General features: G+C 56.2%; 47 protein-coding genes (2 of these 47 cut by a window edge). 15 read left to right on the forward strand and 32 right to left on the reverse strand.

Annotated features, from left to right (window positions below):
- The 6 genes in view from ACN0YD_RS13395 to ACN0YD_RS13420 are tightly spaced (at most 22 nt apart) and all read left to right on the forward strand, a layout consistent with a single transcriptional unit that may run on beyond the window.
- Positions 1-1316: the 3' portion of an AMP-binding protein gene (locus ACN0YD_RS13395; protein ID WP_417320595.1), read on the forward strand. Its footprint begins 307 nt before the window's first position; 1316 of the gene's 1623 nt are visible here — the last part of the coding sequence; its start codon lies off the left edge, out of view; its stop codon occupies positions 1314-1316.
- A gap of 10 nt (positions 1317-1326) precedes the next feature.
- Positions 1327-2523, forward strand: a complete 1197-nt coding sequence (locus ACN0YD_RS13400; protein WP_417320597.1) for a thiolase family protein — start codon at positions 1327-1329, stop codon at positions 2521-2523.
- Complete coding sequence (locus ACN0YD_RS13405) at positions 2520-2849, forward strand: Zn-ribbon domain-containing OB-fold protein (RefSeq protein ID WP_417320599.1); 330 nt, start codon at positions 2520-2522, stop codon at positions 2847-2849. Before ACN0YD_RS13400 ends, ACN0YD_RS13405 begins: the two co-directional genes overlap by 4 nt.
- Position 2850: 1 nt before the next feature.
- The gene (locus ACN0YD_RS13410) at positions 2851-3579 is read left to right on the forward strand and encodes an SDR family oxidoreductase (RefSeq protein ID WP_417320601.1); all 729 of its coding nucleotides are present in this window, start codon (positions 2851-2853) and stop codon (positions 3577-3579) included.
- 22 nt (positions 3580-3601) lie between these two features.
- Positions 3602-4918 carry an aromatic ring-hydroxylating oxygenase subunit alpha gene (locus tag ACN0YD_RS13415; protein ID WP_417320602.1) on the forward strand — a complete coding sequence of 439 codons (1317 nt, stop codon included), beginning with the start codon at positions 3602-3604 and terminating at the stop codon, positions 4916-4918.
- A 2-nt stretch (positions 4919-4920) separates the two neighbouring features.
- The gene (locus ACN0YD_RS13420) at positions 4921-5403 is read left to right on the forward strand and encodes an aromatic-ring-hydroxylating dioxygenase subunit beta (protein WP_417320604.1); all 483 of its coding nucleotides are present in this window, start codon (positions 4921-4923) and stop codon (positions 5401-5403) included.
- 131 nt (positions 5404-5534) lie between these two features.
- On the opposite strand, the gene ACN0YD_RS13425 is transcribed toward ACN0YD_RS13420, so the two are convergent.
- The 13 genes from ACN0YD_RS13425 to ACN0YD_RS13485 form a co-directional block, all read right to left on the reverse strand.
- Complete coding sequence (locus ACN0YD_RS13425; RefSeq protein ID WP_417320606.1) at positions 5535-5861, reverse strand: hypothetical protein; 327 nt, start codon at positions 5859-5861, stop codon at positions 5535-5537.
- Between the two features lie 73 nt (positions 5862-5934).
- Complete coding sequence (locus tag ACN0YD_RS13430) at positions 5935-6078, reverse strand: hypothetical protein (protein WP_417320608.1); 144 nt, start codon at positions 6076-6078, stop codon at positions 5935-5937.
- Positions 6079-6186: 108 nt separating this feature from the next.
- Positions 6187-6741: a TMEM165/GDT1 family protein gene (locus tag ACN0YD_RS13435; protein ID WP_417320610.1), complete on the reverse strand. Its 555-nt coding sequence runs from the start codon at positions 6739-6741 to the stop codon at positions 6187-6189.
- An 8-nt stretch (positions 6742-6749) separates the two neighbouring features.
- Complete coding sequence (locus tag ACN0YD_RS13440) at positions 6750-7028, reverse strand: helix-hairpin-helix domain-containing protein (RefSeq protein WP_417320612.1); 279 nt, start codon at positions 7026-7028, stop codon at positions 6750-6752.
- A gap of 59 nt (positions 7029-7087) precedes the next feature.
- Complete coding sequence (locus ACN0YD_RS13445; protein WP_417320614.1) at positions 7088-8539, reverse strand: NADH:flavin oxidoreductase; 1452 nt, start codon at positions 8537-8539, stop codon at positions 7088-7090.
- A gap of 13 nt (positions 8540-8552) precedes the next feature.
- Positions 8553-9023, reverse strand: coding sequence for a MarR family winged helix-turn-helix transcriptional regulator (locus tag ACN0YD_RS13450; RefSeq protein WP_417320616.1), 471 nt, complete (start codon positions 9021-9023; stop codon positions 8553-8555).
- A gap of 33 nt (positions 9024-9056) precedes the next feature.
- On the reverse strand, positions 9057-10589 hold the full coding sequence (locus ACN0YD_RS13455) for an indolepyruvate oxidoreductase subunit beta family protein (RefSeq protein ID WP_417320618.1): 1533 nt from the start codon (positions 10587-10589) through the stop codon (positions 9057-9059).
- A gap of 3 nt (positions 10590-10592) precedes the next feature.
- Positions 10593-12743: a thiamine pyrophosphate-dependent enzyme gene (locus ACN0YD_RS13460; RefSeq protein WP_417320620.1), complete on the reverse strand. Its 2151-nt coding sequence runs from the start codon at positions 12741-12743 to the stop codon at positions 10593-10595.
- A 117-nt stretch (positions 12744-12860) separates the two neighbouring features.
- Positions 12861-14039: an acyl-CoA dehydrogenase gene (locus ACN0YD_RS13465; protein ID WP_417320622.1), complete on the reverse strand. Its 1179-nt coding sequence runs from the start codon at positions 14037-14039 to the stop codon at positions 12861-12863.
- 14 nt (positions 14040-14053) lie between these two features.
- The gene (locus ACN0YD_RS13470; RefSeq protein ID WP_417320624.1) at positions 14054-14449 is read right to left on the reverse strand and encodes a RidA family protein; all 396 of its coding nucleotides are present in this window, start codon (positions 14447-14449) and stop codon (positions 14054-14056) included.
- A 13-nt stretch (positions 14450-14462) separates the two neighbouring features.
- Complete coding sequence (locus ACN0YD_RS13475) at positions 14463-15638, reverse strand: acyl-CoA dehydrogenase family protein (protein ID WP_417320749.1); 1176 nt, start codon at positions 15636-15638, stop codon at positions 14463-14465.
- 2 nt (positions 15639-15640) lie between these two features.
- Positions 15641-16456: an enoyl-CoA hydratase family protein gene (locus ACN0YD_RS13480; RefSeq protein ID WP_417320626.1), complete on the reverse strand. Its 816-nt coding sequence runs from the start codon at positions 16454-16456 to the stop codon at positions 15641-15643.
- Positions 16453-16920, reverse strand: a complete 468-nt coding sequence (locus tag ACN0YD_RS13485) for a MarR family winged helix-turn-helix transcriptional regulator (RefSeq protein ID WP_417320627.1) — start codon at positions 16918-16920, stop codon at positions 16453-16455. The genes ACN0YD_RS13480 and ACN0YD_RS13485 overlap by 4 nt, the downstream gene beginning before the upstream one ends.
- A 304-nt stretch (positions 16921-17224) precedes the next feature.
- Here ACN0YD_RS13485 and ACN0YD_RS13490 point away from each other — a divergent pair, with 304 nt between their 5' ends.
- Entirely contained in the window at positions 17225-18013 is a 789-nt protein-coding gene (locus tag ACN0YD_RS13490) for a cyclase family protein (RefSeq protein WP_417320629.1), read from the forward strand.
- A gap of 73 nt (positions 18014-18086) precedes the next feature.
- Here the strand turns inward: ACN0YD_RS13490 and ACN0YD_RS13495 are convergent, their stop codons facing one another.
- The 10 genes from ACN0YD_RS13495 to ACN0YD_RS13540 form a co-directional block, all read right to left on the reverse strand.
- Positions 18087-19949: a methyl-accepting chemotaxis protein gene (locus tag ACN0YD_RS13495; protein WP_417320631.1), complete on the reverse strand. Its 1863-nt coding sequence runs from the start codon at positions 19947-19949 to the stop codon at positions 18087-18089.
- Between the two features lie 143 nt (positions 19950-20092).
- On the reverse strand, positions 20093-20827 hold the full coding sequence (locus ACN0YD_RS13500) for a ZIP family metal transporter (protein ID WP_417320633.1): 735 nt from the start codon (positions 20825-20827) through the stop codon (positions 20093-20095).
- Entirely contained in the window at positions 20824-21393 is a 570-nt protein-coding gene (locus ACN0YD_RS13505; RefSeq protein WP_417320635.1) for a hypothetical protein, read from the reverse strand. Before ACN0YD_RS13505 ends, ACN0YD_RS13500 begins: the two co-directional genes overlap by 4 nt.
- A gap of 25 nt (positions 21394-21418) precedes the next feature.
- Complete coding sequence (locus ACN0YD_RS13510) at positions 21419-21814, reverse strand: hypothetical protein (protein WP_417320637.1); 396 nt, start codon at positions 21812-21814, stop codon at positions 21419-21421.
- Positions 21815-21932: 118 nt separating this feature from the next.
- On the reverse strand, positions 21933-24152 hold the full coding sequence (locus ACN0YD_RS13515; protein WP_417320639.1) for a TonB-dependent receptor family protein: 2220 nt from the start codon (positions 24150-24152) through the stop codon (positions 21933-21935).
- 175 nt (positions 24153-24327) lie between these two features.
- Positions 24328-25731 carry an aldehyde dehydrogenase family protein gene (locus ACN0YD_RS13520; RefSeq protein ID WP_417320641.1) on the reverse strand — a complete coding sequence of 468 codons (1404 nt, stop codon included), beginning with the start codon at positions 25729-25731 and terminating at the stop codon, positions 24328-24330.
- Positions 25732-25916: 185 nt separating this feature from the next.
- A complete protein-coding gene (asnB, locus tag ACN0YD_RS13525) occupies positions 25917-27941 on the reverse strand; it encodes an asparagine synthase (glutamine-hydrolyzing) (protein ID WP_417320643.1) in 2025 nt (674 codons plus the stop codon).
- A gap of 63 nt (positions 27942-28004) precedes the next feature.
- Positions 28005-29096, reverse strand: a complete 1092-nt coding sequence (locus ACN0YD_RS13530; protein ID WP_417320645.1) for an aspartate/ornithine carbamoyltransferase family protein — start codon at positions 29094-29096, stop codon at positions 28005-28007.
- Positions 29097-29205: 109 nt separating this feature from the next.
- Positions 29206-30651 carry a sodium:solute symporter family protein gene (locus tag ACN0YD_RS13535; RefSeq protein WP_417320647.1) on the reverse strand — a complete coding sequence of 482 codons (1446 nt, stop codon included), beginning with the start codon at positions 30649-30651 and terminating at the stop codon, positions 29206-29208.
- The gene (locus tag ACN0YD_RS13540) at positions 30651-31091 is read right to left on the reverse strand and encodes a hypothetical protein (protein WP_417320649.1); all 441 of its coding nucleotides are present in this window, start codon (positions 31089-31091) and stop codon (positions 30651-30653) included. The genes ACN0YD_RS13535 and ACN0YD_RS13540 overlap by 1 nt, the downstream gene beginning before the upstream one ends.
- Before the next feature lie 200 nt (positions 31092-31291).
- On the opposite strand from ACN0YD_RS13540, the gene ACN0YD_RS13545 reads away from it, so the two are divergent.
- Positions 31292-32524 (forward strand): Zn-dependent hydrolase, encoded by a 1233-nt coding sequence (locus ACN0YD_RS13545; protein ID WP_417320650.1) that lies wholly within the window; start codon positions 31292-31294, stop codon positions 32522-32524.
- A gap of 8 nt (positions 32525-32532) precedes the next feature.
- Here ACN0YD_RS13545 and ACN0YD_RS13550 read toward each other — a convergent pair whose 3' ends face one another.
- Entirely contained in the window at positions 32533-35232 is a 2700-nt protein-coding gene (locus tag ACN0YD_RS13550) for a bifunctional acetate--CoA ligase family protein/GNAT family N-acetyltransferase (protein ID WP_417320652.1), read from the reverse strand.
- 317 nt (positions 35233-35549) lie between these two features.
- Between ACN0YD_RS13550 and ACN0YD_RS13555 the strand changes: the two genes are divergently transcribed.
- Positions 35550-37382, forward strand: coding sequence for a PHA/PHB synthase family protein (locus tag ACN0YD_RS13555; RefSeq protein ID WP_417320653.1), 1833 nt, complete (start codon positions 35550-35552; stop codon positions 37380-37382).
- A 64-nt stretch (positions 37383-37446) separates the two neighbouring features.
- Here ACN0YD_RS13555 and ACN0YD_RS13560 read toward each other — a convergent pair whose 3' ends face one another.
- The 4 genes from ACN0YD_RS13560 to ACN0YD_RS13575 all read right to left on the reverse strand — a co-directional run bounded on the left by ACN0YD_RS13560 (position 37447) and on the right by ACN0YD_RS13575 (position 43983).
- A complete protein-coding gene (locus tag ACN0YD_RS13560; protein ID WP_417320655.1) occupies positions 37447-39753 on the reverse strand; it encodes a TonB-dependent receptor in 2307 nt (768 codons plus the stop codon).
- Positions 39754-40219: 466 nt separating this feature from the next.
- Complete coding sequence (locus ACN0YD_RS13565; protein ID WP_417320657.1) at positions 40220-41533, reverse strand: MFS transporter; 1314 nt, start codon at positions 41531-41533, stop codon at positions 40220-40222.
- A 122-nt stretch (positions 41534-41655) separates the two neighbouring features.
- On the reverse strand, positions 41656-43143 hold the full coding sequence (locus tag ACN0YD_RS13570) for an AMP-binding protein (RefSeq protein ID WP_417320659.1): 1488 nt from the start codon (positions 43141-43143) through the stop codon (positions 41656-41658).
- A 12-nt stretch (positions 43144-43155) separates the two neighbouring features.
- On the reverse strand, positions 43156-43983 hold the full coding sequence (locus ACN0YD_RS13575) for a p-hydroxycinnamoyl CoA hydratase/lyase (protein WP_417320661.1): 828 nt from the start codon (positions 43981-43983) through the stop codon (positions 43156-43158).
- A 289-nt stretch (positions 43984-44272) separates the two neighbouring features.
- Between ACN0YD_RS13575 and ACN0YD_RS13580 the strand changes: the two genes are divergently transcribed.
- The 3 genes from ACN0YD_RS13580 to ACN0YD_RS13590 all read left to right on the forward strand — a co-directional run bounded on the left by ACN0YD_RS13580 (position 44273) and on the right by ACN0YD_RS13590 (position 49145).
- Positions 44273-44728 (forward strand): MarR family winged helix-turn-helix transcriptional regulator, encoded by a 456-nt coding sequence (locus ACN0YD_RS13580; RefSeq protein ID WP_417320663.1) that lies wholly within the window; start codon positions 44273-44275, stop codon positions 44726-44728.
- Positions 44729-44938: 210 nt separating this feature from the next.
- Complete coding sequence (locus ACN0YD_RS13585; protein WP_417320665.1) at positions 44939-46387, forward strand: aldehyde dehydrogenase; 1449 nt, start codon at positions 44939-44941, stop codon at positions 46385-46387.
- A 451-nt stretch (positions 46388-46838) separates the two neighbouring features.
- Positions 46839-49145, forward strand: a complete 2307-nt coding sequence (locus ACN0YD_RS13590) for a TonB-dependent receptor (protein WP_417320667.1) — start codon at positions 46839-46841, stop codon at positions 49143-49145.
- A gap of 64 nt (positions 49146-49209) precedes the next feature.
- Here ACN0YD_RS13590 and ACN0YD_RS13595 read toward each other — a convergent pair whose 3' ends face one another.
- The 4 genes from ACN0YD_RS13595 to ACN0YD_RS13610 form a co-directional block, all read right to left on the reverse strand.
- A complete protein-coding gene (locus ACN0YD_RS13595; RefSeq protein WP_417320668.1) occupies positions 49210-50436 on the reverse strand; it encodes an efflux RND transporter periplasmic adaptor subunit in 1227 nt (408 codons plus the stop codon).
- On the reverse strand, positions 50436-52802 hold the full coding sequence (locus tag ACN0YD_RS13600) for an ABC transporter permease (protein WP_417320669.1): 2367 nt from the start codon (positions 52800-52802) through the stop codon (positions 50436-50438). Before ACN0YD_RS13600 ends, ACN0YD_RS13595 begins: the two co-directional genes overlap by 1 nt.
- Positions 52803-53531 (reverse strand): ABC transporter ATP-binding protein, encoded by a 729-nt coding sequence (locus tag ACN0YD_RS13605; protein ID WP_417320671.1) that lies wholly within the window; start codon positions 53529-53531, stop codon positions 52803-52805.
- A gap of 116 nt (positions 53532-53647) precedes the next feature.
- Positions 53648-54754: an LLM class flavin-dependent oxidoreductase gene (locus ACN0YD_RS13610; RefSeq protein WP_417320673.1), complete on the reverse strand. Its 1107-nt coding sequence runs from the start codon at positions 54752-54754 to the stop codon at positions 53648-53650.
- 253 nt (positions 54755-55007) lie between these two features.
- Between ACN0YD_RS13610 and ACN0YD_RS13615 the strand changes: the two genes are divergently transcribed.
- The 3 genes from ACN0YD_RS13615 to ACN0YD_RS13625 form a co-directional block, all read left to right on the forward strand.
- Complete coding sequence (locus ACN0YD_RS13615) at positions 55008-55598, forward strand: winged helix DNA-binding protein (protein WP_417320675.1); 591 nt, start codon at positions 55008-55010, stop codon at positions 55596-55598.
- A gap of 61 nt (positions 55599-55659) precedes the next feature.
- Entirely contained in the window at positions 55660-56226 is a 567-nt protein-coding gene (locus ACN0YD_RS13620; RefSeq protein ID WP_417320677.1) for a gluconate 2-dehydrogenase subunit 3 family protein, read from the forward strand.
- Positions 56223-57671: the 5' portion of a GMC family oxidoreductase gene (locus ACN0YD_RS13625; protein ID WP_417320679.1), read on the forward strand. It continues 132 nt past the right edge of the window; only the first 1449 of its 1581 coding nucleotides appear in the window; it begins with the start codon at positions 56223-56225; the stop codon falls past the right edge of the window. Before ACN0YD_RS13620 ends, ACN0YD_RS13625 begins: the two co-directional genes overlap by 4 nt.

The raw sequence follows: 57671 nt of genomic DNA on the forward strand, positions 1-57671 counted from the left end.
ATATTATCTATCACGGTGATGCGGACCTTGTGGTCTCGCTACCGGAAAAAATCGCCCTTGTACGGGAAGCCGTCGAACTGGAACAAGATGCCCCCCACCTGCCGATCTGTGCGTCCGACCTCAATGACCTGCCCGGCGCGCGCAGGCCGGCCCTCGACCTGATCCCGGATACCGCCAGCGAATGCGCCATGCTCTTTACCTCCGGCAGCACCGGCCAGCCCAAGGGCTGCGTTCTCAGCAATGAATATTTCATCGCCTTTGGCGACTGGTACCGCAATGTGGGTGGTTATTGTGAGCTGAAACCTGGCGAAGACCGGCTTCTGACCCCGCTGCCGCTGGTGCATATGAATGCGCTGGCCTGTTCCACCATGGGCATGATGGCGGTTGGCGGCTGTATTATCCAGCTCGACCGTTTCCATCCGGGTAGCTGGTGGGACAGCGTGCGCGAGACCGGCGCCACTATCGTGCATTACCTGGGTGTTTTGCCGGCGATCCTGCTGAATATGGAGGCAAGCGCCAAGGACAAGGCCCATGACGTGCGTTTCGGTTTTGGCGCCGGAGTCAATCCCAAGCATCATGCCGCCTTTGAAGATCGCTTCGGCTTTCCCCTGATCGAGGCATGGGCCATGACCGAATCCGGGTGCGGCGGCTGCATCATCGCCAGCCATGAACCCCGCCATGTGGGAGAGTGTTGTTTCGGGCGCGCCACGGATGATGTGATCTACCGGCTTGTGGATGACGAAGGCAATGATGTGGAACCGGGCGCCCCCGGCGAACTGCTGGTCAAGGCGGCGGGCGAAAACCCGCGCTACGGCTATTTCGATCATTATTACAAGAATAGCGCCGCGACAGAAGAAACCTGGGAAGGCGGCTGGCTGCATACCGGCGATGTGGTCCGCGAAGGCCCCGACAAGTCGCTCTATTTTGTTGACCGTAAAAAGAATGTGATCCGCCGCAGCGGCGAGAATATCTCCGCCCTGGAAGTGGAAACCATCCTGTCCCAGGATCCTGCTGTGGAAGGGGTCGCGGTCGCCCCGGTCTATGACGAGATGCGCGGCGATGAGGTCATGGCCCTGATCGTGGCCAAGGCGGGTGGAACAGCTGATGACGCTCTGGCCCGGGAAATTTTTGACCGCTCCATGGAACAGCTGACCTATTACAAGACCCCGGGATATATCGCCTTCATCGCGGAACTGCCGCTGACGGCGTCGAAAAAACTCAAACGCGGTGATGTAAAGACGCTTTGTGCTAAACTTGTGGAAACGGGCGAGGCCATAGACCTACGTTCCCTCAAGAAAAGACCAAAGAAAGGCTAGAGGCGGCTTTATGACAACGAACAAACAGAAACAACCAGCATCTTATGACGGCGTCGCCCTGGTGGCGCCGGTCACGGTGCCTTACGAGCGCTTTAGCGAGTATGGCGCCCAGTGGTTTTTCGGCCGGGCGCTGGCGGAACTGGTGAAAAGCGCCGACATCGAAAAGAAAGACATCGACGGGCTGGCGGTCTCAAGCTTTACCCTGGCCCCGGATAGCGTCATCACCCTGACCCAGTATTTTTCCCTCACGCCGCGCTGGATCGAACAGATTCCGCTGGGCGGCGCTTCCGGTGTGGTGGCGCTGAGGCGCGCCGCCCGCGCGATCCAGGCAGGGGACGCGGAAGTGATTGCCTGCATCGGCGCCGACACCAACAAAAAAGAAGGCTTCCGGGAGCTTGTGGAAAATTTCTCGAGCTTTTCCGCCTCATCTTCTTATCCCTACGGCGCCGCCGGGCCGAACGGCGCCTTCGCCCTGATCACGCAACATTATATGGATCGCTTCGAAGTGAAACGGGAGGATTTCGCCCCCATCGCCATGGCCCAGCGCCATAACGCCCGGGCCTACAAACATGCCCTGATCAAAAAGCCCATGAGTCGCGAAGATTATCTCGACGCCCGCCCTATCGCCGGACCGCTGCATATGCTGGACTGCGTCATGCCCTGTGCCGGCGCGGAAGCCTTTCTGGTCATGTCAATTGACCGGGCAAGATCCCTCGGTCAGCCCTATGTGGTGATCCGGGCCGCCGACGAGCTGCATAACGCCTATACGGATGAAGATGCGATCCAGGTCAGGGCTGGCTGGGATAGTTTCGCCCCCGGAATGTATGAGCGGGCTGGCCTGGGACCAAAGGACATGAACCTGCTTTATACCTATGACGACTATCCGGTCATCTCCATGATGCAGATGGAGGATCTGGGTTTCTGCACAAAAGGGAAAGCCGCAGAATTTGTTCAGAACACTCCCCTGACTTTTGACGGTGGCGGGCTGGTGCATAATAGCTCCGGCGGCCAGCTGTCCTGCGGCCAGGCCGGTTCCGCCGCCGGCTATATCGGGGTGGTCGAGGCCATGCGCCAGCTCACGGGCGCCGCCCTCGGACAGCAGGTCGCCGACGCTCAAAGAGCGCTGGTCAGCGGTTACGGCATGATTAATTACGACCGCGGCCTGTGCGCCACCGCCGCCATTCTGGAGACGGGAGATAAAAAATGACCATCAAGCTTCCCGTCTGCACCAGTTGCGGCAAAACACAATATCCGGTCCGGGAAATCTGCGGCGAATGCCTCAGTGAAGACCTCAAATGGCTGGACATCCGGGCCGAGGGCGAGCTTCTCGCCAGTGTGCCGCTTTATCACAGCCTTGAAGAGTTCTATCAGGAGCGCCTGCCCTGGACCATCGGATCGGTCCGGCTCGAAGACGGCACCGTCATGATGGTCAATCTGGGCGAAACCATGGAGCCCGGCACTGAAGTAACCCTCCGTGCAGAAGAAGATCACAAGGGCCGAACAGTATACCGGGCCCAAAAGAAGGAAGAGTAAAATGACTGAACGCCCCGCAGCCGTTGTAACCGGCGGCAGTGCCGGCATCGGCGCCGCCATCAGCAAGCACCTGCTGAACGCAGGTTATGACGTGATCAGCCTGTCCCGCGGCAAGCCCGACTTTGAGCATGAAAACCTGCAGTACCGGGAAGTTGACCTGGCCGACCCCGCCGCCACCCGCGAGGTCGCCGACGAACTGGCCAAGGACTATAACGTCACTTCGCTTGTCAACAATGCCGGGGTGATCCGCCCGTCCCTGATCGAGGAGGTGAAGCTGGAGGACCTGGACTATCTCACCAACCTGCACCTTGGCGCCGCCATCACCCTGACCCAGGCCTTCCTGCCGGCCATGAAGGCGGCAGGTTTCGGCCGTATCGTCAATATGTCGTCCCGGGCTGTGGTCGGCCTGCCGACCCGGACAAATTATGCCGGCACAAAGGCCGCCATCATCAGCATGACCCGCACCTGGGCCATGGAGCTCGGCAAGCACGGCATCACCGTCAACGCCATTGCCCCCGGCCCCATCGTCACCGACATGTTCACCGACGTGATCCCGGAAGAAAGCGATCAGGCGCGGGCTCTCGCCGCCAGCATCCCGGTGCAGCGCCTTGGAAATGTTGATGACATCGCCGAGGCCACCATGTTTTTCCTGAAACCCTCGAGCGGCTTTGTCACCGGCCAGACCCTGTTTGTCTGCGGCGGCAGCAGCCTCGGCTCGATATCGCTTTAAAGCCTTTAAGGGAGAAAAGACCATGCAACCTACTATGGAAGATCTCAAACAACTGGTGCAGCCGAACCGCACCCACCGGCGCATCTATACGGATCCGGACATCTTCGACCTGGAAATGGAGCGCATCTTCGGCCGGGCCTGGATCTATATGGGCCATGAAAGCCAGATCCCCAATTCCGGCGATTTCCTGACCCTCAATCTGGCCAAAAAGCCGGTGATTGTCGCCCGCGACGGCAAGGGCAATATCCATGTCATGCATAACCAGTGCACCCACCGCGGCGCCAAGCTGGAAGGCAAAGCCTGCGGCAAGGCCCGCATCTTCCGCTGCTGTTATCACGGCTGGACCTTCAAGACCGACGGCACCCTGATGGGGGTTCCCGACAAAAAGGGCTATGACGGCACGGATTTCGACATTCACGATCCGGCGCTGAGCCTGAAACAGATCCGCTGTGAAAGCTATCGCGGCTTCATTTTCGCCACCCTGGACGACACTATGGTCGACCTGGAGGCTTACCTTGGTGACGCCAAAACCTCCATCGACAATATGATCGACCGCTCCCCGGACGGCGAGCTGGAGATTGCCGGCGGCGTGCTGCGGTATCGCCATAACTGCAACTGGAAATTCTTTGTCGACAACCTGAACGACACCATGCACCCCATGGTCACTCACAAATCGGTGGGCGATGCCTGCGCCGCCTATATCAAGGACCTGCCGAACCCGGACGACTATTCTCGGGAAGCAGACATCATCAATCCCTTCGGCTCCAGTTACGAATTCTTTGACGAGATGGGCGTTTCCGTCGGCCCCTACGGCCATGCCTTTACCGGCGGCCAGATGAGCATCCACAGCGAATATCGCGATATCCCCGACTATATGGACGCCATGCACAAGGCATACGGCGAGAAGAAGACCCAGCAGATCCTCTCCATCAACCGCCATAACACCATCTATTATCCGTCGCTGACCATCAAGGGCGCCATCCAGTCGATCCGTATCGTCCGCCCGATCTCCGTCGATGAAACCGAGATCGAGACCCTGACCTTCCGCCTCAAGGGCGCGCCCGACGAAATGCTGCAGCGGACTTTGCTCTACTCGCGCCTGATCAACTCGCCCTCCTCCATGGTCGGCAGCGACGATCTCGAGGCTTATGTGCGCTTGCAGGAGGGATTGCAATCCGGCGGCACCGACTGGGTCGACATGCGCCGCTATCTGGGCCGGGAACAGCATCCGGACGGCAATATGACCCGGGCCATCGGCACCAGCGACATAAGCCTGCGTAACCAGTATGCCGCCTGGCTTGATTTCATGACCCATGAAGACAAGAAGAAGGCGGCCTGAAGATGAGCAACAAACCAGATCTGAAAGAAATCGAGGCCTTCCTCTATCACGAGGCTGATCTTCTCGACAGCCTTGACCTCAAACCCTGGATCGAGCTGTTCACCGAGGACGGCGACTACTGGATGCCGGTGACGCCGGACCAGGAGGACCCGCTCAACCATATCTCGATCTTTTATGACGACCGGGCCATGATGACCATCCGTTATCACAACCTGGATCACGCCCAGGCCCCGTCCAAGCAATATCCGGTCAGAAGCTCGCACATTCTGGGCAATATCAGGCTGCTGGAGCATGACGGGGCGACCGGCAACTGCACGGTGAAGTCCAACTTCCAGGCCGTGGTCTTTTACCAGACCCAGACCGTCTTTGCCGGCACCTGTACCCATACATTGGTCAGGGAGGGAGATAGCTATAAAATCAAGCGCAAGCGGGTCGACCTGATCAACTGCGATGACTCCCACGGCTCGATCATCAATTATATCTAGGCATCAATTATATCTGACACAGAAAAGCCCGGCACACTTGGGCTTTTCTAACTCACAACCGTCACTACCCCCACCGCGGCGAACAGGATCGCCGCAGCGAGAGGGGCACAGGTCATTGTCCGGTGGAAAGCTCAGGCGGATTTGCGGGGGCGGGATTTTGGTTTGCGGGGGCCGGGGAGGTCAAGAGAGGTCGACGCCGGGGACAGGTCGCGGGCAAGCGCCGCATCCAGAATGGCCGGAGCAAGGATCAATGTCCTGATCTCGCCCGGGTGTTGCCGGCTCGGCTGCAGGTTGATCATGCAGGAAACACGGCGAAAAGCATTAAAGGATAATCCATCCAGAGGGGCCTCCTCTGTTTCCACGAGATAATTGCCGGCGGGCAACAGGTCATCATACCCCTCAAGGGTAAAGGGTCTGTTGAAGGTCACGGTCTTTTGGCTTGTGCGTATTTTCATCATATCCCCTGGGAAAAATTCTGTGTTTGTCAGGCATGCAAGGAGAGAACCTGGGCTCTCTCCCCGAACGGAAATGTTATTTCCCGGGCTTTTCCGGTTTGACCGGAATTTCTGCAGGTTTGACCTCCGGGCCGGCAACCGGTGCAGAAGTGACCAGCGTGGGAGCCGCCGGCTTCTTGTCAGATGACTGATGCTTTTGGGAGAAAGTTTTGTAGGACATATGAAATGCCTTTCCTGTAAAGCAGCAAGGATTTGCTGCTGTATTATATATGGGACGTACCCGCACAAGTTACAATAAGACAACGGCAGTATCTTTTCCGGCGATGTATCAGAAAAGAATTGTTATAACCCCCACGGCGGCAAACAGGACCGCGGCAGCGATATGGGCGGCCTGAAGCGGCAGGCGGCGCATCAGCGCCTCGCCCATATAGACCACCGGCACATTGGCGATCAGCATGCCGAGCGTGGTGCCGAGCGTGACCAGCAACACCGAGTCATATTGAGCGCCGAGGACTACGGTCGCCACCTGGGTCTTGTCACCGATCTCGGCAAGGAAGAACAGCACCAGCGAGGCCACGAACGCCCCGTAGCGGTCGAACTTGCCGTCCCCGTCGCCGTCCTTGTCCGGGATCAAGAGCCAGAAGGCCAGGATGATGAAACTGCCGCCAACGATCCAGCGGGAGAGGTCCTCCGGCACATACCCCACCGCCCAGTTGCCGAGGAAGGCGGAAATACCGTGATTGACCACCGTCGCCGCCAGAATGCCCATGATGATGGCCATCTTGTTGCGGTAGCGGGTGGCGAGAAACAGGGACAAAAGCTGGGTCTTGTCGCCGATCTCGGCCAAAGCCACGGTCAGGGTGGAAGTGAGAAAAGCATCCATGGATTACGCTATCCGTTCATTTTGCGCTGCTTGCTCCAATACCACCAGTTTTTCTGTTCTTGCGGCAGGTTGGGATCCCGAGCCTGGGCAATGGCGCACATAAACACATCAAGGCAGCAGATATCATGCTGCTCGCCGGTCTCCAAACATAATCTATGATAAAGATCCGCTCCGTCGCGGTTCCTGAGCTGCGCCACCGTGGTGATGCCCAACAGGGCAAGATCTTTCACGGTCGCTGGGCCGACGGAAGTAAGGTCAATGAGTTTGCGATGATCTGTGACGGTCATGATAATCTCTCCGTGATGTCTGTAAGAGGTTATCATATTCTGGACTGAAGTCAGGACCTTTACCGTCTCCACAGCGGTGCGGTCAGGCGCCTTTTGCCGTCCGGGGTCAGGTGCGCATCAGGATCGTTGAGCTGTACCCGGTCCCAGAGCTGGCAGGTCACCACCTTGTGCTTCTGGTCGAGGCCCTCGCAGTAGTTGGTATATTTGCAGACATTGACCGCATCGCCCGCGCCGGTTTTCACCTTCAAAAACCAGTCCGGGTCGGCCATGGCCTGCCGGGCGAGCCCCACCACATCGGCCATATCGGCCTTGAGGATATCTTCCGCCTGCTGGAAACCGTGGATGCCGCCGGCCACCACCATCGGCACATCAAGCCCGGCCTTTTGCAGGACTTTACGGATATGGGCCACCGGCTCCACATTGCGGCCGTAGGGACCCTGTTCATCCGACATGAACTGGGGCATACATTCATAACCGCTGGGGCCGGTATAGGGATAGATCGCCTCCCCCACCTTGGGCGGCAGCGCATCCTCGAACTTGCCGCCGCGGGAGAAGGAGAGAAAATCCATGCCCGCCTCGGCAAATTTTTGCGCGTAATAGGCCGTGTCCTTAAGCGTGCTGCCGCCCTCGATACAGTCCTCGGTCAACATGCGGCAGCCCAACACATAGTCTTCACCCACCGCCTTGCGACAGGCGTCATACACCTCCAATGGCAGGCGCACCCGGGCCTCGGGCGAACCGCCATAGCCATCCTCGCGCATATTCAGGCGCGACAGGAACGAGGCCATGGTATAGGCATGGGCGTAATGCAGCTCGACCCCGTCGAAGCCCGCCTCCTTCGCCCGCCGGGCCGCATCGGCAAACAGGCCGGGCAGCACCTCGGGCAACTCACGGATATGGGGGAGGTGCGTGTCACTCACCCGCTCCCGGTGGCCGCGCTCCAGATCTTCCTGTTCCCTTGGGGACAGGATTTTTGCAAGCGCCTCATCCTCCAGCACCATCAGGGCCTCGCGCACGGTCTGCTCGGACCAGTCCTCGGCCCCCAAAGCCTTCCTGTGCGCGTCGGTGACCTTCAGGAAACGGGACAGGAACTTGTCCCGGGCCGGTCGGCGGCGGATGGACAGGAAATCGATGATCTGGATATAGAGTTTGGTCTCGCCGCCGCTCGCCTTTTTCACGGCCTCGACGATGCGTTTGAGACCATCGATATAGCGGTCATGGCCGATCCTGAGCAGCGGGCCGGACGGCACATTGCGGATGCCGGTGGCTTCCACCACTATGGCGCCGGGCCGTCCTATGGCGAAGCGTTCATACCATTCCACCACCGCATCGGTCACTTCCCCGCCTTCCGTAGCCCGCCAGGGCACCATAGCCGGAATCCAGGTCCGCTGGTCAAGTTCCAGGTTGCCCTGCCTCAGCGGGGAAAACAGGCGCGAGGCGCTTGCCTCTTCCACAGAAGGCCAGGCCCCGGGAGCGGGCGGACATTTGATCTTTTCAGGCGGTTTCCACATGGTACAAACTCTTTTAACGGGGGGCGTGGGGGGACCGGTTCAGATTTTCCCGCATATGCTTCAGGACCTTCATAAACTGTTCCAGGTCCTCATCCGAGAGCCCCTCCACCGCGCAGTTATAGATATTGGCGTTGACCGACAGAGCGACTTCGAGCGCCTCCAGTCCCTTGTCGGTAATAAAGACCTGGATGTTACGTTTGTCCTGTTCCCAGGCCTTGCGTGTGACCAACCCATCCCGCTCCATGCGCTCCAGCATGCGGGTCAGGGTCGACATTTTGATGACCCCCTTACGGGCAAGTTCGTTGACCATGCTGGGATTCTTGTCACCAAGCAGGCCAAGCACCCGCCACTGGGTCTGGTCCATGCCAACGCCTTTAAGCGCTTCGGCCATTTCGGCTGTATAGGTCGCCGAGGTGTGGTTCAGGTGATAGAGGGGCGACTCTTCCAGAGTGAAGTTCTTATCCCCGGGTTTTTTAATGCTCATTCTTTTTCCCGTTTGTCGACAGACCTGCCCGGATCAGGCGGCTGTCCTTGCCGTAGCCACCTCGTCCAGTGCTGCCGCCAGGGCCACACCTTCCTCGTCCTTGAGGGCAGCTACTTTCAGCTTCTTCAGACACTCTGCCGCATCCTGACGGGTTTTGAAAGCCTCGTAAGCCGCCATGATTGTCATCACATTGCCGATGCCACGTTCATGGGTGCCGCTGTAGCCCTTGATCAGCCGCTGCAACCCGGCCACTTCACAGCCAAGCTCGTAGTCAAGACGGGCCGCTTCCTTCACCTTGTCGATCCAGGCTTCGATACGGGCGGTTTCCTTTTTAAACCGGAGACTGCCGCGGCGCATGCCCTTGAGGCTGCTGAGCACATAAAAAAGCAAAAATCCGGGCAGCCGCGTGGTGGTAATCCGCCGTCCCTTGCCGAGGAAACGATCAAAAACGGACCGCCAGAATTTACTGCCGAGAAAATAAGTGCCGAGCCCCGCCGGCAGGATGTCGCACATTTCCTCAAGCCGGGGATGCAGGTATTCAGACACATCCACAATCTGTCCGTCGGCCGCCTTGACGTCATCGCGGAACCGGTCGAAGCGGGACGCCCGCACCTTGAGGTCGGCGACCCGGATGGTGTCGTCATAAGCCATGGCCAGCGCCAGATAGCGGGCCATGTCCTTGGTCAGGCCGAAGCCCCGTTTCTCGCCACCAAGCTCCCGGTCCAGTTCGGCAACTTCACCCAGGCGGTCCAGATAGAGGTTAGCATAGGCCGGGTCCTGATAATCCACCAGTTTCTTCAGCCCCTCGGTCATCAGGAAATGGGCGTGGGCCGGAAAGTCCTTTTTCATGCGTTCCAGCAAAGGCGCCACGGTCGGAGACGGTTGTCCGGACGGGTTTTTGGCAGCTTCCACTTCTTCAACCGGAAGCTGGCCACGGGCCCGCTCGAAGCCCAGGGCAAAACCACGCAGATTGGCTGGCACCGCCTTCTTGGTGTCCTCGATGGTTTTTTCAAAGGTGCTGCGCTCGAAGGGCAAGGCCCCTGAACCTGCCAGCGCGCCGAACAAAACGGAACTGATCACCGCATTCACGGAACGGGCGGCCTCGTCCATGTTGAAACAGATGAATTTACCGGCGCTTTTTTGGGAAAGCTCGCGCACATTGTCCAGTTCGCGGCGTCCGTCACCCATTTCCTGTTTTTCAACTATGGCATAGTCGCGGTGATCGGATGCGAGAAGGGTTGTCTTGCCGGTCACAAAGCCGCGCACCAGCGCGCGCCCCGCCTCCATCATTTCCGAAGCAATGACGATGTCCACATCACCGGGAATTGGAGTCAGGGCCAGTACCGGTTTCTTACCGGCCCGCTCTGCCATATGGGCGGGAAACAGCTCGATATAATAGATCGTCGCGCCAGTGCGCTGGGCCACACCGGGCACAGAGGTATATTGCGCCATGTAGCCCTGGGATTCGGCCAGGTCGAGAATCCATTTGGACAAAACCCCGCCGCCCTGTCCGCCCATGGCGATAATGGCGATATTAATCGGACGGTCTTTTAAAAGTTCAGTCATGGCTCAGACCTCCCCAAAGCTGTATTTGGCGCGTTTTTTGTCGATCCGGCGCTGCAGGAAGCCAATCACTTTAACCCTTATTCCGGAAGTGAAACGATCCCACCCGTTAGGGTTATAGACCAGCTCCGCCCGGAAGAAGGACGGACACAGAACCGCCGCATGAGTGACCTCGCCACACACCCCGCAGCCGACGCAGTCATTGTTGACCCAGGCCACCGGGTCCTCCCGCAAGGGGTCCGGATTGTCGCGAATGGTCAATGAAGGGCAACCGGACAGGCGGATACAGGCGTGATCCCCGGTACAGGTGTCCGGATCAACACCGAACCTGGCCCGGACCACCCGCTTGCCGTCCTTGATCATTTTGTTGCGCTGGGGCTTTTCCCGGCGCTGGCGGTTGAGCATGCATTCGCTCTCGGCAATAATCACCTTGGGCCCCTTTTCCGGGGTCGTCATAGCTTCCCTGAGCACTTTCACCATGTCGCTGATGCGATAGGTTTCCACCGTGCGTTGCCATTTGATGCCGAGCCCGGCGATGGCCTTGCTGATGAGATTGTTGGTGCTTTTGCTCTTGTTTATGGCCCGGGAGGACAGAATATCCTGCCCGCCGGTCGCCGCACTGTAACCATTGTCCACAATGACCAGCAGGTTGTCATTCTTGTTGAACACCGCGTTGCCCACGCCACTGGTCAGGCCGTTATGCCAGAAGCCGCCATCGCCCATGATGGAGATGGTGCGCTTGTCAGATTCCGTATTAAACGCCGAGGCGCCGGACCAGCCCAGGCCATAGCCCATGGTGGTATTGCCGATATTAAAGGGCGGCAGGATGGAAAACAGGTGACAACCGATATCACAGCTTACATGAATATTGCCCAGTTCCCTCTGCAACAGCTTCATGGCCGTAAAGACCGGACGTTCCGGACAGCCGGTACAAAAGCCTACCGGGCGGGCCGGCACCGTTTCCGCCAGCGAGGCATGTTCCTCCTCGTTGAGAACGGCCGGCAAAGCCGGACTGTCGGCAATGACCTCGGTGTTGTTCTTTTCATAGAATTTTCTGACCCCTTCCAGAATCACCTGGCCGGTATATTCCCCGGCCAGCGGCAGCACGTCCTTGCCGTGCACCTTGGTCTGGATGTCCTTACGCCGAAGGATGGTATTGATATTCTGTTCCAGATATTCCGGCTGGCCTTCTTCCACCACCAGCACCGCTTTTTTATCGACACAGAAACCGGCCACTTCGTCATCAATCAGCGGATAGGTCACGTTCAGACAATAAACCGGGATGTCGGTATTGCCATAGTGGTCGGCAAGACCAAGCAGCGCCAGAGCCCGCATCAGCGTATTATACATGCCGCCCTGAACGATAATCCCGCAATCACCGCTGTGACCGCCGAGGAATTCGTTGAGCTTGTTATCCTTGATGAATTTCACCGCAGCAGGCCAGCGATGGCCCACTTTTTCATGTTCATGGACAAAGTTGGATGGCGGCAGCACCACACGGCCATAATCCCGCACCGGATTTTCCATCGCTTCCCGCAGGGTAAATTCCGGCCGCTTGTTTTCCCTGGCAATGAAGCTGCCGTGCACATGACAGGCCCGAATCCTGAGTTCCAGCATCACCGGCGTATTGGAGGCTTCCGATAGCTCAAATCCCTTTTCCACCATGTCGACAATGGATTCCAGGTTGGGCCGCGGGTCCAGCAGCCACATCTGCGACTTCATGGCAAAAGCATGGGAGCGTTCCTGCATGATCGAGGAACCTTCCCCGTAATCCTCACCAATGATCACCAGGGTGCCGCCCATGACCCCGCTGGAGGACACACTGGCCAGGGCGTCGGAGGCCACATTGGTGCCGACGGTGGATTTCCAGGTCACGGCCCCGCGCAGGGGATAATTGACAGAGGCCGCCAGCATGGCCGCCGCCGCCGCTTCGGAAGCGCTTGCCTCAAAGTGAATACCAAGTTCGGAAAGAATATCCTCCGCATCGGACAATACGTCCATCAGATGGGAGATGGGGGCGCCCTGATAGCCGCCCACATAGGAGACACCGGACTGCAGCAGCGCTTTGGTGACCGCCAGAATTCCTTCGCCGCGGAATTCCTCCCCGGCAGGAACCTTCAGGTCCTGAACTTCTTTTGCAAATGATCTTTCAGCCATAGTCCACCCGTCTTTTTAATTGGAGGAGCCGCCCCGGCAGGGACGACTCTCAACAATCAAGACTCTAGGATATATTAATTGAAAAATCAAATGATTTTAAGAGTAATATATCCGAACTTATGAGAAAGCCTGCAGTCCCGTAATGGCCCGGCCCAGGATCAGGGCATGCACATCATGGGTGCCTTCATAGGTGTTGACCGCTTCCAGGTTCATCACATGGCGAATGACATGGAATTCGTCGGCAACCCCGTTGCCGCCGTGCATGTCGCGGGCCATACGGGCAATGTCCAGCGCCTTGCCGCAGTTATTGCGCTTGATCAGGGAGATGGCAGGCACACCAAGCTTGCCCTCATCCATCAGGCGCCCGGCCTGCAGGGCGGCGTGAAGGCCGAGCGTGATTTCCGTCTGCATGTCAGCCAGTTTTTTCTGCACCAGCTGGGTTGCCGCCAGCGGCCGGTCAAACTGTATCCTGTCAAGAGTATACTGACGGGCGGCATGCCAGCAGAATTCGGCCGCGCCTATAGCGCCCCAGGCAATCCCGAAGCGGGCCTTGTTCAGGCAGCTGAATGGGCCTTTCAGCCCCTTCACTTCAGGGAATTTGTTTTCTTCCGGTACAAAAACCTCGTCCATCACAATCTCACCGGTGATGGAGGCGCGGAGCGAAAATTTTCCTTCGATTTTCGGCGCGGAAAGGCCTTTCATGCCCTTCTCCAGAATGAAGCCGCGGATATCGCCTTCATCATCCTTGGCCCAGACCACAAACACATCCGCGATCGGAGAGTTGGTGATCCACATTTTGGCGCCACTGAGGGAATAACCGCCATCCACCTTCCGGGCCCGGGTTTTCATGCTGGCCGGGTCGGAACCGGCGTTGGGTTCTGTAAGGCCGAAACAGCCGACATATTCACCGGTCGCCAGTTTGGGCAGGAATTTCTGTTTCTGCTCCTCCGTGCCGAATTCATTGATCGGATGCATGACAAGAGAAGACTGCACGGACATGGCGGAACGGTATCCGCTGTCCACACGCTCCACCTCGCGGGCAACCAGGCCATAGGTGACATAGTTGGTTCCGGCACAGCCGTAGCCGTCAATGGTGCAGCCCAGCAGTCCCAGTTCGCCCAGTTCATTCATGATCTCGCGATGGAAAATCTCGTGCCGGTTGGCTTCCAGAACCCGGGTCATAAGCTTGTCCTGGCAATAGGACCGGGCGCTCTCCATGATCATGCGCTCTTCTTCGGTCAGCGCATCTTCGAATCCCAGCGGATCTTCCCAGTTAAATGAAGGTAGTGATGACATTGTTTTATCTCTCGTTAGTCAGGTATTACTGCTGTTGTTTCAATTTCGATTTTTGCCGCATCCTCGATCAGGGCGACCACCTGGACACAGGCCATGCAGGGGAAAACCTTGCCCAGGACCTCGCGCCAGACGGCACCGATTTCCGCAAGGTTCTCGGTATATTCCTTCTTGTCGGTAATATACCATGTCATGCGGACAATATCCTCAGGCTTTGCCCCGGCTTCCGCCAGAACCGCCTTCGTGCTGATCAGCGCCTGTCTCAACTGACCGATCAGGTCCTTATGCTCAAACTCTTCCCGCTCGTTCCATCCAATGATGCCGGCGGTAAAGATCATCTTTCCCGTCGCCATGATGCCATTGGCGTACCCCTTCGGCCGCGGCCAGCCTTCGGGCTGCAATATTTTTCTCATGTATCAAACTCTCTTATGCTTTATGATCCTGAAGATGCTGTCTGGCAATGACAATTTTCTGAACTTCCGATGCACCTTCGTAAATTCTCAGCGCCCTGATTTCCCGGTAGAGTTCCTCCACCTTCACGCCTTTGGTTACGCCAAGGCCACCGAACAACTGCACCGCCTTGTCAATGACAAGCTGGGCCTGGTCGGTAGCATAGAGCTTGGCCATTGCGGCTTCCCGGGTGACCCGGGTTTTCTTGACATCCTTGACCCAGGCGGAGCGATAGACCAGGAGAGCGGAAGCATCCACATCCAGCGCCATTTCCGCCAGCCTCTCCTGGGCAATGGGCAGATCGGAGAGCGTCGCGCCGAACATCTTGCGACTGACCCCCCGATCCGTCGCCTCGTCCAGGGCCCGGCGGGCAAAACCAAGCGCCGCTGCCCCGACCGTGGTGCGGAAAATATCCAGGGTACCAAGCGCGATCTTCATGCCTTCGTCGTCATTGCCGATCTGACGATCCTCGGCGACCCTGCAATTATCAAAAGACAAGGTCCCCAGCGGATGGGGTGCAATTACCTCAATGCGATCGGTAACGGAAAAGCCTTCACAATCCCTGTCCACGACCACGGCGCTCATCTTTTTGCCGTCCCTGCCGTTACGGGCAAACAGGGTATAGAAGTCGGCGATACCGCCGTTGGAAATCCAGGTTTTTTCCCCGTTGGCGACAAAGCCATCGCCGGAACGTTCCACGTAAGTCTGCATGGCCGCCACATCGGACCCTGCATCTGTTTCCGACAGGGCAAAGGCGGCGATCTTTTTGCCTGTCGCCACATCAGGCAGATAAGCCTGTTTCAGCTCTTCCGAGCCAAAGGTGCTGATGGCGCCTGATCCCAACCCCTGCATGGCAAAGGCAAAATCGGCTAGGCCGGAATGGCGGGCCAGGGTTTCCCGGATCAGGGCAAGTGAACGCACATCCAGTGTTTCGTGGACGCCGCCACAGGCCTTCGGCACGGCATAGCGCAACCAGCCCGCTTCTCCAAGCGCCCGCACCAGCGCGATGCAGGTCTCGTCCACATTTTCATGGGCGCCATCCGCATCAACAATAGCCGGCAGGTTTTCATGGGCCCAGACATCCAGATCGCGGGCCAGAGTCCGGTGATGATCTTCGAAGAAGGGCCAGTCGAGGTAACTTGTATCGGGCATCATCAGTTTCCTTCAAAAACCGGTTTTTCCTTGGCCACAAAAGCGTGATAGGCCCGGGCGAAATCCTCGGTCTGCATGCAGATGGCCTGGGCCTGGGCTTCCGCCTCGATGGCCGTATCCAGGCTCATGTCCCATTCCATGTTCAGCTGGTTTTTGGTGATGCCATTGGCAAAGGTGGGGCCACTGGCCAGGCGTCGCGCCATTTTCATGGCTTCGGCTTCCAGTTCCCCGGCAGGGACCACCTTGTTGAAATAGCCCCAGCGTTCACCCTCCTCGGCACCGAGCGCCCGGCCCGTGAACAGCAACTCGCTGGCCCGGCCCTGGCCGATAATGCGCGGCAGGATGGCGCAGGCCCCCATATCACAGCCGGCAAGCCCGACCCGGTTGAACAGAAATGCCGTCTGTGCATCCGGTGTGGCATAACGGAAATCTGAAGCCATGGCGATGATGGCGCCGGCTCCGGCGCTGATACCGTTGACGGCGGCGATAATCGGTTGCGGACAGCCGCGCATGGCCTTGACCAGATCGCCGGTCATCCGGGTGAATTTCAACAGCCCGGTCATCTCCATCTTGATCAGCGGACCGATGATGTCATGCACATTTCCGCCGGAACAGAAGTTGCCGTCGGTACTGCCAAAGACAATCGCCTTGACCTCGTCAATATAGACCAGTTCCCGGAAGAAATCCCGAAGCTCCGCATAGGATTCGAAAGTCAACGGGTTCTTCTGGGACGGCACATTGAGGGCCACACGGCCAATGCCGTCCTCGAACTGCCAGAGGAAATGTTCGGGTTTGTATGTTTTGGGGTCCAGCGTCATGCCACATCCTTTTCCTTGCTTGTCAGTAACGGCGGCAGCTGGCTCAACAGGTCCTGCAGGGCCGCAAGATCCGCCTCCGACAATTCCTTGAAGGTTTCCCCGATCCAGCTGCGATGTTTGTCCGCCATTTTCCTGAACAGCGCCTCGCCTTCATCGGACAGGGAATAAATCACTACCCGGGCATCATTGGCATCATTGCGCCTAAGCACAAGGCCTTCCTGTATCAGCTTGCCGATCACCTGGGTGGTGTTGCCTTCGCTGACAAAAAGCTGGCGCGACAGCTCCCCTGACCTGAGACCGTTGCGATTGCCCCGTTGCAGGGCGGACAGAATATCAAACCGGGAGATGGAAATGCCGAACTGCGCCCGAAGCTTGGAATCAATATCCTTCTTGATGGTATTGGACGCCCTGAGAAGCGCAAGCCAGGTGCGCAGGGTTTTCATATCCCTATTCATTTCGTTCATACCGGAGTATCCCATAAATATCTGGTGTGCTACAGATAGAAGGCCACTTGATAATCATCCAGCCATCCCGTACAATATGCTATATATTTTAGTATTAAAATAAAATTTGTCAAACTCAATTATTATAGTTATTATTGCTATAGAACAGAGTTATATGGGTGATGCGCCCATTACTTTATAGATAAAATAAATAACATCACAGATAAAATAAATAGCATCGCAGTTCCTCGAGAGACCCGGGGGACAGGAACAAACCAAGGTCCGCCCGCGGGTGGGCTGTACAAACCTAGGATGGGAATGAACTATGACTGACACCAATGTAAATGCTCAGCTGATGAACGCCCTGGCCTCCGGGGCGCTCGAGGTCGTCGACCTGACCGAAACACTGCGGCCGGAATATCCGACCATTCAGTTACCGGAGGAATTCGGACAGGCCTGGGGCTTTAAAAAAGAAGTTATCTCCCGCTATGACGATAAAGGACCGGGCTGGTACTGGCACAATCTCTCTTTCAGTGAACATACCGGGACCCATTTTGATGCCCCCATTCACTGGGTCACCGGCAAGGACCTGCCCAATAACTCCGTCGACACCATGCCGCTCCAGGATTTCATTGCCCCGGTCAATGTCATCGATTGCTCAAAGGAAGTCGCGGCCAATCCCGGCTTTATCCTGACAAAAGATTTTCTGCTGAAATGGGAAGAAGAGAACGGTAAAATCGAACCCGACACATGGATATTCCTACGCTCCGACTGGCGCAAGGTTGCGCCGGCCGGCAACTATACCAACATGCAGGAAGACGGCGCCCATTCCCCCGGCCCGGACACCGAAGCTGTCCTGTTCATGGTGAACGAGCGGAATGTGCTCGGCTTCGGCACCGAATGCGTGGGCACCGATGCGGGACAGGCCTTTGCTTTCGAGCCCCAGTATCCCTGCCATCACTATATGCATGGCGCCGGCAAATACGGCCTGCAGTGCATGACCAACCTCGACCAGTTGCCGGCCAAAGGGGCCGTCATTATCGCCAGTCCGCTGAAAATCGAGGAAGGGTCCGGCAGTCCGCTTCGTGTTATCGCCCTGGTGCCAAAAAAGTAACGCGACTGAAGATAAACAAACAAAAACCGCCCCGGATTATCCGGGGCGGTTTCTTTCTTTGATCGGAATAATCTCAGGCCTGAAGGCTGCGGTACAGGTCGATACCTTCCTGGGCATATCGATTGGACACGTCGATATTGCCGGAGAGCTCGTTCAGGTTATGATTGACATTCGCCACAGCGGTTGCTGCCGTCTGCATATTGGAGGAAATGTCCCGGGTCGCCGCACCCTGTTCCTCAATGGCATCGGCAATACCATTCACATTGCCCTGAAGATCGCCGATGGATGAGCTAATGGCCCCCAGGCGGGACACCACATCGCTGGAAACATTCTGCATCCGGTTGATTTCTCCCGAAATCTGGCCAATGGCGTCGGAGACCTGGTTGGCCAGGTTCTTCACTTCACCGGCCACCACGGCAAACCCCTTGCCAGCCTCGCCGGCGCGGGCGGATTCAATGGTGGCGTTGAGGGCCAGCAAATTGATCTGCGAGGCAATATCCTCAATCAGCACAACGATCCGGTTCATGGCTTCCGCGGCATCGCTCAGTTCCATGGTGGAACTATTGATGGATTCAGTTTCCGTAAAGGTCGTATCCGCCGCCTTCCGGGCGTGAGCGACGCTTTCCGTAATTTCGTGGATCGAGGCATTCAGTTCCTCAGCAGCAGCAGCAACAACCTGCAGCATGGAATCTGTCTGGGTCGAGGCACTGGCCGCAGAACCGGCCTTGACGTTGGCTTCGCCTACTGTTTTGAGAATCTTGTCAAGATTTTCATCGATAATTGTCCCGACGCGTTCCCGCTCCAGCCGGGCCTGGACCCGCTCGGTGATATCGGTGGCAAATTTAACCACCTTGAACGGACGACCTTCCGGGTCAAGAATAGGGTTATAGGTGGCCTGAAGCCAAAGCTCCTTCCCCCCCTTGGCAACACGTTTGTATTCACCAGCCTGAAATACGCCCTGGCTGAGTTCCTTCCAGAAATTCTTGTACTCATCAGTTGATCTATAGCTGGCTTCTACAAACATGCTGTGATGCTTGCCACGAATTTCATCAAGACTATATCCAACAGCGCCAAGGAAATTCTCATTTGCCGTCAGAATGTTGCCGTCCAGATCAAATTCAATTGTCGCCTGCGCCTTGTTCAGGGCCTCGATCTTGCCTTCGAAATCGGCAGTGCGCATTTTCTGTTCTGTGATGTCGTTGGCAAATTTGACCACCCGCACCGGAACACCTTCTTCATCGGTTATGGGATTATAAGTGGCCTGCAGCCAGATTTCCCTGCCGCCGTTGCCGACACGTTTGTATTCGCCATTTTTGAATTGTCCGCTCCGCAGATCATCCCAGAATTGTTTATATTCGGGGCTCTTGCCGTAATTCCCTTCCGCAAACATGCTGTGATGTTTGCCCTGGATTTCCTCCAGACTGTAGCCGACCGTTTTGAGAAAATTTTCGTTGGCTTTGATAATGGTGCCGTCCAGCTCAAATTCAATAATTGCCTGAGCCCGGTCCAGGGCTTTCAACTTGCCAGCCGCATCAATATTGTCGTTCTGTACACTGGTAATATCTGTGGCAAATTTTACCACTTTGATGACTTTACCCATGGCACCCACGACCGGCACGTAACTTGCCCTCAGCCAGATATCCTGGCCATCTTTGCCGACGCGTTTGTAAATGGCAGACTGCTGGTGACCATGCGCCAGATCTTCCCAGAACTTTTTATATTCCGCACTTTCCTCATATCCCGGCTGCACAAACATACTGTGGTGCTGCCCCTTGATCTCGGAGAGCTCATAGCCAACTGTCTTCAGGAACAGGGGGTTGGCCGTCAGAATTACGCCTTCGGGAGTAAATTCGATTACTGCCTGGGATTTTGACAATGCCTCCAATGTCGCGCTTGCGGTACCGTTAGAACCTGTATTTTTTAGCTTATTGAACACCACTTTACTCCAAAACTATTCTATCACTTACTTTCATTATTTATTCTATTTTACGATTATTCGATTGCACGAATATTATAACAAAAGTGTCAATAAAATATTAAGGGTTTGAAACTTTATATAATTCAGTTGTAGATACCACTTCAGCCTGAGCTTAGGACCATGGCAACAGCCACCAGAATTCCCGCCAGCAAGGTGATAAAGCTGTATCTTGCGGGCTCGACTTCTACACGGGGCAACAGGTGACTTGCCCCCACATAGATCAGCGCCCCGGCGGATAGCCCCAGACAATTCCCCAGCACAGTCTCGTCAATCCGGCTGACAAGGGGATAGGAAAGCAGCACCCCGGCCGGGGTGGTGAGTGCTGCGGCAAGAAAAGCCCAGACAAAGGCAGTCCGTGCACCGATATTGCTTCTCCGCAGCAGGACATAGGTGACAATGCCCTCGGGAAATTCATGCAGGATCATGCCGATTGCAGCCAGAATGCCGGTAAAGCTGCTTACCGAGAAAGTTACGCTGTAGACCATCCCGTCAATGAAGGAATGCAGGCCGATGCCAAGCATGGGCACCAGGCCGATTCCATACCGGGCTCGTTGCGGCCTGTCGCAGACATAGGCGGTAATAAACCGGTTGCAGATATGAAGAAACAGGAACCCGGCCAGCAGAAATATCGGCGCCTGGGCCGTCATGCCGATAGCACGGGGAATAAGATGCAGAAAAGACACCGAAATCAGCACGCCCGCGGCGAAGGAGGAAAAATATATGCTGTTGCGGTTTGCCCAGTCTTCAAATCGGCGAATGACCAGCAGCCCGGACGTGGTCACCCCGGCCGCCAGCAGTCCGGCAATAAAAGGAAGCCAGAAAGTCTGGTCTATCATCCGGCAAGGGGGATTTCATGAAGATGAACATCATGGGCGGAATGCCGGGCAAGAATCTCCCGGGCCTTGTCGCCCAATTCGGGTGACCTCAGGTTGACCCACAATAAAAAACCACCATGGTCAAGATGGTCCTGGATATCATCGGCATAGTTCTTTGCGAGCAGTCCGGCAAATATTGTCCCTATTGCCGCCCCCACTGCACCGGCCGCCGCCGCTGCCAGAATCGCTGCCAGAAGTGTCCCGCCTGTGGCCACGGTAATCGCTGTCGCGGAAGTCGCCGCAATATAGAGCGGTGTGCCGATCAATGCCCCTTCGGCATCGCCAACATCTTCCAGAGGGACAAAAACCGTGCGAGGCGCTTCCGGATCATCTTCAGCCTCCTCGACTCGCTGGTATATATGGCCGAGTTTCTCCTCGATGGCTTTGTCGCCTGCAAGAACACTCAGTTCCTGCCGCATGAAGCCATGTTCCTGCAGGTCATCTATGGCCGCCTGCATGCTCCTGACATCATTGAATACACCAACGGCCTCAGAAATGGTTTTTCCCTGCTGTCCTGGCCCGGTCATTGTGTGATCCTTTCAATATTGGAGATTAAGGAGATGATTGTTCAGCCTGTTTTTTCAGATGAGAGAGTGTCTCCATCACTTCCTCCAGCTTGCCTACCGTTTCATAAAGCTTCTGGGGATCCGGCTCTCCCTCTGGCGCAACCGTGGGGCTTTCCTGTTCCAGAATTAAAAACTCCTCCCCGGCAAGCTCAATCCAGTTTTTCATGTGTTCCACAAGCCCGGGACCTTGAGATTCCAACAACTTTTCCGCACTTGCGCTGCCCGCATAGGCACTTTCCGCCCAGGCAAGAAGCTTCAGCAGGTCATCCCTGACTTTCGCCTGTTCAAGCTGGTTTTTGTTCTCGGATAAAATCAAATGAAGTTCGGTCAGGAGCTCTTCCAGATCCCGGACCAAATCCTGATGATGATCATTCGCTGCCATATCCGTCCCCTTTAACCGCATGTATAAATATCACTTTGAAATTCTACAAACAGTCAGTGTATTTGTCCATGCGGTTAAACGGTTATGGCCCGGCGACTCGGATAATGTTCAGTATTTTTTAGAAGTTTACCTTAATTCCGCCAATTGCTGTCCGCGGTTTGCCCGGACGCAGGCCGATAGGGCGGCGGGCAACGGAATAAACCTCGTCAAACAGATTATGCAGGCTGGCGAAAACTTCCACATTTTCCCGAATCAGATAATGGGCGGACAGGTCAACAACGACACGGCCGTCGATTTTCTCATCAGCCGGAATTTCACCACTGCCTGCCTGGGCACGGGAGGCAGAAACATAGTTCATCTGCGCCGTCGCCGAGAAGCGATCATTGGCGACCCCGGCGCTCAGCGTCAGCTGATGCTCGGAGAGATAAGGGAAGTTATCACCATCAACCACATCACCCCAGAAATCGCTGTCAAAGCTGCTGGAGAATTCGGCATCGGTATAGGTGTAGTTGACCTGCAGCGGAACAGTCCAGCCATCCCCTGCATCAATGTCATAACCACCGACCAGTTCCAGACCCAGGATTCGTGCATCACCACCGTTATACTGGTCACCGATTTCGCCAACTTCACAGCCGACGGATGCGGTGCAGGTTCCGAGGATATTGTCGTAATCTGACCAGAAGACCATGGTTTCCAGATAAAGCGCGCCAGCCTTATACACAAAACCGAGCTCCACATTGACGCTGGTTTCCTCAACCGCATCCGGGTTACCCGCACCCGGAGGGTTAAATCCTTTGTACAATCCGCCGGTGACGGTCAGGCTGTCATCAACCTTGTAGCTGACGCCAAGACCGGGGATGAAGGCATCCACTTTGGTTTCTTCACGGTCATTGCGCATACCGCTGCGATCCGCATCGCCAGCGGCCCAGTCGGAACGATTAAGACGGATCGTCTCAAAACGCACCCCCGGTACTATCGTCCAGTTACCGGCTGTGATGGTATCCTGTGCAAAAAAGGCCCAGGCATTTGCGCTGACAAGCCGGTTACCGGCAGAGCCAATGGCATCTTCCGACGCATAAACAAGATCGCCGTCGATCATGGTGAAGCTTTCATGATACTGAAGCCGGTCTTCAAAATCCTCATGATAGCGGAGGGAAAATTCGAAATCATGGGATGCTGCACCGGTCTCGAACGGGATGGCAACCAGGGACTGGATGCCCTTGGCTTCGTAACTGCGGGCATTATGGCGAAGACGGATGGCACCTGCTGCACTGTCAGTCTCCCCTTTCAGCCAGGAAAGTTCTGTTGCGCATTCCACCGGATTGGAGAGGACGTAACTGCCGCTGCCACAGGATGAAACCGTGGCATTACGGATATCCTGGAACTTGAACCAGTCACGCTCGAATTCATTGTAATAGGCAACGGTCACCAGCTCGACACCATCGAAATTCGCTGTATGGGTAATCTGGAACTGCTTGTGATCTGTGTCGATATTATCCAGGGCACTTGCCGCATAACGCTGATAAGGGTCAGTGGCAAAATCGGAATCACTGAGACCCAGGTAGGATTCATTGGAATCACCATCGGTTTTGGAAACCTTGAATTCCAGGGACTGCGGAATCGCGGCATCTGCACTGGAGCTGATACGCAGCTTGCCCAGAATATCGGTCACTTCATAGCCGGTATCACCCCCGTTGGGCAGGGTTTTGAAGCCATCGTTCGCAGAATGGAATATCTCCACCACACCGGAAACATGATCACCGGAGCCGCCAACTGATCCATGCAGGGTATAGAGGCCGTCCTCACCGATGCGGGCATCGGCAAATCCGGAAAATTCTTCCGGGATGGAGCGGCTGACAAGGTTAATCGCCCCGCCCACGGTCCGCGGGCCGAATTTTACAGCCGCGGATCCCTTGCGGACCTCGATGGCTTCCATGCGGGCAGTTGTCGGGAAATAATAGGCTGAGGGGGCTGCATAGGGTGCAGGCGCAATCAGCACACCATCTTCCATTAGTGTAATTTTTGCAGATCGTTCCACACCTGACCCGCGCAGGCCGATATTCGGCCTGAGGCCGTAACCATCTTCTTCCTGAATATTGACACCCGGCACCAGGCGCAGGGTACGGAGAATATCCTCATACTTGAAAACATCCAGATCTTCCTCGCTCAGGCGAAGGGCGGCACCGGGGATTTTTACCCGGTCAGATGTTTTGCCGATAACCTGGATGCGCTCCATGCCGTTGCTTTCATCAAACGTGGCTTCCTCAGCCACCACAGAAGCGGAAAGAGACAAGACCAGGGCAACAGGTGCAACACCCGCATACAAAACAGATTTCATGGGAAGAGTCCTCCAGTAATTAAGTATTATTATTAATTTTGGAAGATCACTAGCATCCTGCATATGCAAATGCAAGTCGTTCTTATAAGAACTTGATATACATCTAATACTCGTGAAGTAAAAAAAGGGAGGTCCCATTGGCACCTCCCGTTAAAATATGCGATCGATTATGGTGTCAGCTATAGACAGCCTGGATGGTGGTATATTCCTTGAGGCCTTCTTCCCCGAACTCCACACCGATGCCGGATTTCTTTACCCCGCCAAAGGGGACATTGGGCTGGATCATACCATGTTTGTTGATCCAGACGCTGCCACATTCCATCCGCAGGGCAATTTCCTTCGCCCTGTCCACATCGGCGGACCAGACGGAACCGCCAAGGCCATTCTCGGACGCGTTGGCCATTTCGATGGCTTCATCAAGACTGCTGAATTTGATGATCGGCAGGGCCGGGCCGAACTGTTCCTCATCGACAATCCGCATGCCGTTCGATACATCGGCAAGCAGGGTCGCGGGATAGAAATAACCCGGCCCTTCCTTGGGATCGGCGCCCAGCAGAACGCGCGCCCCGTTTGCCACCGCATCAGAAACCAGATCGCGAACCTTATTATATTGCATCTCATTCTGCACAGGGCCGAGGGCGGTATTTTCGTCAAGGCCGTTGCCCATGGGCAGATTGGCGGCATAGCCGGTCAGGGCCGCGCAGACATCTTCATAAATGTCCTCATGAACATAAAGACGCTTCAGGGCAGCGCAGGTCTGGCCGCCGTTGATAAAGGCGCCCCAGAACAGCCCCTCGGCGATGGCTTGAGGGTCCACATCCGGTAATACAATACCGGCGTCATTACCGCCCAGTTCCAGGGTCAGGCGCTTCAGGGTCGGTGCGGCACTGGCCATGATCTTGCCGCCGGTGGCGCAGGATCCGGTAAAGACGATCTTCTGAATGCCCGGATGTTCGCTCATCATCTGGCCAAGATCATCCCGGCCACTGATCACATTCAGCACCCCTGGAGGCAGCGACGCAGCCATCAGTTCCACCATGCGCAGGGTGCCGAGCGGCGTATAGGGCGACGGCTTGATCACCACCGTATTGCCGGAGCGAATGGCCGGAACCACATGCCAGATGGCAATCATCAGCGGCCAGTTCCAGGGGGTGATGGACCCCACCACACCGACCGGCTTGCGATGCAGCTCCACATAGCCTTCCTCATTGTCCTGGACAACCTTGACCGGGAGTTCCAGATCGGCGGTATAATGGGTCCAGGCCTGGCACCCGCCAAGCTCGAAACGGGACCCGAGGCCATTGAGCGGCTTGCCCTGCTCTTCAGTAACCAGCTTCGCCAGTTCCTCGGCATGGTCTTCCAGAATTTTGCCCATGCCATGACAGGCCGCCTTGCGCACCTCGTCAGAGGTCTGGCTCCAGCTCTTGAAGGCTTCCGCCGCCGCCGAAACCGCCGCATCCAGCTGCTCCCTGCCCGCCACCGGGCATTTACCCAGTAGCTCACCTGTGGCCGGGTTGAAGATGTCCATATGGCTGTGGCAGGGCACGCTTTTACCATTGATATAAAGATTATATTCCATCGAAGCTTCCCCGGTTTAGAAAGTTGAATCATTTGTGTCACAGCAGGGCCTTGTACAAGCACCCTGCCGCCGAAACGCGCTGTTCCAGCGGAGTCCGGTCATTAAAAATATCACAGAGGGAAAGTCCGGGGCTATGCTACCTAAGCATCAGAAACTGAGACTAAGGTAGCATAGGCGGGGTAAAGTTACGCTGCCGCGGGGACAAGCCAGCCCAGCTTGCGCGCCTGTTCCGCGGCAAGGGCGGGAATATCCCGGGCAATCATGTTCCGGTGCAGAATCTGAACGCCAAGCATGTGGTTGATCATGGCATCCAGCTGAACCAGACGGGCGCGAGGTGTTTTTTCGTCCTCAGCTTCGGCAAGAAGCCGCTGCACCCCGGCACTGTCCAGCACGCCGGCCTCGCGCACAGATTTTTCACTCAGGAAATCGCCGGCAAGCTCCATCATCGCCGACCATTTGTCCTTGTTGACGGTGGCCGGCGGCGCCATGAAAGCGAATTTCTCGCGTTCATAAAGCGTTTTCGGCAACAAGCCTTTCATAGCCTCTTTCAGCACATATTTTTCCCGTCGCCCCTTGATACGGTGCAACGGCGGAATGCGGGTCGCGGCTTCGGCCAGATGGTGATCCAGAAAGGCCGGACGGGCCTCCATGCTATTGGCCATATCCACACGGTCGCCGCCCCAGGTCAGGATCTGTCCTTCCAGCATGGTTTTCGACCACACATATTGCGCCCGGTCCAGGGGATGACGACCGTCCAGCATATTCCGGTCCAGCTTCTCAGCGATCGCCTGGCCCGGCTTGTAAGCGGCAAGATCTTCGCGACGGTCCGCATTCAGCACGGTACGGGCCGTCTCCTCACAGCTCAGCCAGGGCTGCAGACAGCTCGGCGTAAACCCGACCCGGTCCGTCAGATAAGGGTCATCATGCTGTTCGGCGGCCAGCATGGCGCCCTTGAACAGGGCATTGCTTTCCCCAAGCATAGCCTCCCATTTCCGGCGCTCGGAAGCCTCCAGATCGTCCAGGCCATGCAGGAAAAGATCCTGGCGGAAAGAGGGGTAGCCGGCAAACAACTCGTCAGAGCCTTCCCCGGTCACCACCACCTTGTAGCCCACATCACGTACATGCCGGCTCATCAGGAACTTGGCCACCGCCAGGGTATTGTAGACGGTGCGTTCCGTATGCCAGATGGTTTCTTCGAAATGGCCGTAGAGATGGCTGCCGTCAAGGCGCAGGACATCCTGGTCCGCCCCTGTGGCATCCGCCATTTCCCGGGCGATGGGAGTTTCGTCATAGTCCGCATCGGTAAACCCGATGGTAAAGGCCTTGACCGGATTCTGGCGCATGGCGGCAGACAGGCCGAGGATGGAACAACTGTCCACCCCGCCGGACAGATAACATCCGACCGGCACATCGGCTTCAAGACGCAAGCGTACGGCTTCTGTAAGCCCTTCGCGCACCGTCTCGATACTTTCTTCCTCGCTTTTTGGCCCGGAATGGTATCCGGCCTCGGGAAATTCGAAGTCCCAGTAGGGCCGGTCTTCCATCTTGTACCCGGTGCCCTGCCGGCGGAATGTAACCACATGTCCGGGCTTGACCTGGTGAATACCGTCATAGGCCGTGGTGCCGGGCACCATCACCTGCATCAGTTGGTGCAGGACGCCTTCATTGTTAAAGCGGCGCGCCACATCCGGATGGGCCATCACCACCTTGACTTCGGATCCGAACACCACACCGTCATCACTGGCATGATAATAAAGCGGTTTGACCCCGAACCGATCCCGCACCAGATGCAGGGCATCTTCTTTTGCATCATAAAGGGCAAAGGCAAACTCGCCGCGCAGACGCCGCAGTGTTTCCTCCAGCCCGAACCGGGGATAAAGATGCAGAACAATCTCGCTGTCGCTTTTTGTAGTGAAGCGGGCCCCGCGACTTGTCAGGTCGGTGCGGATGCGCTGGTAATCATAAAATTCGCCGTTATGGGCCAGAAGCAGGCTGTCATCCCCGTTACGGAACGGTTGACGTCCCCGGTTTTCGTGCAGATCAATAATGGACAGCCGGGCATGGGAGAAACCCACCCCGCGGCCCTCCATGACTTCAACGCCGAATCCATCCGGACCGCGATGATATTGAATGGCCGCCATATTGGCAAGAATCTGGGGATCAACGGGACGTTCCCTGTCGAAATAAAATACTCCGGCAATGCCGCACATGATATTTTCTGCTCTCTGGCTTTGAGGTTAAATATATTAGTTCGTTACGGAAGCGGAATGTGGTCAGACCACATCCATGACCATTTCAGTGCGCTGCACCATACAGGTCAGCAACGCCATCCGCATGAAAACAGCGCCCCGGGCCTGGGCGAAATACCAGTTGTGGGGCGTATCATCCAGCGAGGTGCATAATTCGTCCCCCCGGGCCAGCGGATGCAGAATGATGGCCGAAGGCTTCAGCGGAGATTTGCTGTTCAGCCTGAGACTATTGCCCATGACCTCGAAATCATCCTTCACCCAGGCAATGGCATTGATATAGACCACATCAAGTCCGGGGAGTTCCTTGTCGAGATTGGTGCTTTCGCGAAGCTTCAGGCCGTCTTCTTCCAAGGATTCCCTCTGCTCCTTGCTGTAAAGTTCCGTGTCCTGCCCGTCGTGGATCACCACAACTTCCTTGAGCATACCCGGGAACCGGGACAGCAGCTTGAGAAGGCTGCGCACGGTGCGCATCCGACGGGGCACGCCAATGATGCCGATGCGGATACGTTCGCGGGACTTTTCTTCCAGCAGCTTGGGCCGCCATTTCAGAATGGTATAAAGATCCGCCATGGCCTGGGTCGGATGTTCATCGGTGCCGTTCCCGGCATTGATGATGGGGATGCGCAGGCTCTGCATCATCTGCATGACAGAATCCTCATTGCTGTCCCTGAGCACCACACAATCACCGTAGTTGTTGAACATCTCGGCCACGTCGGACAGGCTTTCACCCTTGGCGATCCCTGTGGTGGTCCGGTCGGTAATGGACATGATATCACCGCCCAGCCGGTGCCAGGCGCTCTCGAAACTGAGCCTGGTGCGGGTTGACGGTTCATAAAAGGCGCTGATCAGCAGTTTGCCCGACAACGGCTTTATGGGGGCGAGGAACCGGTCCGGGTTGGCTTCATATTTGGCCGCCAGCCGGAACAGCTGCAATAGCTGCTCCCGGTCAAACTGGGCTGCCGAGGCCACATGCCGGTTGGCCAGGCCCTGCAGATGCTCGTGCTCCTCGGTGATCGCCCGCAGCAGATCCCGGGGATGGGCATCGCCGTAAATGTCGGGGCGTTCACGGTCAAAGGAAGCGGCACCTTCGGTGATGGCCTTTTCCGCGCCTACCATAAGGAATTCTCCTTTATGTCACGTAATACAAGATAGATTAGAACCACTGGCGCCACACAGGTCAGCGCCAGGGCGGGCAACACCATTGCCTCGAGTCCTAAGACGGAAATCATTTCTCTTCTCCATTCCCGAGCGGGCCGTTTTCCCCGAGGGTAGTCCAGTCGAAAGTTTCACGGCACGCAAAGGCAAACAGCATGACGGTCATGGATACGGCTGCGGAAACAAGCGCCGCCACATAGAATCCAATCGCAAAATACGCATAAAGGCCGCTGGCGGTCCCGGCAATCATTGCCAGGGTGGCAAGCTTTCCGCCGCCGCGACGATAAAGCAGGCCGATGGTAATCGGCCAGATGGTGCTGGCGACAAAAGCGCCGGTGAAATGCAGCAGCGAGCCCAATGTCGCCAGCCGCGGCAGGCTCATCGCCCAGGTGAACAGGCCGAGCCCCAGAATTATCCAGACGGCCGCCTTGCGAAGTTCCCAATCAGTGGCCTTCGGACGGAAGTGCCCTTTGTAGATATCCTTGACGATCAGGTCGCTTGTTGCTGCCAGTACGCTGTCCAGGCTGGAGGCCAGCGCGGCAAAGACCACCACAAAGACCAGGATCGCCCCGGCAAGTCCGAACAGCTTTCCGGCCACCAGCGGCGCCACCATGTCAGGGGACGGCACATTGATGCCGAGCGCCGGGGCGGCAAGGGCAATAAAGCCAGCAACGATCGGGATCGGCAGCCAGAAAATGCCGGCCATAAGGTAGGCCTTGAAACCCACCCCCTTGGCAAAGGCAAAGGCCCGGGACCACCAGACGTTGGAATGGAAAATTTCCCCGACACCGAAAAACAGGTTATTGAACAGGAACATGATGGACGCCGGCAGCAGCAGGTTCAATAGTTCCGGCCGTTCTTCCTGAAGGCGGCTGTGAATGGCCTCGAAGCCCACTTCATTGATCACCAGAACCGCCAGCACAACAATACCCGCCAAAATCAGAAGGGTCTGCACGAAATCGGTACCGATCACCGCCCGAAGGCCGCCGAAGACGGTATAGAGTGTGCAAATCAGCACAATCACAGTCATGCCGTAAACATAGGGAATACCACTGAGGGCATTGATCAACAGACCCCCGGCCATGCCCAGACTGATCAGCCAGCCGACACTGTAAAACAGGGAAATCAGCAGGAACACCCGCCAGGCAAACGTGCCATAGCGCAGGCGGATAAAATCTCCGCTGGTATAGCCCTGGGGCATCATGTCCCTGATCCGCCGGGCCAGCGGCGCAAAAAGCAACAGGCCGACCGCGCCCAGGGAATAGCCGGCCATGCCCCAGATGCCGAGCTGATAGGCCAGCTGCGGCGCTGTCATGGTGGTATTGCTGGTCACCCAGGTGGCCATGGCCGTGGCTACGGCAAATCCCATGCCCACCTTGCGCCCGGCCAGCATATAATCTTCAAGGCTGTCATTCTTGCGCCCGAGCCACCAGCCGAGCCAGACCCAGAGAAGGGAAAAAGCGCCTATAATAAGCCAGGCGATCCCGGCCGGCATCACTGCATCGGCATTCATCATCAGATATGGCTCCGCCCGCTTTGTATGGAAGAATTCGCGTCTTCAGGACGGCTGCCCCTGATCAGAAGGATCAGAAGAATGGCAAAGATCACTGCACCGCCACCAAAAAAGGCCAGCGCCTGGGTCAAGGGATGGTGGTGAACGGTAATGGTCAATCCATTATCCGCCGGCGCCGGTGCCCCGTCCGAGATCAGCCGGAACTGATAACGGCCGTCCGCCAGTCCGCTCAGGGTCGTGGCCCGGTCACCGCCCGCATAAAGGGAGCGCCAGCCGTCTTTTGTTTTCAGGTCGAGCTGAAAAGACAGGCCTGCCGCCTCCGGCCAGGACAGGGTCACATAGCCCGCAGAAAGGCCATCATCGGCAACACGAAGTGTGCCAGCCGTAAGTGTCGAGAGTGATGCCAGGTAGAAGAATGCTATAGTTATAACACGAATAATCATAAAAGATTTCGTTGTGTCGTCGGGAACGACCAAATGCTCCTTTTATCGTCAGCATTCCAGATTTATTGGCGGGCGGAAGGCCCGTTTTCAAGTCCACATCATACGGACTTATAAATTGAATTCAAATATTTTGTTCTGAAATATCCTGTGCCATAATCTGCCGTTGAACCTTCAGATCAATGTCACAGGACGTGTAGTCGATGCCCAATGTTTGCGTGGAACGTATTGAAAAGGACCTGCTTGCACTTTCCAAGTTCGGCTTCAATGAACAGGACCGCGGCATCTACCGGCAGGGATTCACCGACGCCGACATGGACGCCAGACGATGGCTGATGGATATTTTCCGGTCTCTGGACATGGAGACACATATGGACGGCGCCGGCAATGTAATCGGCCGTCTGGGACCGAAAGACAAACCCTGCGTCATGGTCGGCTCCCATCTGGATTCCGTGCCGGCCGGTGGCATATTTGACGGCGCCCTGGGCGTCATGGCCGGTGTGGAATGCATTCGTGTCATCCAGGAAAATAACATTCACATTGACTACCCCATCGAGATTGTTGCCACCAGCGAGGAAGAAGGCCGCTTCGGCGGCATGCTGGGCGCCCAGGCCATTTCGGGAAATGTAACCCTCGCCTGGCTGGAGAGCGCCAGGGATTCCAGCGGTGAGTTACTCAAGGATGCCATGGCCCGTCACGGCTTTGACTATCATGAAGTCATGCACGCCCATCGCCCCCCGGAAGAAATCAGGGCCTTTCTGGAACTGCACGTGGAACAGGGCCCTGTGCTGGAAACCAAACGCACGTCGATCGGTATCGTCGAGGGAATATCCGGCGTGTTCAAATGGTTCGTACGCCTGATCGGCAAGGCAGACCATGCCGGTACCGCCCCCATGGACATGCGCAGTGACGCCTTTCTGGGACTGGCTGACTTTACCCATGAAATCCAGCGCATCATTGACGAGGAAGGCACTGATAAATCACGGATCACCATCGGCTTCGTGGAACTGAAACCCGGCTTTCCCCATACGGTTCCGGGGGAAGTGGACTTCACCATCGTCGGCCGCGACCTGGATCCTGACGTCATGAAAGCGCTGGCCAATGCCTGTCGCCGGGTGCTGTCCTCCATTGCCCGCAAACACGGCCTGATGTTCGAATATGAACAGATGAGCTGGCTGGAACCGAAATACTGCAGCAGCCGGGTGGTGGACGTTATAAGGGACAGGGCCGAAGGGCGCGGCTACAGCCACATGCTGATGCCGTCCGGCGCCGGACATGACGCCCAGTTCATGACGGAAATCACCGAAACCGGCCTGATCTTTGTGCCCAGCGTCAATGGCGTCAGCCACGCCCCCGATGAATGGACTCACTGGACCGATGTGGAACGTGGCTCCAACCTGCTTTTGGACAGCCTTGTCGTTCTGGCAACAGACTAGAGGGACAATCAGTCCCCGCCATCAAGCGGTAGTGTGACAAGCCGGAGCGAGGGATCTGTCGGCTCCGGGTGAACAAAGAAGCCAATCTCGCGACACATGTTCAGCATGGTCTCGTTCTCGACCGCCACCTGCCCCCACAGTTCGCCGATTTTTTCCGCCTTTGCATATTCGATCAACCGCTGCATCAACGCCCAGCCAATGCCGTGCCCCTTGACGTCGCTGCGGGTGATGACGGCATACTCGGCACGCAGGTTATCAGGGTCGCTGGCCAGGCGGGAAATCCCCAGCATCTCGTTCGAATCCGGGTCAATAGCGATAAACGCCATGGCGCGGGCATAGTCTATCTGGGTCAGCCGGGCGATGAATTCATGCTGCAGCTTGCGCATGGGAACAAACAGCCTGAGCCTGATGTCCTCGGGATCGGTCTTTTCCATAAAGGTATCATAGAAGCGCTCGTCCTCTGGCCGTATCGGCCGGATCAGAACGGTACGCCCTTCGGGCAGGGCCTCCCGTCTTTCCCATTCGGAAGGATAGGGCCGGATCGCAAGGCGCGGATTAAGCTTGCCTTCAGGACAGGCTGCGCCGGTGGCAACGATGCGGGCATCCAGGGCAATAACCCCCTTTTCATCGGCCAGCAGGGGATTGATATCCAGCTCGGTAATTTCCGGTAACTCCGCAACCATCTGTGAAATGCGCACCAGGGTCAGGGCAATGGCCGAGATATCCGCTGACGGCCTGTCCCGGTATCCCTTCAGCAGTCTGAAAATCCGGGTGTCCTCCATCAGGTCGCGGGCCAGCTTCAGGTCCAGCGGCGGCAACGCCATGGCAGTATCCCGGAGAACCTCCACCGCCGTCCCCCCGGCGCCAAACATGATGAGGGGACCAAAGGTGGCATCTTCGCTGACGCCGATCAGCAACTCGTGCGCCCCCGGCCGGTGAATCATGGGCTGGACTGTGAACCCTTCGATATGTGCTTCCGGCAGCGCCCTGCCGATAGAGGCCAGCATCTCCCCGGCCGCCGTTCGGGCCTCGGCCGCACCAGCAAGCCCCAGCCGGACCCCGCCCACATCCGATTTGTGGGAAATATCACGGGACAGGATCTTGATCGCCACCTCTCCCCCTTCTGCTGACAGAAGGGCTTTTGCCGCCTTTTCCACCTCTTCCGGGGAGGCCGCAATAACCGTTTCAACCGTCGGCACCCCATAGGCCTTCAGTACGGCCTTGGCTTCCGGCTCGGTCAGCAGATCGCGTCCTTCCTTCCGCGCCCGGTCAATGACTTTGCGGGCGGCGGCGGGATCGGTCTGGAAACCTTCGGGCAGGCTCGGCGGCGTCTGCATCAGCGCCTGCTGGTCCCGGGCATGACGAACCAGATAGCTGAAGCCCCTGACCGCGTCCTCGGGTGTCTTGAAAGTGGGATAGCCCTCCCGGGCAAACAGGGCCCTGGCGTCATGGGCGGCACCGTCCCCGAGCCAGGCTGTCAGAACAGCCTTGGGGTGAACAGACTTGCGATTATTCCGATCGATGCTTTCCAGGGTCGCCTTTGCAGCCTCTGTGCCCGAAGCCAGGGCCGTCGGACAGTTGATCACCAGCACCGCATCAACCTCCGGATCTTCCAGCACGATTTCCATGGCGTCTTCATAGCGTTGCGGTCCGGCATCACCGATGATATCCACCGGATTACCTTTCGACCAGGCGGCCGGCAGAACCGCATCAAGCCGGGTGATCGTCTCCTCGGCAAGACTGGCCAGTGTGCCGCCAAAGTCGATCAGCCGGTCAACGGCCAGCACACCGGCGCCGCCGCCGTTGGTGACAATGGCCAGCCGGGCGCCATGCACCCGCCTCAGGTGACTGAGAATTTCTGCCGCATCGAACAGATCCTCCAGATCCGTCACCCGCAATATACCGGCCCGGCGAAAAGCCGCATTATAGGCGGCATCGGACCCGGCCAGGGCACCGGTATGGGAATGGGCGGCCTTGGCGGCCGCCTCGTGACGGCCAGACTTGATGACAATGACCGGCTTGACCCGGGCTGCGGAACGGGCGGCGGACATAAATTTGCGGGCATCGGTCACCTGCTCCAGATACATGAGAATGGCGCGGGTGCGGGTATCTGCGGCCAGATAGTCCAGCATGTCCCCGAGATCCACGTCGGCCATGTCGCCCATGGACACCATGGCGGAAAATCCCTTGCCGGCATCTTTGGACCAGTCGAGGATGGCGCTGATAATGGCCCCGGACTGGGACAGCAGGGCAAGCTCCCCCTTCAGCGGCGAGGCATGGGCAAAACTGGCGTTCAGTCCGGCCGCCGGCACCATCAGACCGAAACAGTTCGGCCCGACGATCCGCAAACCATAGGGCCGGGCCGCCTCCAGCATGGCCTGTGTCAGACCCTGTTCACGAAACCCGGCTGTGATGACGACAGCCGCCCTTGTACCCTTTTTCCCAAGTGCAGAGATGACATCGGGGACATGTTGCGGGGGGATGGCAATCACCGCCAGGTCGGGAATGCCGGGCAAACTGTCCGTGTCCGCATAACAAGGCATGCCGTCGATCTCGCTGTGACCGGGATTGACGAGCCAGACCGGGCCCGGGAAGCTCTCTTTAAGGTTATCCATAACCGTTCGCCCGATAGACCCTTCCCGACCGCTGGCGCCAAAAAGCGCTACCGAAGCGGGAGAGAATAGTTTCTCAAGATTTCGTATGGACATCGCCGGGTCATATCCTTGCATGGATTATTGCTCTGCACAATTTCGAAAAGTCTACACGAAAAAACAGTCCTTTAACAGATGCTATAAAAAATTCATATTTCCGCCGGGCGGTTTCAGAGCTCACAAACCAGAAGACAGGCATTAAAAAAACACTTTTTTATCAAATAGTTATGTAAAATATACCCGGTTCTCAAACCCCGCTACAGACAGAATATATTAGTTCGAACAAATTCTGTTGCAGCGCAGCATATTATGCTATACTCCCTGCCTGTACGGGCATTATCAATGCCCGGTTCACTAGCGGAAAGATGTTTGAAATGGCAGGAAAGTCCCTTGTAAAGAAAGAAGCCGCCCCTCCTCCCGTCCCGCCGACACGGCCGATGGGTCAGCTCTATACCCGCCCGGAAGGTCAGGAAGCTGCGCCGGAACATCCGCTGGCGGATGCCTTTGACCGGACCATCCACGCCATGGTCGCCCGCTCCACCATGGGGCTGTCCCCCATGGCCCTGACGGATGCCTGGCTGGACTGGGCCGTCCACCTCGCCTTTTCGCCTGGCAAGCAGGCGGAACTGGTCCACAAGGCCGCCCGCAAAACGGGAAAACTGAGCGCCCATGTTGCCAAATGCGCCCTCAACAGAGAAGAAGATCACGAGCCCTGCATCGAGCCCCTGCCCCAGGACAAACGCTTTTCCGGAGACGCCTGGCAGAAGTGGCCTTACAACATGATGTATCAGTCTTTCCTGCTGAACCAGCAGTGGTGGCACAATGCCACCACCGGTGTGCGGGGGGTCACCAGGCAACATGAAAATGTGCTGGAATTCGCCAGCCGTCAGTTGCTCGATATTTTTTCACCATCAAATTTTCTCTGGACCAACCCCGAGGTGATCGAACAGACCTGGGAAGAAAAAGGAATGAATCTGGTCCGGGGCTTCCAGAATTATCTGGAAGACCTGATCGACATAAATGACGGAAAAGACCGCAAGACAGAAAACTACAAGGTCGGCAGGGATGTCGCCATAACACCGGGTAATGTGGTCTTTCGCAACCGGCTTATCGAACTGATCCAGTATGAACCGTCCACGAAAACCGTGCGCCCGGAACCGATTTTGATCGTTCCGGCCTGGATCATGAAATATTATATTCTGGACCTCAGTCCCCATAATTCACTGGTCAAGTACCTGACGGATCAGGGGTATACCGTATTCATGATTTCCTGGAAAAACCCGGATGAAAACGACAGAAACCTGGGGATGGAGGATTACCGCCAGCTGGGGATCATGGCGGCGCTTGACGCCATTTCAGCCATTCTTCCGGACAGAAAAATTCATGCGGCGGGTTACTGCCTTGGGGGCACCCTCCTGTCCATCGCCTCAGCCGCCATGGCCCGGGACGGTGACGACAGGCTGGGCTCGATGACCCTGCTTGCCGCCCAGACCGACTTTACCGAGGCCGGGGAGCTGAATCTGTTCATCAACGAAAGCGAACTCACTTTCCTCGAGGATATGATGTGGGAAAAAGGCTATCTGGATACGCATCAGATGGCCGGCGCCTTTCAGATCCTGCGGTCCAACGACCTGGTCTGGTCGCGCATGGTTGGCGAATATCTGATGGGCAAGCGTAATTCAACCAACGACCTGATGGCCTGGAACGCGGACGCCACCCGCATGCCCTACCGGATGCACAGCGAATATCTGCGCCAGCTGTTCCTGAATAACGATTTTGCCGCCGGGCGTTACCGGGTTGGCGACAAGCCTGTCGCCTTCAGCGATATCAGGGTACCTATTTTCTCCGTCGGTACCCAGTGGGATCACGTGGCGCCGTGGCGTTCCGTCTACAAGGTCCATCAGCTTGCCGATACGGAAGTTACCTTCCTGCTCACCAGCGGCGGCCACAATGCGGGCATTGTCTCCGAAATCGGCCGCCCGAACCGTTTCTACCAGATTGCCACAAAGGGGGCTGACGATCAGTATCATGACCCCGACAGCTGGGTCCAGGATGTCCCCTTCCATGAAGGGTCCTGGTGGCCGGCCTGGATCGACTGGCTTGATGAGCATTCCAGCGAGCCCGTGCCCCCGCCGACCATGGGCGCCACCGGCATCGTCCTGCCGCTGATCGACAAGGCGCCCGGGCAATATGTCCTGCAGGACTAGATAATTCCTTCATAAAAAAAAGCCGGGCCATTGGCCCGGCTTTCTTCATTGAGACTGGTTTCTTTTAGAAATCAGCAGAGAATGCGAGATACCAGTTGCGTTTGCGGGCATAGATCACTTCTTCATACCCCGTAGCGGTGGAGAATGAGGAGTTACCGGCCACCTGATAGAGCTTGTCCGTCAGGTTGTTCACACCGAAGGTGACTTTCCAGCCCTTGTCCTCATCGGTGAGCTGCAGGGACGCATTCACAAGCGTGTAGCTATCCTGAATAACGCCCTCGGAGTTGGCCGCGTCATAATACATGTCGGAGGTGTAGACCACATCCACGCGCGGGGTCAGCTCCATACCGTTGCCCAGGTCAAAGAAGTAACTCACACCCAGGTTGGTTTTCCATTCCGGACTGAACGGCAGGCGGTTGCCTTTGTCAACAGTCGCCGTCACAGTCTGGCCGGGAACATCAATCTCAACAACTTCATCAATGGAAGAATCAAGGTAACCGATACTACCTTCGACCAGCCAGCGGCCGGTCGGGTTCCAGGTCATCTCAAGTTCGAAACCTTCGATGGACGCAGAACCGGCGTTGAACAGAAGCGGCACCACACCCAGACGATAGATCAGCTGCAGATCGGTGTAATCAGTATGGAAAATCGCACCGTTCAAACGCAGGGTATCGCTAACGTCAGCCTTGAAACCGATTTCATAGTTTTCGGCTTCTTCCTGGTCAAAGGTGATGGGCTGGTTGTTCGGCGGAGCATCATTATAACGCTGGTTGAACCCACCGCTTTTGAAACCCTGTGACCAGCTGGCGTAAGTCATGATTGAATCATTCCAGCGATACTGCAGCTTGATGGTTCCGGTAACCGCTGAGAAATCCTGTTCATGCAGGCTCGGATCCACAAACAGCGGCGGCACAGTTGACGGCAGCGGATTCGGGTCCGGTGCTGTTGCCGGGTTGATGTTAAAGGCAATCAGCTTCATACCCTTGGTTTCTTCGGTATAACGCAGACCGCCTGACAAGGACAGTGCGTCAGTAAAATCATAGGTCCATTCAGTGAAGGCGGCCCAGCTTTCCGTGCTGAGATCCACACTCTGATAATCGCGTGAACCCGGTCCGCCTGCGGCCACAACCGGCGGCGGGGCGGCAACATCGACACGCACTTCATCATGGGTGTCTTCATCGAAGTAATAAAGACCAACCACACCGTTCAGCCTGTCAGCCGTATAGAGTGCCTGCAGTTCCTGGCTGAACTGCTCACTGACACTGTCATAAGCCGTGGACAGGATTGTGAAAGGCGTATTGTCCGCATCGCGAGCCCCGGACCAGTCAAGCTTGCGGTAAGCGGTGATGGATTTCACGGTGAAAGTATCGTTGATGTCATACTGTGCGGTACCTGAAATACCCCAGTTTTCCGTCGTACTGAACACCTCTGCCGTACCGCCGTTGGTGAACGGTCCCAGGTCATAAGTGGCATCGTTGGCGCAACGGGCGTCAACAATGTTCGGCACTGTCGTGTTCGGCGGCACCCAGAACGCACCCGGACATCCAGCCCCCTGGCTTACAGCCCCGACGAATACGGCGTTTTCATTGATGTTCTTGAAGACAAACGGGGAACCGTTTTCGTCTTCACTGGAGTAATCCCCGCGCAAGGTCAGGCTGAAACTGTCGCTGGGTTCCCAGCGCACGGTGCCGTTCAGCGAATAGCTGTTGTCGTCACCCAGATCAATGCCATCGGCCTGACGGATGACATAGCCGTCACGCTGACGCATGCCCATGGAAAGGCGGGCGGCCAGGGTATCATTGACCGGCAGATCAAAGGCGCCGAACAGTTCTCGCAGGTTGTCTGTGCCGGTGCGGGCCCGGACTGTACCGCCGAATTCGTCACCGGGAAGATTGGTGGAAATCAGTACCGCGCCGCCGATGGTGTTCCGGCCGAACAGGGTGCCCTGCGGACCGCGCAGAACCTGTACGCTGGCGATGTCCTTAAAGTCCATGGCCCCGCCGACAGAACGTCCCATATAGACATCATCAATATAGATGCCGACGCCCGGATCAACAGCTCCGGTCGGATCAGTCTGGCCGATACCGCGGATAAAGACCTGGGCCGCGGAGTTATTGCCGGACAGCGGGCCATAACTGGTGAACTGCAGGTTCGGCGCCACATTATCCAGATCGGTTGTTTCGAAAATCTGCTGGCGCTCGAGCGCATCGGCCGTCAGCGCAGTTACGGCAACAGGTATATCCTGAAGGTTTTCTTCACGGCGACGGGCCGTCACCGTAATTTCCTCAAGCAGCATGAGGGTGTCTTCATTGTTCTGTTCCTGGGCGGTCGCCTCAAGAGCCGGCGGCAACATTGTGCCGATCATGGCCATGAGGGCAATCCGGGAACTTGTCGATCTTCTGGAATGCGAAAGTTTTACGAAAGGCATCATCTTCTCCCATTTGTTGATGATTTCAGTTTGTGCGATTGGACAGCGAGGGACGGAAGGTCCTGAGTACCACTTGCTGTCTGGAGGAAGGAAGCCTTGTCGAATTCGGAAAACAGTCCAACAAAACAGAATCTCCCTTGGGTCCTCCCGGTGCCGGATTTACCGGACGTCTTTTATAGTTAGGTTATAGCTGTGTTGCTATTTACAGTCCCGATCATTGTTATGGCATATAGCAATTAAGCTGTCAACGCTATATCAAATAGCACTTTACTTTCCCGGGCAGGCTTTTTGCCGGAGCTAATGGCCAGCCCCGGCGCAGATGAAAGTGATCACTATATACCCTGATTAACTAGGGGCTACGGTGATGTCTGGCACATCCTCCCCTGGAAAAACGACTCCGGACGAGACTCTATTTACCAGCCGGCGCTTCCCTTGGGGAACGCATGGCCAGGAGGGCAAAAGCCGCCATAACGGAGCCAAAAGCCATAATCGTTGCCACACTGCCCCGCTCCATGCCGAGCGCGAACAGATAGCCTGTCACAGCGGGTGAAATAACCGCCCCGCCGCGGCCCATGCCAATGACAAAACCGGTTCCGGTGGCCCGGAGTCTGGTAGGGAAATTCCTGGCCACCAGGGCATAAAGACCAACCACCCCGCCGAACAGGAAGAAACCGAGAACAAAGCCGACCATTTTTAAGAGCTCGATCTGCGGTGTGACCTGGCCAAAAGCAATGACCGATACGCCCGTTGCCAGCATGATGCCTATCACCAGCTTTCTCATGCCATAGAAAGTGGCCGCCCAGCCCAGCAGACTGCCGCCGACGATGCCGCCCACATTGACCCAGACGGAGACAGAGGCGCCAACAGATTTATCAAATCCAAGCGCCGTAACAATGGATGGCACCCAGCCCATGACATAATAAAAAGTGGTGATGTGAAGGAAATAGCTGAACGCCAGGGTAATGGTTGTATTCCGCTGCATCGGCGCAAACAGGTCCTTGATGCCGGCCCGGGCCTGCCCTTCTTCTGGCTCTGCCACATGGTCCGCTTCCGGGTGTTTCATACGCCGCAGGATTCCGTTGATTTTATCCAGCGCCGCGGCACCCTTGCTATGGCTCAGGAATTCAATGGATTCAGGCAGGAACAGCAATACCACAGGAATGATAACGAGCGTTACCACACCGCCAAAGATAAAGACGGAATGCCAGCTGTAATGCTGAAGCAGTATGGCCGCAACAGAACCACCCAGTACACCACCGATGGGATAACCGATGGTCATCAGGCTGACCGAAAGATCGCGTTGGCGGGCATTGGAATATTCCGCAGCCATGGCATTGATAGAGGCCAGCATGGCCCCAATTCCAAGTCCGGTAAGTATGCGGTAAATGGACATGGTGAAGATATCCGTCGCCGTGGCGGACAGCAGCATGCCGCCGCCCATGGTGATCAGACTGCCGAGAATGGCGGCACGCCGCCCGAAACGGTCGGCGAGCGGGGCAAGGAACAGTGACCCTGCAGCCATGCCGGCCAGACCGGTGGCAATCACAATGCCAACTGCATCAGGGCCGAGACCCCAGTCCTGGGCAATGCCTGGCGCGGCAAAAGTGATGGCAAGCACATCAAAACCGTCAAGCGCATTGAGAAAAATACAGATGCCCACTGCAACGATCTGCAGGGCGCTCATTGGTTCGCGATCAATAATATCGCGCGGATCGTTGTTCATGCTGCCTGTCTCCCATTACCGGCTATTATGACTCTTCACTATATTTGTTTGCTATTCTGCATAACACTGTCCGCAGAACCTTGCCCGATCAGTCTGACTTTTGCAATTGTTGAGAAAACTTTTTAATTTTCCTTCTTCTGCAACAGGTCCTGCAATTGCTGCTTCTGGACCTTGCCCGATCCGGTGCGGGGCAGGGCGGAAAGAAGCGTCAGATGTTTCGGCAGCTTGTAGCGGGCAAGTTTCGGTTCCAGCCAGGCGAGGACCTGGTCCATGGTCAGACTGTATCCCTCCCTGCACACCACGGCGAGATGCCCGACTTCCCCCCAGCGCTCGTCAGGCACACCGATAACAGCCGCCTCGACCACGCCTTCCATGCCGGCAAAGGCCGCTTCCACTTCGGCCGGGTAGACATTCTCGCCCCCGGAAATAAACATGTCTTTCTTGCGGTCCACAAGATAATAGAACCCGTCAGCATCCCGCCGGGCGATATCGCCGGTCCTGAACCAGCCGTCTTCTGTAAAGGCCGCCGCCGTTGCTTCCGGCTGACGCCAGTACCCGGAGGTGACATTGTCACCCCTGAGCAAAAGCTCGCCAGCGAGATCATCAGGACAGTCGTTGCCGCGCTCATCAACAATGCGGGCTTCAACGGCAGGGGTTCCCAGACCGACGGACCCCGCCTTGGCGAAAATACGCTCACGCTCGATAGGCATGCCGAAGGTGGTGCCGGATTCGCTCATGCCATAACCGTCGACCACTGATATTCCGTCACTGAGCCAGGCCCGGATATCCGCCTCGGGATGGGGGGCGCCGCCGGTAAAAATGGCTGTCATGTGGCGAAGTCTTTCAGGGTCATAGCCCGGTTCCTGCCTGAGCCGCGCTGCCATCTGGGGCACGCCGAAATAATGGCTGACACCAAGCGCCGGATCACCCAGCCGGTCCAGGGTGCGCGCCGCATCGAACCCTTCCGAAATGATCAGTGTCGCCCCGTTCATGAAAGTGGGGCGCACATTGGTGATCAGACCGATAATATGAAACATCGGGGAATCACACAGGAAAACGCTCTCGTGCGTAACCCGACCGAGAATGGAGAAATTTTTCGCCGTCTGGTCAAGGTTATGCTCGCTCAGCAACGCCCCTTTCGGCCTGCCGGAGGTCCCGGAGGTATAAAGAATTAGCGAGATATCCTTGCGATCAAAAGGCGCGTGAGGCAAGGGAGCCGCCGCGGCCATACCTTCGGCAAGCTTACTGATGCTTAGCCTCGGTACCTTTGACTGAATGGGGTCCAGCGAAGCATCCCCGACCAGAAGTGCCGGATCGGCATCCTCAATCAGGTTTTCAATTTCCGCCTTGCTGAGACGCCAGTTCAGCGGCACATAAATCAGCCCCGTCCGGGCACAGGCAAGATGAAGGATAACAAGTTCCGCGCAATTATGCGCCAGACTTACAACGCGTTCACCATGATCAAGAGAGGGATAGGCCCGCAGAAGGGCAGCGCACTGGCCCACAGCGTGGTCCAGCGCGGCATAACTCCACTCCCTGGCCGTGTTCAGATCCCGGATTGCAAGCTTTTTCGGCTGCAATCCGGCCTGCAGGGCAACATGGTCAATCATTGTGAACCCTGTTTATTTTTTCACTTTGTAAGCGCCAAGTCCCGGCTTGTAGCTCTTCTCATCGATAAACTGGCGGATACCTTCCTTGCGACCTTCATTGTCGAAAGAGTTGGCAGCTTCCTGCATCCGGACGAGATATTCCTCGGCATCGTCATAGGACATATCGCCCACACGACGAACGGCATCCTTGGCATATTTCAGGGCAATAGGATTCTTTTCAAGCAGGATATTGGCGACTTCGCGGGTACGCTCTTCCAGCTTTTCCAGTGGTACACTTTCATTGACCAGACGCATGGCAGCAGCCTGCTTGCCGTCAATCAGCTCCCCGGTCAGGGTCAGCCACATGGCATCGCGCATGGGCAGAAGATCAACCACAACTTTGGTCACGCCACCGCCCGGGAGAATACCCCAGTTGATTTCGGAAAGGCCGTATTTGGCTTCGTCAGCGCTGATCGCCAGGTCACAGGCAAACAGGGGACCGAAACCGCCACCGAAACACCAGCCGTTGACCATGGCAATGGTCGGTTTCTGATAACGACGCAGGCGACGGAACCAGCCATAGCTCTCATTCTGGGAGCGGCGGACACCCTTGAGCCCTTCGGCTTCTGTCTCACGGAAATATTCCTTGAGGTCCATGCCGGCAGACCAGGCCGTGCCTTCACCGGTCAAGACCAGAACGCCGACATCCTCGCGGAACTCGAGCTCGTCCAGCACTTCCATCATGCGACGGTTAAGGGTCGGGCTCATACAGTTTCTTTTTTCCGGGCGATTGAATTTCACCCAGGCAATACGGTTCTCAACCTTGTAGTCGACAACATCAAGATCAGTGGCTTTGTTCATTGTTCACGTCCTTTTATTATACCGGTCCTCAGGATGATACTCTGTCCCGGATGACTTTAACTAAATTCGGCACCGGACACTGGCAGGCGACCGATGGCTTAATAAAACCGGCTACCGAAGCATTGTTCGAAAACCAATCATTTCATACTGACACTTCACATCGGGCTTGTGGAACTATATCAAAGAAGGATGTCCCTGCACCCGGCGCCTCCCCAAAAGGCTATATTACATAGCTATACATAATAACATTGGGATTGTCATTTACAAGAAAAATCTGCATATTCTCGACATGACTGAAAAACAGAACAAAAAAAATAATCCGAAAAACATGACATTTTCCAATCCGCTCCAAGACCTTGTCGGCTACCAGTTGCGGCGGGCTTCTGCGGCCATGCTTACCCATCTGGGACAGGGCCTGAGTGACATTGGCCTCAAGATTACAGAAACTTCGGTTCTGGTCATGATAGAGGCGAACCCCGGTATGAAGCAGAGCGACATCGGGCGTGTCCTTGGCATCAAAAGTGCCAATATGGCCCCCCTGGTCGCTGTACTGAGTGACCGCGGGTTGATCAAGAAAAAGCCCCTGGATGGCCGATCTCACGGCCTGCATCTTTCGGAAGAAGGAAAACAGGTTATCCGGAGAATCTGGGACAATATTGGCAATAATGAAGCCTGGTTGACCCGCAACCTGAGCGAAGAAGAAAAAAACCTGGTCGCCCGGACCCTCGAGAATATCTGGAAATAACAATCGATCCCGGGCCTACCGATCATAGGCCAGCTTTAGTTTTTGTCGCTCGATACAGACAGTAAGCCATCATAAACTTGAAATAATCCAGCCATACAGACCAGCACCTGCAGCAAACCACTTGCGGGAAATTGACCTTGCCCTGTTTGCAAAATAGGTGTAAATTGTTATACGTTATAGCAATTAATCGTTAATGGGAGGCACGGACAAATGGACGCACAATTACTGATCAATTCGGAATTTCTATCTGCCAGGGACGGCCGTACTTTCGAACGTCGCAACCCCATCAGCGGGGAAGTGGCCTCCCGCGCACCGGCTGCCGGCCCTGATGACATCAAGGCCGCAGTGGAGGCCGCCCAGGCCGCATTGCCGGAATGGTCCGGTCTCGGCCCCAATGCCCGCCGGACAGCGCTTCTCTCTGCATCACAGGAACTTTTGAATCTGGCAGACGATTTTGTGGACGCCATGAAAGTGGAGATCGGCGCTACAGAAGGCTGGGCGCGTTTCAATGTCAAGCTGGCATCGGATATGCTGGTTGAGGCTGCCGCACTGACAACCCAGGTCAGCGGCCAGATCATCCCCTCTGACAAGCCGGGGTGCCTGGCCATGGCCATGCGCAAACCGGCCGGCGTCGTGTTGGGCATTGCCCCCTGGAATGCTCCCATCATCCTTGGCGTCCGCGCCGTGGCCACACCTCTGGCCTGCGGCAACACAGTGATCCTCAAGGCGTCCGAGGTCTGCCCCGTGACCCATATGCTGATCGGTAAGGCCCTTGCTGCTGCGGGTCTTCCGAAAGGCGCCATCAATGTCATAACCAACGCCCCGGAAGATGCCGGCGATGTGGTCGGTGAACTGATCGACCATAAAAATGTCCGCCGCGTCAATTTTACCGGGTCTTCCCATGTGGGACGTATTATTGCCGAACGGGCCGCCCGCACTTTCACCCCGGTTCTTCTGGAACTGGGCGGCAAGGCGCCGTTGCTGGTGCTGGAGGATGCCGACCTTGACGAGGCCGTCAAGGCCATTGCCTTCGGCGCCTATATGAACCAGGGCCAGATCTGCATGTCCACCGAACGGGTGATTGTCGAGGAAAGCGTTGCCGATGCGCTGGTGGCAAAACTGACCGCCAAGGCCGCTACTCTTGTCGCCGGCGATCCCCGCGAAGGCAAGACGCCGCTTGGCGCCCTCGTGGACCAGAAGTCCGTCGATCATGTCCTGGGCCTGATTGAAGATGCCAGAAGCAAAGGCGCTGACGTTACAGTCGGCGGCACCGCAGAAGGGGTCCAGATGTCCGCCACAGTGGTCGACAAGGTCGATAACAGCATGCGGATTTATACGGAAGAATCCTTCGGGCCTGTTCTGGCCGTTATCCGGGTGAAAGACGCCGAAGAAGCCGTTACCATTGCCAACGACAGTGAATATGGCCTCTCCGCCGCCGTCTTCAGCAAGGATATCGTCAAGGCCCTGAAAATCGCCGAACGGATCGACAGCGGCATCTGCCATATCAATGGCGCCACTGTCCATGACGAGGCACAGATGCCTTTCGGCGGCACCAAATCCAGTGGCTACGGCCGGTTTGGCGGCCTCGCCGGCATCAATGAATTCACGGATTTGCGTTGGATTACCATGGAAACTCAACCGGGCCACTTTCCGATCTAGTTTCCCTCACCATTTTACCGAATAAGGCATGCTTCAATTGGGAGCATGCCTTTTTTTCACCTGCCGCTCAATTCACCGGGCTGAACGGCACCTCCCTGAAAGAAACAGACGAACATAATGACCCATTTCTGCCAACGGCGATTTAACCACTTGAGCATACAAATAATCTGCGCTAAAACGACGTTGAGGGACTGGACAAAGCAAATAATCGATATACAGGGCAGACGGATTTTCAGAGGAAACTGTATAGTCGACCATTCTGCTCCCTTCTGACAACAATCGCAAAAAGTTAATTCACTCAAAGTTAATTGTTTTGCATTTTAGAAACATTCCAAAATATGAATTGCCTTGTGCAATCGGTTGTTTTAATATGAGATTTGATTAATGCATATAAGGTTAATAATCCATCAGCATTGGTCATTCTGAGACTATAAATTCATGGGAGACACAGATGATAATTGGACGACAATTATTAAAATCACTCTATTACACCACCGCAGCTTCACTGACATTGACCGCCCTCACCGCCGCGCAGGCCACTGCGCAGGATGAAGGCGCATTTGTGCTTGAGGAAATCACAGTTACCGCCCGCAAGATCGAAGAAAACCTGCAGGAAACACCGATTGCCATTTCCGCCTTCACCGGCGAGGGCCTGGAACGCCGCCAGATTTTCAGTACCGACAATCTGGACAATGTCACGCCGAACCTGCAGTTCAGCAACAACGCCCCGCTGGCCGGCAACAACAACTCCTCACAGGTCTTCATCCGCGGTATCGGCCAGACCGATCCAACCTCCACGGTTGATCCGGGCGTTGGTATCTATATTGACGATGTTTATATGGGCCAGTCTGTAGGCGGCACCATGGACTTCCGCGATATTGCCGGCATCCAGATCCTGCGCGGTCCGCAGGGTACCCTGTTCGGCCGTAACACCATCGGCGGCGCCATCCTGATCAGCACCCAGGAGCCGGGTGAGGAATTCGGCGGCACCTTCAAGGGTGGTGTCGGGTCCGACAATCTCCGTGAACTGAACCTTGCCCTCGACATTCCGATGGGTGACAAGGTCAAATCACGCTTTACCTACGGCACCCGCATCCAGGACGGTTATGTTATCCGGGTGAGTGACGGCGTCGACCTGGGCGATAAAAATTCCTATACAGCCACTGGTAAAATCGTTTTCACCCCCAGTGACGATCTGGAAATCAAGCTTCAGTTTGACTATACCGAAGCCGATGAAAACGGTTCACCGCTGGTTTTTGCCGCCAGCAACGAATCTCAGATATTCCAGAAAGTTGTCAGCCTTGCTGCCGGTTGTCCTGGCATGGCCAACCTGGGTCAGGATGTTCCCCTGATTGATGACCCCCGTTGCGCCAATGACTTCCAGGCTGCTGGCCCGTTCGCCAACAACGGTACAAACCCGCTGAAAAGCTATCTGGAAAACTGGGGCGGATCATTGCACCTGGCTTATGATGTAAACGAGGATATCACCCTGAAATCCATTACTTCCTATCGGGAGCTGGACTGGTACGGAGTACGTGATGCAGACAATACCCCGTTCCCGATCCTGCATACCCTCTATGACAGTAACGGCAAACAATTCAGTCAGGAACTGCAGGCGCTCTATACGTCTGACCGCCTGACCGGTGTGGCTGGCCTCTACTACTACGAGGAAGAAATCGATGATGATGTTGAGGTCACAGTTTCCCCGCCGCCAAACCCTGAAGGCCGTGGCGACAGTGACGACAACTTTACCGATAACAGCAACTGGGCGGCGTTCACCCAGTGGAGCTATGACGTCACAGATCAACTGACTGTCACTCTGGGGGCGCGTTATACTTCCGAAACCAAGGCTTCAACGCCGGATCAGTACAGCTATACCAATCCGACCAACAAGTATCTTGAGGTGAAGGAATATTCCCAGGATTTTGATGCCTTCACAATCAACGCCAACATTGCCTATCGCTGGAATGACAATGTGATGACTTATGTCAGCTATTCCGAAGGCTTCAAGTCCGGCGGCTGGAACAGTCACTTCAACACCGACTTCGACGATGACCCGGCAACCTTCGCCATTCTGCAGCAGATTCATTCCTTTGACGAGGAAACTGCCAAGAACTATGAAATCGGTTTCAAAGCGGACCTGCTGGACAACACACTGCGTCTGAACGGTGCCATCTTCTCCACCGATTACAATGACCTGCAGCTGGTCTACCGGGCATTTGTGGCGCCTTTCATCACCAATGCGGGTAAAGCGTCCAACGACGGTGCCGAGCTGGAGCTGACCTGGCTTCCGGCCGACAACCTGGTCATCGATGCGGGCATCAGCTATCTTGACGCCACCATTGATGAAGTGGTCACTTTCCCGAATGAAAACGTCTTCGGCAGCGTCGAAGCAGGTAACCGCCTTCCGTTCGCACCTGAATGGCAGGCCAACTTCGGTATCGGCTATACCTTTGAGCCGGATGGATCCGACCTCACCTGGACGCCTCGCGTGGATATGAGCTATCAGAGCAAAACCTACTTTGATGCCATCAATACCGAGGAAATCGCCCAGACCGAAGGCCGGACCATCGTCAACGCCTCCATCATTCTGGAGCCGTCTGACGTGACCTGGAAGTTTGTCTTCGGGGTCAATAACCTGACCGACAAGCTTTACCCGATTGCCGGTAACTCCTCCCTCGGTACGGGCTCAGGCTATGCGGAAATCGCTTACGCCCGCAAACGGGAATGGTTCGCGAACTTCACTTATAACTTCTAGGACCAGGTATAAAACCAAAGGGTCACTCTGAAAGGAGTGGCCCTTTTTTTCGGCAGAACCAGACCTAGAGCTTTCTCTCGACCACCCGGCCGTCATCGGCAACATTATTGCCGGGATGCACGATCACTTTCTCACCTTCCTGAAGGCCATCGATGATCTCCGCGTCCCGGTCATTTTTCCGGCCCACATCAACAGGGCTCAGCTTTGCCCGGCCCTCGCTGAAGACAAACACCGACCATTGCCCGTTTTCCCGGAACAGAGCACTGACCGGTACGGAAAGCACATTTTCCGCCCGGTCCACAATAATACCCGCTTCGACCCGGAAGGCATCACCCAGGCTCTGCCATTTCTCGGGCGGATCGATAAAGTCGAGGATCACATTGACCCGTTGTTCTTCCACACCGAGAGCTGAAATCTTGGTAAAACCGCTGGGCTCCACCAGCCTGACCCGGGCGTCGATTTCCTCTTCCCCGCCCCAGCGCCGGATCAGGGCCCTGTCACCGGGCTGAACCTTGACCGCATCCCGGGACAGCATTTCCACAACGATTTCCAGATTTGCCGGATCGCCGATTTCCGCCAGCGGCGTACCGATGGCAATGACCCCTTCGCTTTTATGCATGACGCGCAGAACCTTGCCATTTACCGGTGCATGTACGCAAACCTGGCAGATATGGTCATGGATATCACGCTCCTTTGCTGCTTCGGCGGCTCCCGGCTGAACAAGTCTCGCCCGGGCTGATTCCAGCTGGCTCTCGGCCACCTGCAGGTCCGCTTCCGTCGCCCTTAGGGCCGCCTGGCGCATTTTCAGTTGCAGTTCCGCTTCCTCCAGCCGGGCAATGGAGACATTGCCTTTTTTGAACAGTTCCTCGTTTCTTCTGTATTCGGCCTGGGCGAATTCCAGTTCCGCCTGGGCGCGCTCAACCTGGGTCGTCGCCTGCCATTTCACGGCTTCCGCACCGCGAACGTCGGCTTTGGCCTGGGTTTCACTGCGTTTGTCGAGAAAGTTGGGATCGGCGGGGGTCATGTTGGCAATCACCGTCTCACCGGCATGAACCCTGTCGCCGGGCTCGCTTTCAATGCGCATGACGCGGCCCTCGATCGGGGCGGAAACCGTATAGATATCCCTGATCCGGGTCTTTCCTTCCGCTTCCAGAACGATCAGGACATCGCCGCGCCTGACGGCCTCCAGATCCACTTCCTCTGCCTCTGGAATAAAGGCATAAACCAGCAACGCCAGCAACAGCAGACCCAAACCGATTTTCGCGATTGTCTTGATATTTTTAAACGGCATTATTCAACCCCCTTCTGGGCACTGACCAAATCTATACTCTCCACCTGCCGCCAGACAAGGTAAAAGGAGAGAATGGAGCTGACGATCACCACAATGACAGCAAGGCCATAGGTGTCCCTGTCGATCACCGCCGGGATTCGGTAAAGCTCTGTATCCATCAACTTTGTTAGGCCTTGCACCATCAAATACCCCATAAGCAATCCCACCGGAATCGCCATCAGGACAATGGCCGCCATTTCCCCGAACAGAATATAGGCCACTTCACCCCTGGTCAGGCCCAGCACCCGAAGCGAGGCCAGTTCCCGCCCCCTCTCTGAGAGAGCAATCCGGGCGGTGTTATAGATCACGCCAAAAGAAATCAGCCCGGCAAACAGAATATTGACAGTGGCCATCAGCAGAACCTGTTGTTCCATAATCTCCCGAAAGATATCCCGCGCCTTGCGCAGGATGTTCATGCCGGCGATGGAGGGTATATCCCTGATTTCCTGATAGAGCGGACCGTTCCACAAAGGGTCCGCCAGCAGGAACGCGCCGGTGATCACCGTGCTTTCGTCCAGCGCCCGGTTCAATTCATCCATATTCATGAAGGCGCTGAGACCAATGAATTCTTCGACAATATCCGCGACCCTTATATCAAGCACCGGACGGCGTCCTTCAAGAACTTCCACCGTCAACATATCCCCTTCCCTGACGTGGAGGATTTCCGCAAGTTTCAAGGACAGGGCGATGCCTTGATCGGGAATTGAGATCGCCGTCAGGTCCTGCCCCAATATACGGTGAAGGTCAGGGTTGGGCCTGAGGCCGGTAATGGCAGAACGTTTTGAAAAATGCCCCGACTTCAGAAACACCGCCACATCACGCGTGGGCTCTACTTTCAGCACACCGGGCATGAGGCGGATTTCCTCAAGGGCTTTAATGCTTCGCGGTTCAACAAAACTCAGGCTGATATCTTCCCTCTGGGCCATGTCAAAATGCACTTCCATCAGATAATTGACGGAATCTTCCATAAAATAGGCAACGATCAGGATCGAAATGGACAGGCCGATGCCAACGGTCGAGAACAGTGTCCGCAAGGGCCGCCGTTCAAGTTGTCGCAGAACAATCCTGGACAGATGGGAAAAGATACTCTCCAGTCCCAGTCTCTTGAGGAATGTCTCCCGAAACTGCACCGGTGAGGCGGGCCGCATGGCCTCTGCCGGCGGCAGAATAGCCGCCTGCCGAATGGCAATCAGGGTTCCGGCAACCGCGGCGACGGCGCAGAGCAGGGTTGCAAAAACCATGACTTCCGGGGAAAAGGAAAAACGCAATATGGGGAAATGAAAATACTGCGTATACATACCGGTCACACTGGTCCCGAACCAGATTCCGACCCCAATTCCCAACAGGCTGCCAAACAGAACAATCAGCAGCACCATTTTCAGATAATGCAGGGCGATTTCAAAGTTGCTATAACCCACCGCCTTGAGCATACCGATCTGCTCCCGCTGGGTCGCGATCTGACGGGTCATGACCACATTAACGAGAAAGGCGGCCACGGAAAGGAAAATCGCCGGGATGAAGAATCCCATCACCTTCAACTGTTCCAGTTCGTTTTCCACAAACCAGTTGGACATCTGATAGTCACGGCCATAAGCAATCAAACCGCCGTAAGGCTTCAGGATTACATCGAGGCGCTGTTTGACATCCTCAATATCAGCCCCCCGGTCCAGGCGCAGCGATACATCATTGAAGGCCCCGTCCATATCCACGGCCGCCTCCAGGGCCCGGCGGTTCATCCAGAACACGCCAAACCGTTTGTCATCGGGAAACAATGCGCCCGGCCCCAGGGAATAGACATATTCCGGGCTGAGCACCACGCCGACAATTTTCAGGGATCGTTTATGCCCGTTGAGCACCATGTCAATATGGTCGCCAAGGACAAAGTTATGGGCACTAACAAAGGCCTCACTGCAGAGAATGGCGTCATCTTCGTCCGGCAGCAACATGCGGCCCTTGCGCAGATAAAGATTGTTGAGCAAGGGCTTCCTACCGTCCGGCACCGAGATCAGTTTGCCTGTGGCGGGTTCATCCATACCCTCCACCTGGACGGTAACCCCGAAAACAACCCGGGTTTCAAGCGCAGAGACGCCCGGAATATCGGCAATTTGCTGGCGTGTTGCCTCGGGCGCCCGTTTCATCTGGGCAAAGACATCGGCGAACTGATAACGATCGTAATAGACATCCTTGCTCAGCTCCAGGGAATCCATCACCCCGAAGGACATGACATAAGTGGAAATTCCACACCCCATGACCATAATGATCGCCAGGATCTGTCCCTTGATGTTCCAGAGATCGCGGAGAAATTTTCTGTTCAGAGCCGCAAGCATCTACCAGCTGATCTCCTTTGGATCGATGGGATTTTCATTGACCTTCACATCCACCACCTGCCCATCCCCGAAATAAATGACCCGGTCAGCCATATTGGCGATCGAGGCATTGTGGGTAATGATCACGGTGGTCGTCCCGTATTTCTTGTTCACATCCTGCAGGGCCTGAAGCACAACAATACCGGTCGCGCTATCCAGGGCACCTGTCGGCTCATCACACAAAAGCACCTCAGGCCGTTTGGCCAGCGCCCGGGCAATGGCCACCCGCTGCTGTTCGCCGCCGGACAGCTGGGACGGGAAATGGCTGGCCCGATCCCCGAGATGCACAGCCTCAAGGGCCTCCATAGGCGGCAGGGGATCAGTGGAAATATCTGTAACGAGGGCGACATTCTCCAATGCCGTCAGGCTCGGCACCAGATTATAGGCCTGGAACACAAAACCAACATGGTGACGCCGGAACAGGGTCAGCTCCCGTTCCGTATATTGGGACAGACTGTGATCGCGGAAATAGACTTCCCCCGAGGTCGGTGTATCGAGCCCGCCGATGATATTCAGAAATGTAGATTTGCCGCTACCGGAGGGACCAAGCAGGACGACCATGTCGCCCTTGGGGATCTCCAGACTCACCCCCCTAAGGGCCCTGATCACCGTTTCGCCGGAAATATAATGTTTCGTGAGGTCATAGGTGCGAAAGGTAAGATGGTCACCCAGTCCGTTATTTTCCGTCATCTGCCCCGCCAACCGTTAATGAGTACCTGTCACCCCGCAACTATAGACCAGTCCTGTGAAATAAAAAAGGCTGCACCCCTTACAGATGCAGCCTGATCACAGGATCAGCTTCGGGTTCAACCGACGGGGACCCGGATGCCCCGTGCCTCCAGGATCGGCAGGACTGTTTCCGCGAAATACGGCAGCTCCTCTGCGTAATTCACAAAAGCCAGTGTGGTGCCGGCAAACCCGGCCTCGTAAAGGTCGATCAGACCCTGGGCGACCACTTCCGGCGTTCCCACAAGCGGCACACCGCCGTGGCCACCGGCAAACCTGTCCCGCAGCATCTGCAACATATCCGGCGGAAAGGACTGGGCATGCTGGAACATCAGATTGATGATATTGTCCACCGCCTGCCAGTCTGCATTATCCCGGGCGTAATATTGGTGAAACTCGTCGGCTTCCTTCTGGGTCGGACGGCAGACCACATAGGAAAAGGTCAGCATTTCCACGTTGCGACCATTGCCCGCCGCCTGTTTTTTCAGGTCGATGATTTCCTGTTTCGAACTTTCCAGCTCAATCATGGAGGTGAACAGGAAATCGGCATTTTTCGTGGCGAATTCCCGGCCTTCTTTCGACCCTGCGGCATTGAAAATCGGCACTGTATCCCTCAAAGGCCGGGGATCGCCGTAAGTGTCTTTCAGTTTGAAATATTCCCCGTCCCAGTCAAAGGGCTCCGGATGGGTCCAGAGTTTGGAGACGATATCAAACCACTCCTGACCGTAAGCGTAGCGGGTTTCATGATCCTGGGGCAGGTCCAGCCCGAAAGCATCATATTCCGGCTTGTTCCAGCCACAAACCACATTGAGACCCGCCCGTCCGCCGGACATCTGGTCGATGGTGGCGATCTGCTTGGCGACAACACCGGGATGATTAAAGGCCGTATGGATGGTGGCGAACACATTGATATTGTCTGTTTTCGCCAGAAGCCCCGCCGCCCAGGTCATGGTTTCCAGCACGCTACCGTGGAAATTGGTTTCTCCGCCATATCCCACCCAGCGGGCAATGGGCAGCAGGAAGTCCAGACCGACCCGGTCCGCCGTCTGCGCCATCCTGATGTTATTTTCCCAGTTGTTTACCCAGCGCTCCGGCACCTTGGTCACTGCCATGCCGCTTGAGCAGTTGGCAGAAAAAAGACCGAGCCGGAATTTATTGCGTGTAAAGAGCGAATTATCTGTTGGCATGTGTAAAACCTCCTGTTGGGCGCCCCGATTATTGGTGAAATTGACTTTTTGCTCTTGTTCCGAGTCCATTATTAATGTATTTTACATATAAAAATAATCATTAAAACACAAATAAAATTAATTTTTAAAAAACTGATAATGAATGGAGGTGCCTTTATCTGATTTCTGTGTTTTCAAATCAGCCTGATCAGCCTAAACTGAGCCCGCGTTTCAGTTCCGGAAAGACCGGAAACAATAAAATCAAGGGATCCTGATGTCTGAGAAGAATGACAAGGCCAACAGCAGAAATATTGATACCGAGTTTGAAGAAGCCGGTCTGGACCGGCGCTGGCATCTGGCCACGACACCGCGTGAAGTAGCCGTTACGGAACTGGAATATTCTTTATTCCGTACTTTTGAGGCCTTTTCCAAATGGCAGGTGGAAGGCATGGCCGTTGCCGCCGGTAAAAACCTGAGTGCCAGCGACGGGGCGATCCTCAATGTCATCGCCATGCGGGACCGGCCCAAGGGCATCACCGAAATCGGACGCCTGCTCAATAGGGATGATGTCACCAACATCCAGTACACCATCCGTAAACTGACCCAGGAAGGGCTGATTGAAAAAACGACAAAAGACAACCGCCGGAAAGGGGTCAATTACACCACCACCAAAAAAGGCCTGGAAGTTATTCAACGTTATGTGGCGTTGCGTAAAAGCCTCCTGATCAAGCTAACCGAGCCTATCCGGGGCATGAACGCCCATCTGGAAAACGGCAGTCACATTCTTGATCTGATGACCGGCATATATGAACAGGCAGCCAGGGTAGCGGCAACGCATCGCAACCCGGTTGAAGACGAAGACTGAAGGGGACGGGAACAAACGGAAAAGACAACCTGTCCTGAAACGAACAATATAGAGGGACAGCATGTCTTTAAACAGAAGAACCTTCGGCAAAGGAGCGGCATCAGGGCTCCTCGCCTTTCTTATCGGCGGCAAGACCGTCCTGCTTTCCCCGGCGGAGGCCCGGGAAAAAGAAATTCCCTTCCAAACACTCTCCCCAAGAGAAGTTGAATTAATTTCCCTGATCGGCGAGGCCATCGTTCCCGGCTCTACCGGTATGGGCCTTGCCCATTATCTGGATCACCAGCTTTCCGGTGACCCGGAACAGAGCACGCTGATCATTCGTTATCTCGGCGTCAATCCCCCGCACACCGGTTTCTATCGCTCCGCCCTCGCCGCGCTGGATAAAAGTGCCCTTGCGACTTTCGGCAAGGATTTGGCCGGGCTTTCCGACCAGGAACTTGAAAAGTTCATCTCCCAACTTTCCCGGGAAAACCCCAAGGGCTGGGACAACGCCCCTCCGGCGCCTTTCTTTTATTTTGTACTCCGGTCAGATGCCATTGATGTGACCTACGGCACGAAAGCCGGTTTCGATCGTCTGGATATCCCCTATCTGGCTCATATCGAGCCAGGGACAAGGAGCTGGACATGAGCAAGCTCCCAAGCCGTGAAAAAGTCGATGCCGTGATCGTCGGCTCCGGCGCCGCCGGCAGCCTGATGGCCGCCAAACTATCCGCAACCGGAAAGAAAGTCGTCATCCTGGAAGCCGGTCCCGAACGCAAGCTCACCGATCTGGTCAGTTCCGGCCTCAACGCCCGCCGCCTCAAATGGGCGGGATCCCCTGTGGAACAAAGCGGCAGCCATACCGTCGGCAATGGTTTCAACAGCGGTTTCGGCACCGGCGGCTCCGCCCTGCATCATTATGCCGTCTGGCCACGGCTGCACGAAGAAGACTTCGACATGCAGAACCGTTACGGCAAGGGCCTCGACTGGCCCCTTTCCTATGACGACCTCAGGCCCTGGTATGACCGGATCCAGAAAGAGGTCGGCGTTTCCGGCGATGCGGAAGCGGAAATCTGGCGGCCCGAAGGCGAGCCCTATCCCATGGGGCCCGTTCCCACCTTTGGCCAGGGAGAAGTCATTGCCCGGGGGTTCGAGAAACTCGGCCGCAAAACCGCCCCGCTGCCACTCGCCATTAATACGGAAAATTATAATGGGCGCGAGGCCTGCATCTGGGACGGCTGGTGTGACGCCGGCTGCCCGATCAAGGCGCTTGGAAATCCCCAGACGGTCTATCTGCCCGAGGCTTTTAAACAAGGGGCTGAAATCCGCCACCGGGCCACAGTATCGGAGGTGACCGTCGATAAAAAAGGCGAGAAGACCACCGGTGTCATCTATATTGACGAACAGGGCGAGAAACAGTTCCAGCCCGCAGACCTGGTGGTGCTGGCAGCCTTTGCCGTGCAAACCCCGCGCCTGATGCTGATGTCTACGTCCGACAAACATCCCAATGGTATTGCCAACAAGAATGACATGGTCGGGCGTTATGTCATGAGCCATGCGGCAGGGCTGGTGTTCGGCCTGTTCGACGAAGAGACGGAATGTTATCTGGGTGCCTCAGGCGGCCAGCTGGTCAACCAGGACAATTACGATCACAAGAACAAGCGCGGTCAGGGTTTCGGCAGTTACCAATGGATGATCGCCCAGGCGACAAAACCCAATGACCTTCTGGGCTATGGCGGCAGCAACCCGGCCCTGTTCGGAAAGAAACTCACCGAATTCATGGAAAAGGCGACCCACGGCTTTGCCACCATGACCGCCTGTGTTGAGGACCTGCCCCTGGCCGATAACCGGGTCACCCTGTCTTCCGACAAAGACAATCACGGCCTGCCGCTGGCTCACGCCTTCCATGACATGCATCCGGAATCCATCGCCCTTTGGAAAGACAGTCAGGCGGACGGCACAAAGGTCTTTGAGGCCGCCGGGGCCAGCGAAGTCTGGACCGGCAATCCCGGCGCCATGCACATCATGGGCGGTACTGTCATGGGCGAGGATAGTAGCCGCTCGGTCACCAACAGCTTCGGCCAGACCCACGAG

Origin of the sequence: Emcibacter sp. (genome assembly GCF_048269205.1) — a bacterium.
Taxonomy (GTDB): domain Bacteria; phylum Pseudomonadota; class Alphaproteobacteria; order Sphingomonadales; family Emcibacteraceae; genus Emcibacter.

Excerpts from the sequence above, each read along its gene's own strand:
- ACN0YD_RS13400 (WP_417320597.1), top strand. The coding sequence starts at position 1,327 with ATGACAACGAACAAACAGAAACAACCAGCATCTTATGACGGCGTCGCC.
- ACN0YD_RS13405 (WP_417320599.1), top strand. The coding sequence starts at position 2,520 with ATGACCATCAAGCTTCCCGTCTGCACCAGTTGCGGCAAAACACAATAT.
- ACN0YD_RS13410 (WP_417320601.1), top strand. The coding sequence starts at position 2,851 with ATGACTGAACGCCCCGCAGCCGTTGTAACCGGCGGCAGTGCCGGCATC.
- ACN0YD_RS13415 (WP_417320602.1), top strand. The coding sequence starts at position 3,602 with ATGCAACCTACTATGGAAGATCTCAAACAACTGGTGCAGCCGAACCGC.
- ACN0YD_RS13420 (WP_417320604.1), top strand. The coding sequence starts at position 4,921 with ATGAGCAACAAACCAGATCTGAAAGAAATCGAGGCCTTCCTCTATCAC.
- ACN0YD_RS13425 (WP_417320606.1), bottom strand. The coding sequence starts at position 5,861 with ATGATGAAAATACGCACAAGCCAAAAGACCGTGACCTTCAACAGACCC.
- ACN0YD_RS13430 (WP_417320608.1), bottom strand. The coding sequence starts at position 6,078 with ATGTCCTACAAAACTTTCTCCCAAAAGCATCAGTCATCTGACAAGAAG.
- ACN0YD_RS13435 (WP_417320610.1), bottom strand. The coding sequence starts at position 6,741 with ATGGATGCTTTTCTCACTTCCACCCTGACCGTGGCTTTGGCCGAGATC.
- ACN0YD_RS13440 (WP_417320612.1), bottom strand. The coding sequence starts at position 7,028 with ATGACCGTCACAGATCATCGCAAACTCATTGACCTTACTTCCGTCGGC.
- ACN0YD_RS13445 (WP_417320614.1), bottom strand. The coding sequence starts at position 8,539 with ATGTGGAAACCGCCTGAAAAGATCAAATGTCCGCCCGCTCCCGGGGCC.
- ACN0YD_RS13450 (WP_417320616.1), bottom strand. The coding sequence starts at position 9,023 with ATGAGCATTAAAAAACCCGGGGATAAGAACTTCACTCTGGAAGAGTCG.
- ACN0YD_RS13455 (WP_417320618.1), bottom strand. The coding sequence starts at position 10,589 with ATGACTGAACTTTTAAAAGACCGTCCGATTAATATCGCCATTATCGCC.
- ACN0YD_RS13460 (WP_417320620.1), bottom strand. The coding sequence starts at position 12,743 with ATGGCTGAAAGATCATTTGCAAAAGAAGTTCAGGACCTGAAGGTTCCT.
- ACN0YD_RS13465 (WP_417320622.1), bottom strand. The coding sequence starts at position 14,039 with ATGTCATCACTACCTTCATTTAACTGGGAAGATCCGCTGGGATTCGAA.
- ACN0YD_RS13470 (WP_417320624.1), bottom strand. The coding sequence starts at position 14,449 with ATGAGAAAAATATTGCAGCCCGAAGGCTGGCCGCGGCCGAAGGGGTAC.
- ACN0YD_RS13475 (WP_417320749.1), bottom strand. The coding sequence starts at position 15,638 with ATGCCCGATACAAGTTACCTCGACTGGCCCTTCTTCGAAGATCATCAC.
- ACN0YD_RS13480 (WP_417320626.1), bottom strand. The coding sequence starts at position 16,456 with ATGACGCTGGACCCCAAAACATACAAACCCGAACATTTCCTCTGGCAG.
- ACN0YD_RS13485 (WP_417320627.1), bottom strand. The coding sequence starts at position 16,920 with ATGAACGAAATGAATAGGGATATGAAAACCCTGCGCACCTGGCTTGCG.
- ACN0YD_RS13490 (WP_417320629.1), top strand. The coding sequence starts at position 17,225 with ATGACTGACACCAATGTAAATGCTCAGCTGATGAACGCCCTGGCCTCC.
- ACN0YD_RS13500 (WP_417320633.1), bottom strand. The coding sequence starts at position 20,827 with ATGATAGACCAGACTTTCTGGCTTCCTTTTATTGCCGGACTGCTGGCG.
- ACN0YD_RS13505 (WP_417320635.1), bottom strand. The coding sequence starts at position 21,393 with ATGACCGGGCCAGGACAGCAGGGAAAAACCATTTCTGAGGCCGTTGGT.
- ACN0YD_RS13510 (WP_417320637.1), bottom strand. The coding sequence starts at position 21,814 with ATGGCAGCGAATGATCATCATCAGGATTTGGTCCGGGATCTGGAAGAG.
- ACN0YD_RS13515 (WP_417320639.1), bottom strand. The coding sequence starts at position 24,152 with ATGAAATCTGTTTTGTATGCGGGTGTTGCACCTGTTGCCCTGGTCTTG.
- ACN0YD_RS13520 (WP_417320641.1), bottom strand. The coding sequence starts at position 25,731 with ATGGAATATAATCTTTATATCAATGGTAAAAGCGTGCCCTGCCACAGC.
- asnB (WP_417320643.1), bottom strand. The coding sequence starts at position 27,941 with ATGTGCGGCATTGCCGGAGTATTTTATTTCGACAGGGAACGTCCCGTT.
- ACN0YD_RS13530 (WP_417320645.1), bottom strand. The coding sequence starts at position 29,096 with ATGGTAGGCGCGGAAAAGGCCATCACCGAAGGTGCCGCTTCCTTTGAC.
- ACN0YD_RS13535 (WP_417320647.1), bottom strand. The coding sequence starts at position 30,651 with ATGATGAATGCCGATGCAGTGATGCCGGCCGGGATCGCCTGGCTTATT.
- ACN0YD_RS13540 (WP_417320649.1), bottom strand. The coding sequence starts at position 31,091 with ATGATTATTCGTGTTATAACTATAGCATTCTTCTACCTGGCATCACTC.
- ACN0YD_RS13545 (WP_417320650.1), top strand. The coding sequence starts at position 31,292 with ATGCCCAATGTTTGCGTGGAACGTATTGAAAAGGACCTGCTTGCACTT.
- ACN0YD_RS13550 (WP_417320652.1), bottom strand. The coding sequence starts at position 35,232 with ATGTCCATACGAAATCTTGAGAAACTATTCTCTCCCGCTTCGGTAGCG.
- ACN0YD_RS13555 (WP_417320653.1), top strand. The coding sequence starts at position 35,550 with ATGGCAGGAAAGTCCCTTGTAAAGAAAGAAGCCGCCCCTCCTCCCGTC.
- ACN0YD_RS13560 (WP_417320655.1), bottom strand. The coding sequence starts at position 39,753 with ATGGCCATGATCGGCACAATGTTGCCGCCGGCTCTTGAGGCGACCGCC.
- ACN0YD_RS13565 (WP_417320657.1), bottom strand. The coding sequence starts at position 41,533 with ATGAACAACGATCCGCGCGATATTATTGATCGCGAACCAATGAGCGCC.
- ACN0YD_RS13570 (WP_417320659.1), bottom strand. The coding sequence starts at position 43,143 with ATGATTGACCATGTTGCCCTGCAGGCCGGATTGCAGCCGAAAAAGCTT.
- ACN0YD_RS13575 (WP_417320661.1), bottom strand. The coding sequence starts at position 43,983 with ATGAACAAAGCCACTGATCTTGATGTTGTCGACTACAAGGTTGAGAAC.
- ACN0YD_RS13580 (WP_417320663.1), top strand. The coding sequence starts at position 44,273 with ATGACTGAAAAACAGAACAAAAAAAATAATCCGAAAAACATGACATTT.
- ACN0YD_RS13585 (WP_417320665.1), top strand. The coding sequence starts at position 44,939 with ATGGACGCACAATTACTGATCAATTCGGAATTTCTATCTGCCAGGGAC.
- ACN0YD_RS13590 (WP_417320667.1), top strand. The coding sequence starts at position 46,839 with ATGATAATTGGACGACAATTATTAAAATCACTCTATTACACCACCGCA.
- ACN0YD_RS13595 (WP_417320668.1), bottom strand. The coding sequence starts at position 50,436 with ATGCCGTTTAAAAATATCAAGACAATCGCGAAAATCGGTTTGGGTCTG.
- ACN0YD_RS13600 (WP_417320669.1), bottom strand. The coding sequence starts at position 52,802 with ATGCTTGCGGCTCTGAACAGAAAATTTCTCCGCGATCTCTGGAACATC.
- ACN0YD_RS13605 (WP_417320671.1), bottom strand. The coding sequence starts at position 53,531 with ATGACGGAAAATAACGGACTGGGTGACCATCTTACCTTTCGCACCTAT.
- ACN0YD_RS13610 (WP_417320673.1), bottom strand. The coding sequence starts at position 54,754 with ATGCCAACAGATAATTCGCTCTTTACACGCAATAAATTCCGGCTCGGT.
- ACN0YD_RS13615 (WP_417320675.1), top strand. The coding sequence starts at position 55,008 with ATGTCTGAGAAGAATGACAAGGCCAACAGCAGAAATATTGATACCGAG.
- ACN0YD_RS13620 (WP_417320677.1), top strand. The coding sequence starts at position 55,660 with ATGTCTTTAAACAGAAGAACCTTCGGCAAAGGAGCGGCATCAGGGCTC.